This window comes from Mycoplasma pogonae, assembly GCF_054170725.1.
The window spans coordinates 57,672-115,342 of record NZ_JBSWZS010000002.1 but is presented as its reverse complement, the minus strand read 5'-3'; the positions used below and the strand labels follow the sequence as shown (position 1 = coordinate 115,342).

68 protein-coding genes and 1 pseudogene (1 of these 69 only partly in view) are annotated in these 57,671 nt (G+C 28.1%); 57 read left to right on the top strand and 12 right to left on the bottom strand.

Features of this window, described 5'->3' with window-relative positions:
* A protein-coding gene (locus tag ACW95P_RS01205) for a hypothetical protein (RefSeq protein ID WP_457961404.1) crosses the window boundary here: on the top strand, nucleotides 1-703 show its end. It extends 1,286 nt beyond the left edge of the window; 703 of the gene's 1,989 nt are visible here — the last part of the coding sequence; its start codon lies beyond the left edge, outside the window; its stop codon occupies nucleotides 701-703.
* 265 nt (nucleotides 704-968) lie between these two features.
* Here ACW95P_RS01205 and ACW95P_RS01200 read toward each other — a convergent pair whose 3' ends face one another.
* The 3 genes from ACW95P_RS01200 to ACW95P_RS01190 all read right to left on the bottom strand — a co-directional run bounded on the left by ACW95P_RS01200 (nucleotide 969) and on the right by ACW95P_RS01190 (nucleotide 3,798).
* On the bottom strand, nucleotides 969-1,451 hold the full coding sequence (locus ACW95P_RS01200; RefSeq protein WP_457961403.1) for a hypothetical protein: 483 nt from the start codon (nucleotides 1,449-1,451) through the stop codon (nucleotides 969-971).
* A 243-nt stretch (nucleotides 1,452-1,694) separates the two neighbouring features.
* Nucleotides 1,695-2,135 carry a hypothetical protein gene (locus ACW95P_RS01195; protein WP_457961402.1) on the bottom strand — a complete coding sequence of 147 codons (441 nt, stop codon included), beginning with the start codon at nucleotides 2,133-2,135 and terminating at the stop codon, nucleotides 1,695-1,697.
* A 277-nt stretch (nucleotides 2,136-2,412) separates the two neighbouring features.
* Nucleotides 2,413-3,798, bottom strand: a complete 1,386-nt coding sequence (locus ACW95P_RS01190; RefSeq protein WP_457961401.1) for a dihydrolipoyl dehydrogenase — start codon at nucleotides 3,796-3,798, stop codon at nucleotides 2,413-2,415.
* A 200-nt stretch (nucleotides 3,799-3,998) separates the two neighbouring features.
* Here ACW95P_RS01190 and ACW95P_RS01185 point away from each other — a divergent pair, with 200 nt between their 5' ends.
* The 12 genes from ACW95P_RS01185 (at nucleotide 3,999) to ACW95P_RS01130 (ending at nucleotide 22,180) form a co-directional block, all read left to right on the top strand.
* Nucleotides 3,999-5,453, top strand: coding sequence for a DEAD/DEAH box helicase (locus ACW95P_RS01185; protein WP_457961400.1), 1,455 nt, complete (start codon nucleotides 3,999-4,001; stop codon nucleotides 5,451-5,453).
* 63 nt (nucleotides 5,454-5,516) lie between these two features.
* A complete protein-coding gene (locus ACW95P_RS01180) occupies nucleotides 5,517-7,277 on the top strand; it encodes a Na/Pi cotransporter family protein (RefSeq protein WP_457961399.1) in 1,761 nt (586 codons plus the stop codon).
* Nucleotides 7,278-7,363: 86 nt separating this feature from the next.
* Nucleotides 7,364-7,846 carry a thermonuclease family protein gene (locus tag ACW95P_RS01175; protein WP_457961398.1) on the top strand — a complete coding sequence of 161 codons (483 nt, stop codon included), beginning with the start codon at nucleotides 7,364-7,366 and terminating at the stop codon, nucleotides 7,844-7,846.
* 178 nt (nucleotides 7,847-8,024) lie between these two features.
* On the top strand, nucleotides 8,025-10,154 hold the full coding sequence (locus ACW95P_RS01170; RefSeq protein ID WP_457961397.1) for a ribonuclease J: 2,130 nt from the start codon (nucleotides 8,025-8,027) through the stop codon (nucleotides 10,152-10,154).
* Entirely contained in the window at nucleotides 10,155-13,064 is a 2,910-nt protein-coding gene (locus tag ACW95P_RS01165) for a lysylphosphatidylglycerol synthase domain-containing protein (protein ID WP_457961396.1), read from the top strand.
* Nucleotides 13,065-13,076: 12 nt separating this feature from the next.
* Entirely contained in the window at nucleotides 13,077-15,707 is a 2,631-nt protein-coding gene (gene alaS, locus ACW95P_RS01160; protein ID WP_457961395.1) for an alanine--tRNA ligase, read from the top strand.
* A complete protein-coding gene (gene ruvX, locus ACW95P_RS01155) occupies nucleotides 15,700-16,119 on the top strand; it encodes a Holliday junction resolvase RuvX (protein ID WP_457961394.1) in 420 nt (139 codons plus the stop codon). The genes alaS and ruvX overlap by 8 nt, the downstream gene beginning before the upstream one ends.
* Nucleotides 16,120-16,121: 2 nt before the next feature.
* Nucleotides 16,122-16,436, top strand: a complete 315-nt coding sequence (locus ACW95P_RS01150; protein ID WP_457961393.1) for a hypothetical protein — start codon at nucleotides 16,122-16,124, stop codon at nucleotides 16,434-16,436.
* A 2-nt stretch (nucleotides 16,437-16,438) separates the two neighbouring features.
* Entirely contained in the window at nucleotides 16,439-17,083 is a 645-nt protein-coding gene (locus tag ACW95P_RS01145) for a BC85_0335 family putative methyltransferase (RefSeq protein ID WP_457961392.1), read from the top strand.
* An 83-nt stretch (nucleotides 17,084-17,166) separates the two neighbouring features.
* Nucleotides 17,167-19,140, top strand: coding sequence for an excinuclease ABC subunit UvrB (gene uvrB / locus ACW95P_RS01140; RefSeq protein WP_457961391.1), 1,974 nt, complete (start codon nucleotides 17,167-17,169; stop codon nucleotides 19,138-19,140).
* 56 nt (nucleotides 19,141-19,196) lie between these two features.
* On the top strand, nucleotides 19,197-20,342 hold the full coding sequence (locus ACW95P_RS01135; protein ID WP_457961390.1) for a glycosyltransferase: 1,146 nt from the start codon (nucleotides 19,197-19,199) through the stop codon (nucleotides 20,340-20,342).
* Nucleotides 20,343-20,488: 146 nt separating this feature from the next.
* Nucleotides 20,489-22,180, top strand: coding sequence for a hypothetical protein (locus ACW95P_RS01130; protein ID WP_457961389.1), 1,692 nt, complete (start codon nucleotides 20,489-20,491; stop codon nucleotides 22,178-22,180).
* A 100-nt stretch (nucleotides 22,181-22,280) separates the two neighbouring features.
* Here ACW95P_RS01130 and ACW95P_RS01125 read toward each other — a convergent pair whose 3' ends face one another.
* On the bottom strand, nucleotides 22,281-23,318 hold the full coding sequence (locus tag ACW95P_RS01125) for a glycosyltransferase family 2 protein (RefSeq protein WP_457961388.1): 1,038 nt from the start codon (nucleotides 23,316-23,318) through the stop codon (nucleotides 22,281-22,283).
* Between the two features lie 247 nt (nucleotides 23,319-23,565).
* Between ACW95P_RS01125 and ACW95P_RS01120 the strand changes: the two genes are divergently transcribed.
* The 6 genes from ACW95P_RS01120 (at nucleotide 23,566) to ACW95P_RS01095 (ending at nucleotide 28,869) form a co-directional block, all read left to right on the top strand.
* The gene (locus ACW95P_RS01120) at nucleotides 23,566-24,717 is read left to right on the top strand and encodes a glycosyltransferase family 4 protein (protein WP_457961387.1); all 1,152 of its coding nucleotides are present in this window, start codon (nucleotides 23,566-23,568) and stop codon (nucleotides 24,715-24,717) included.
* Nucleotides 24,718-24,881: 164 nt separating this feature from the next.
* Nucleotides 24,882-26,603, top strand: a complete 1,722-nt coding sequence (locus ACW95P_RS01115) for an ABC-2 family transporter permease (protein ID WP_457961386.1) — start codon at nucleotides 24,882-24,884, stop codon at nucleotides 26,601-26,603.
* 128 nt (nucleotides 26,604-26,731) lie between these two features.
* A complete protein-coding gene (locus ACW95P_RS01110) occupies nucleotides 26,732-27,148 on the top strand; it encodes a Dps family protein (protein ID WP_457961385.1) in 417 nt (138 codons plus the stop codon).
* Nucleotides 27,149-27,171: 23 nt separating this feature from the next.
* Nucleotides 27,172-27,471 carry a YneF family protein gene (locus tag ACW95P_RS01105; protein WP_457961384.1) on the top strand — a complete coding sequence of 100 codons (300 nt, stop codon included), beginning with the start codon at nucleotides 27,172-27,174 and terminating at the stop codon, nucleotides 27,469-27,471.
* 115 nt (nucleotides 27,472-27,586) lie between these two features.
* Nucleotides 27,587-27,781 carry a 50S ribosomal protein L32 gene (gene rpmF, locus ACW95P_RS01100; RefSeq protein WP_457961383.1) on the top strand — a complete coding sequence of 65 codons (195 nt, stop codon included), beginning with the start codon at nucleotides 27,587-27,589 and terminating at the stop codon, nucleotides 27,779-27,781.
* Between the two features lie 71 nt (nucleotides 27,782-27,852).
* Nucleotides 27,853-28,869: a glycosyltransferase family A protein gene (locus tag ACW95P_RS01095; protein WP_457961382.1), complete on the top strand. Its 1,017-nt coding sequence runs from the start codon at nucleotides 27,853-27,855 to the stop codon at nucleotides 28,867-28,869.
* Between the two features lie 64 nt (nucleotides 28,870-28,933).
* Here ACW95P_RS01095 and ACW95P_RS01090 read toward each other — a convergent pair whose 3' ends face one another.
* The 3 genes from ACW95P_RS01090 to trpS are packed head-to-tail and all read right to left on the bottom strand — an operon-like array spanning nucleotide 28,934 to nucleotide 32,046.
* On the bottom strand, nucleotides 28,934-29,323 hold the full coding sequence (locus tag ACW95P_RS01090; protein ID WP_457961381.1) for a hypothetical protein: 390 nt from the start codon (nucleotides 29,321-29,323) through the stop codon (nucleotides 28,934-28,936).
* Nucleotides 29,310-31,058, bottom strand: a complete 1,749-nt coding sequence (gene thrS / locus ACW95P_RS01085) for a threonine--tRNA ligase (protein WP_457961380.1) — start codon at nucleotides 31,056-31,058, stop codon at nucleotides 29,310-29,312. The genes ACW95P_RS01090 and thrS overlap by 14 nt, the downstream gene beginning before the upstream one ends.
* 1 nt (nucleotide 31,059) lies before the next feature.
* Nucleotides 31,060-32,046, bottom strand: a complete 987-nt coding sequence (gene trpS / locus ACW95P_RS01080; protein WP_457961379.1) for a tryptophan--tRNA ligase — start codon at nucleotides 32,044-32,046, stop codon at nucleotides 31,060-31,062.
* A 112-nt stretch (nucleotides 32,047-32,158) separates the two neighbouring features.
* On the opposite strand from trpS, the gene ACW95P_RS01075 reads away from it, so the two are divergent.
* The 36 genes and pseudogenes from ACW95P_RS01075 (at nucleotide 32,159) to ACW95P_RS00900 (ending at nucleotide 52,963) form a co-directional block, all read left to right on the top strand.
* Nucleotides 32,159-32,521, top strand: a complete 363-nt coding sequence (locus ACW95P_RS01075; RefSeq protein WP_457961378.1) for a hypothetical protein — start codon at nucleotides 32,159-32,161, stop codon at nucleotides 32,519-32,521.
* 921 nt (nucleotides 32,522-33,442) lie between these two features.
* The gene (gene rpsJ / locus ACW95P_RS01070) at nucleotides 33,443-33,748 is read left to right on the top strand and encodes a 30S ribosomal protein S10 (RefSeq protein ID WP_457961377.1); all 306 of its coding nucleotides are present in this window, start codon (nucleotides 33,443-33,445) and stop codon (nucleotides 33,746-33,748) included.
* Between the two features lie 23 nt (nucleotides 33,749-33,771).
* Nucleotides 33,772-34,431 (top strand): annotated as a pseudogene (rplC, locus tag ACW95P_RS01065) (50S ribosomal protein L3); the annotation flags it as partial.
* 140 nt (nucleotides 34,432-34,571) lie between these two features.
* Entirely contained in the window at nucleotides 34,572-35,237 is a 666-nt protein-coding gene (rplD, locus tag ACW95P_RS01060) for a 50S ribosomal protein L4 (protein ID WP_457961375.1), read from the top strand.
* Complete coding sequence (rplW, locus tag ACW95P_RS01055; RefSeq protein ID WP_457961374.1) at nucleotides 35,237-35,638, top strand: 50S ribosomal protein L23; 402 nt, start codon at nucleotides 35,237-35,239, stop codon at nucleotides 35,636-35,638. Before rplD ends, rplW begins: the two co-directional genes overlap by 1 nt.
* A 73-nt stretch (nucleotides 35,639-35,711) precedes the next feature.
* Nucleotides 35,712-36,557, top strand: coding sequence for a 50S ribosomal protein L2 (gene rplB / locus ACW95P_RS01050; protein ID WP_457961373.1), 846 nt, complete (start codon nucleotides 35,712-35,714; stop codon nucleotides 36,555-36,557).
* A complete protein-coding gene (gene rpsS, locus ACW95P_RS01045; RefSeq protein ID WP_457961372.1) occupies nucleotides 36,557-36,832 on the top strand; it encodes a 30S ribosomal protein S19 in 276 nt (91 codons plus the stop codon). Before rplB ends, rpsS begins: the two co-directional genes overlap by 1 nt.
* Nucleotides 36,832-37,164: a 50S ribosomal protein L22 gene (gene rplV / locus ACW95P_RS01040; RefSeq protein ID WP_457961371.1), complete on the top strand. Its 333-nt coding sequence runs from the start codon at nucleotides 36,832-36,834 to the stop codon at nucleotides 37,162-37,164. Before rpsS ends, rplV begins: the two co-directional genes overlap by 1 nt.
* 11 nt (nucleotides 37,165-37,175) lie before the next feature.
* On the top strand, nucleotides 37,176-37,826 hold the full coding sequence (gene rpsC, locus ACW95P_RS01035) for a 30S ribosomal protein S3 (RefSeq protein ID WP_457961370.1): 651 nt from the start codon (nucleotides 37,176-37,178) through the stop codon (nucleotides 37,824-37,826).
* Entirely contained in the window at nucleotides 37,826-38,254 is a 429-nt protein-coding gene (rplP, locus tag ACW95P_RS01030; protein WP_457961369.1) for a 50S ribosomal protein L16, read from the top strand. Before rpsC ends, rplP begins: the two co-directional genes overlap by 1 nt.
* 2 nt (nucleotides 38,255-38,256) lie before the next feature.
* Entirely contained in the window at nucleotides 38,257-38,475 is a 219-nt protein-coding gene (rpmC, locus tag ACW95P_RS01025; protein WP_457961368.1) for a 50S ribosomal protein L29, read from the top strand.
* Nucleotides 38,475-38,744: a 30S ribosomal protein S17 gene (gene rpsQ, locus ACW95P_RS01020; protein WP_457961367.1), complete on the top strand. Its 270-nt coding sequence runs from the start codon at nucleotides 38,475-38,477 to the stop codon at nucleotides 38,742-38,744. Before rpmC ends, rpsQ begins: the two co-directional genes overlap by 1 nt.
* Nucleotides 38,745-38,746: 2 nt before the next feature.
* Nucleotides 38,747-39,115, top strand: a complete 369-nt coding sequence (rplN, locus tag ACW95P_RS01015) for a 50S ribosomal protein L14 (protein WP_457961366.1) — start codon at nucleotides 38,747-38,749, stop codon at nucleotides 39,113-39,115.
* 12 nt (nucleotides 39,116-39,127) lie between these two features.
* Nucleotides 39,128-39,451, top strand: coding sequence for a 50S ribosomal protein L24 (gene rplX, locus ACW95P_RS01010; RefSeq protein WP_457961365.1), 324 nt, complete (start codon nucleotides 39,128-39,130; stop codon nucleotides 39,449-39,451).
* Nucleotide 39,452: 1 nt separating this feature from the next.
* A complete protein-coding gene (gene rplE, locus ACW95P_RS01005; RefSeq protein WP_457961364.1) occupies nucleotides 39,453-40,001 on the top strand; it encodes a 50S ribosomal protein L5 in 549 nt (182 codons plus the stop codon).
* A gap of 6 nt (nucleotides 40,002-40,007) precedes the next feature.
* On the top strand, nucleotides 40,008-40,193 hold the full coding sequence (locus ACW95P_RS01000; protein ID WP_457961363.1) for a type Z 30S ribosomal protein S14: 186 nt from the start codon (nucleotides 40,008-40,010) through the stop codon (nucleotides 40,191-40,193).
* Nucleotides 40,194-40,198: 5 nt separating this feature from the next.
* Nucleotides 40,199-40,591: a 30S ribosomal protein S8 gene (gene rpsH / locus ACW95P_RS00995; protein WP_457961413.1), complete on the top strand. Its 393-nt coding sequence runs from the start codon at nucleotides 40,199-40,201 to the stop codon at nucleotides 40,589-40,591.
* A gap of 12 nt (nucleotides 40,592-40,603) precedes the next feature.
* Nucleotides 40,604-41,143 carry a 50S ribosomal protein L6 gene (gene rplF / locus ACW95P_RS00990; protein ID WP_457961362.1) on the top strand — a complete coding sequence of 180 codons (540 nt, stop codon included), beginning with the start codon at nucleotides 40,604-40,606 and terminating at the stop codon, nucleotides 41,141-41,143.
* Nucleotides 41,144-41,162: 19 nt separating this feature from the next.
* Nucleotides 41,163-41,516, top strand: a complete 354-nt coding sequence (gene rplR, locus ACW95P_RS00985) for a 50S ribosomal protein L18 (RefSeq protein ID WP_457961361.1) — start codon at nucleotides 41,163-41,165, stop codon at nucleotides 41,514-41,516.
* Nucleotides 41,516-42,163 carry a 30S ribosomal protein S5 gene (gene rpsE / locus ACW95P_RS00980; RefSeq protein WP_457961360.1) on the top strand — a complete coding sequence of 216 codons (648 nt, stop codon included), beginning with the start codon at nucleotides 41,516-41,518 and terminating at the stop codon, nucleotides 42,161-42,163. The genes rplR and rpsE overlap by 1 nt, the downstream gene beginning before the upstream one ends.
* Nucleotides 42,164-42,176: 13 nt before the next feature.
* The gene (gene rplO, locus ACW95P_RS00975; RefSeq protein ID WP_457961359.1) at nucleotides 42,177-42,614 is read left to right on the top strand and encodes a 50S ribosomal protein L15; all 438 of its coding nucleotides are present in this window, start codon (nucleotides 42,177-42,179) and stop codon (nucleotides 42,612-42,614) included.
* Nucleotides 42,615-42,636: 22 nt separating this feature from the next.
* The gene (secY, locus tag ACW95P_RS00970) at nucleotides 42,637-44,046 is read left to right on the top strand and encodes a preprotein translocase subunit SecY (RefSeq protein WP_457961358.1); all 1,410 of its coding nucleotides are present in this window, start codon (nucleotides 42,637-42,639) and stop codon (nucleotides 44,044-44,046) included.
* Complete coding sequence (locus ACW95P_RS00965) at nucleotides 44,040-44,687, top strand: adenylate kinase family protein (RefSeq protein WP_457961357.1); 648 nt, start codon at nucleotides 44,040-44,042, stop codon at nucleotides 44,685-44,687. Before secY ends, ACW95P_RS00965 begins: the two co-directional genes overlap by 7 nt.
* A complete protein-coding gene (gene map / locus ACW95P_RS00960; protein WP_457961356.1) occupies nucleotides 44,680-45,435 on the top strand; it encodes a type I methionyl aminopeptidase in 756 nt (251 codons plus the stop codon). The genes ACW95P_RS00965 and map overlap by 8 nt, the downstream gene beginning before the upstream one ends.
* The gene (infA, locus tag ACW95P_RS00955; protein ID WP_457961355.1) at nucleotides 45,436-45,651 is read left to right on the top strand and encodes a translation initiation factor IF-1; all 216 of its coding nucleotides are present in this window, start codon (nucleotides 45,436-45,438) and stop codon (nucleotides 45,649-45,651) included. It abuts the gene before it with no gap.
* Between the two features lie 37 nt (nucleotides 45,652-45,688).
* On the top strand, nucleotides 45,689-45,802 hold the full coding sequence (gene rpmJ, locus ACW95P_RS00950; protein WP_457961354.1) for a 50S ribosomal protein L36: 114 nt from the start codon (nucleotides 45,689-45,691) through the stop codon (nucleotides 45,800-45,802).
* An 18-nt stretch (nucleotides 45,803-45,820) separates the two neighbouring features.
* Nucleotides 45,821-46,189 carry a 30S ribosomal protein S13 gene (rpsM, locus tag ACW95P_RS00945; RefSeq protein ID WP_457961353.1) on the top strand — a complete coding sequence of 123 codons (369 nt, stop codon included), beginning with the start codon at nucleotides 45,821-45,823 and terminating at the stop codon, nucleotides 46,187-46,189.
* Nucleotides 46,190-46,192: 3 nt separating this feature from the next.
* Nucleotides 46,193-46,579, top strand: a complete 387-nt coding sequence (rpsK, locus tag ACW95P_RS00940; protein ID WP_457961352.1) for a 30S ribosomal protein S11 — start codon at nucleotides 46,193-46,195, stop codon at nucleotides 46,577-46,579.
* Between the two features lie 17 nt (nucleotides 46,580-46,596).
* Nucleotides 46,597-47,595, top strand: coding sequence for a DNA-directed RNA polymerase subunit alpha (locus tag ACW95P_RS00935; RefSeq protein ID WP_457961351.1), 999 nt, complete (start codon nucleotides 46,597-46,599; stop codon nucleotides 47,593-47,595).
* The gene (gene rplQ / locus ACW95P_RS00930) at nucleotides 47,595-47,957 is read left to right on the top strand and encodes a 50S ribosomal protein L17 (protein ID WP_457961350.1); all 363 of its coding nucleotides are present in this window, start codon (nucleotides 47,595-47,597) and stop codon (nucleotides 47,955-47,957) included. Before ACW95P_RS00935 ends, rplQ begins: the two co-directional genes overlap by 1 nt.
* Before the next feature lie 484 nt (nucleotides 47,958-48,441).
* Nucleotides 48,442-49,866 carry a pyruvate kinase gene (gene pyk, locus ACW95P_RS00925; protein ID WP_457961349.1) on the top strand — a complete coding sequence of 475 codons (1,425 nt, stop codon included), beginning with the start codon at nucleotides 48,442-48,444 and terminating at the stop codon, nucleotides 49,864-49,866.
* A 115-nt stretch (nucleotides 49,867-49,981) separates the two neighbouring features.
* Complete coding sequence (locus tag ACW95P_RS00920; protein ID WP_457961348.1) at nucleotides 49,982-50,872, top strand: RluA family pseudouridine synthase; 891 nt, start codon at nucleotides 49,982-49,984, stop codon at nucleotides 50,870-50,872.
* 81 nt (nucleotides 50,873-50,953) lie between these two features.
* Nucleotides 50,954-51,868: a hypothetical protein gene (locus tag ACW95P_RS00915; RefSeq protein ID WP_457961346.1), complete on the top strand. Its 915-nt coding sequence runs from the start codon at nucleotides 50,954-50,956 to the stop codon at nucleotides 51,866-51,868.
* Nucleotides 51,869-52,003: 135 nt separating this feature from the next.
* The gene (locus tag ACW95P_RS00910) at nucleotides 52,004-52,426 is read left to right on the top strand and encodes a hypothetical protein (RefSeq protein WP_457961345.1); all 423 of its coding nucleotides are present in this window, start codon (nucleotides 52,004-52,006) and stop codon (nucleotides 52,424-52,426) included.
* A gap of 7 nt (nucleotides 52,427-52,433) precedes the next feature.
* Nucleotides 52,434-52,778, top strand: a complete 345-nt coding sequence (locus ACW95P_RS00905; protein WP_457961344.1) for a helix-turn-helix domain-containing protein — start codon at nucleotides 52,434-52,436, stop codon at nucleotides 52,776-52,778.
* A complete protein-coding gene (locus ACW95P_RS00900) occupies nucleotides 52,697-52,963 on the top strand; it encodes a hypothetical protein (RefSeq protein ID WP_457961414.1) in 267 nt (88 codons plus the stop codon). The genes ACW95P_RS00905 and ACW95P_RS00900 overlap by 82 nt, the downstream gene beginning before the upstream one ends.
* 306 nt (nucleotides 52,964-53,269) lie before the next feature.
* Here ACW95P_RS00900 and ACW95P_RS00895 read toward each other — a convergent pair whose 3' ends face one another.
* The 5 genes from ACW95P_RS00895 to ACW95P_RS00875 form a co-directional block, all read right to left on the bottom strand.
* A complete protein-coding gene (locus tag ACW95P_RS00895) occupies nucleotides 53,270-53,452 on the bottom strand; it encodes a hypothetical protein (protein ID WP_457961343.1) in 183 nt (60 codons plus the stop codon).
* A gap of 371 nt (nucleotides 53,453-53,823) precedes the next feature.
* A complete protein-coding gene (locus ACW95P_RS00890; RefSeq protein WP_457961342.1) occupies nucleotides 53,824-54,015 on the bottom strand; it encodes a hypothetical protein in 192 nt (63 codons plus the stop codon).
* Nucleotides 54,002-55,540 (bottom strand): S8 family serine peptidase, encoded by a 1,539-nt coding sequence (locus ACW95P_RS00885; protein ID WP_457961341.1) that lies wholly within the window; start codon nucleotides 55,538-55,540, stop codon nucleotides 54,002-54,004. The genes ACW95P_RS00890 and ACW95P_RS00885 overlap by 14 nt, the downstream gene beginning before the upstream one ends.
* The gene (locus ACW95P_RS00880) at nucleotides 55,509-56,054 is read right to left on the bottom strand and encodes a hypothetical protein (RefSeq protein WP_457961339.1); all 546 of its coding nucleotides are present in this window, start codon (nucleotides 56,052-56,054) and stop codon (nucleotides 55,509-55,511) included. The genes ACW95P_RS00885 and ACW95P_RS00880 overlap by 32 nt, the downstream gene beginning before the upstream one ends.
* Nucleotides 56,055-56,485: 431 nt before the next feature.
* Nucleotides 56,486-56,608: a hypothetical protein gene (locus ACW95P_RS00875; RefSeq protein ID WP_457961338.1), complete on the bottom strand. Its 123-nt coding sequence runs from the start codon at nucleotides 56,606-56,608 to the stop codon at nucleotides 56,486-56,488.
* A gap of 406 nt (nucleotides 56,609-57,014) precedes the next feature.
* On the opposite strand from ACW95P_RS00875, the gene ACW95P_RS00870 reads away from it, so the two are divergent.
* Together ACW95P_RS00870 and ACW95P_RS00860 are read left to right on the top strand one after the other, a co-directional pair.
* The gene (locus tag ACW95P_RS00870; protein WP_457961412.1) at nucleotides 57,015-57,431 is read left to right on the top strand and encodes a transposase; all 417 of its coding nucleotides are present in this window, start codon (nucleotides 57,015-57,017) and stop codon (nucleotides 57,429-57,431) included.
* 13 nt (nucleotides 57,432-57,444) lie between these two features.
* Complete coding sequence (locus ACW95P_RS00860) at nucleotides 57,445-57,513, top strand: IS3 family transposase (RefSeq protein WP_475438666.1); 69 nt, start codon at nucleotides 57,445-57,447, stop codon at nucleotides 57,511-57,513.
* Nucleotides 57,514-57,671 lie beyond the last annotated feature (158 nt).

The window sequence follows — 57,671 nt, the reverse complement described above, 5'->3', positions numbered from 1 at the left end:
AATTAGCCAAAAACAAGCTGCAAATGATTTACCAACAACTTCTTTAGCTGATTTGGAAAAAAGACTTACTGAGTTAGAAAAAATTAATACAATAATTGGTAATAAAAATAAAATAGTAGATACTTTTTTAAAATTAAGTGATGAATTTAAAGCTAAAATAAAAGAAGAATTATCTAATACTGATTTAAATCAAAGCGAAGAAAAAATTAACTTAGATATGGAAAATATTATTGAAAAAAATACAGCATTAAATAAAAAATTTAATGATTTTGAAAATGCAGCTTACAACTATATCTCTGTTATCCAAACGCCAACTTACAGTGCTTCAACTAATGGCTCTGAACAAGATTTAGTAGTATTAAATGCTTTTAATAGCATACTATTTATTAAAGAAACTAATTTAAAAGATGTAAAAATTCATAAAAATAGTTTTAAAGATGGCACAGATGTGGAAAAAGTTTTAAAAGTTATAGAAACAATTGATAATGCAATTTCGAAATTAAATGGTAATGAAATTATTAATAAAGCCAAAGAAGACTTAATATATAATTTTAAAAACAATATTAAATATAATTCTTTATTAGTTATTACAAAAACAAAATTAATAGAAATGGTTAATGAAGTAAATTCTAACGCAAATGATTGAAGACAAAAATTGGATTCAATCATTAAAATTGCAGAAGATCGATTAGCTAAAAATTAAATTTTAAAATAATTTACTTTTAATATCTCTCAAGGTTATTTTTAATAACGAGAGATATTTTTTATTTCTTACAAATTAAAATTAATAAAAATAAATTTTATAAGTAATAAATTTAAATAAAAAATTTAAAGTATTTTCATAGCTTTTAACATAAAACTGGATTTGTTTTTCAAAAATATTAAATTATATTAATTAAAACATTTTAATTAGTTTTTGATGAATTTACTTATTAAATTATTAATAAAAAATTTAGGAAAAATAATTTTTAATTATCTAAGTTTTGATGATAGGATTCAAGAACTGTTACACGACCTTCTAAACTAGTCAATCTATCTTCAATCCTCTCAAGACGCTTCCCATGTTCCACTTGCATTGTTTCAATCTTTGCAAGACGCTTATCGTGGTTTTTAAGTATTTCGCCATGTTTAGCTTGCGTTGCTTCAATCTTTTCAAGACGCTTTAAAACTTCATCTTTAAATTCTTGATCTTTTTGATGATTGTCATCAACGCGATTAGACAAATTCATTAAAATTTTTAATAACTGCTCAAATTTATCATTATTTTTATCATCATTTTTCATTTCTGAATACCCCCGAAATTTTGCACAGTAAATTCCACTTAATTTATTATCAGTAATTTTCACTTCAATTAAATTATAATCAATCGCTTCGGAATGTTTATGAAATTTATCTGCTTGTGATTTTGAAATTTTATCGCCAGCACTAAAACGATTTAAATTTTTACTCATTTGAATAGTCTCCTTTTAAAAAATTTGAAATTAAATAATAAAATAATGTAGATTAAAATAAATACTTTTCCTCTACATTTATATATCGCTTAAAATTGCTAATTTTGCTAAAAAATAATTTAATTTTTTGAAAAATATTAGAAAATAACCATACTTTTAGCTTTGTTTTATTATTTAAAATTTTTCTCAAGACTATTTATTTTTTAAAATAAATTTAAATAAAAAATTTAGGAAAAATAATTTTTAATTATCTAAGTTTTGATGATAGGATTCAAGAACTGTTACACGACCTTCTAAACTAGTCAATCTATCTTCAATCTTTGCAAGACGCTTATCGTGGTTTTTAAGTATTTCGCCATGTTTAGCTTGCGTTGCTTCAATCTTTTCAAGACGCTTTAAAACTTCATCTTTAAATTCTTGATCTTTTTGATGATTGTCATCAACGCGATTAGACAAATTCATTAAAAGTTTTAATAACTGCTCAAATTTATCATTATTTTTATCATCATTTTTCATTTCTGAATACCCCCGAAATTTTGCACAGTAAATTCCACTTAATTTATTATCAGTAATTTTCACTTCAATTAAATTATAATCAATCGCTTCGGAATGTTTATGAAATTTATCTGCTTGTGATTTTGAAATTTTATCGCCAGCACTAAAACGATTTAAATTTTTATTCATTTGAATAGTCTCCTTTTAAAAAATTTGAAATTAAATAATAAAATAATGTAGATTAAAATAAATACTTTTATTCTACATTTATATATCGCTTAAAATTACTGATTTTATTAAAAAATAATTTAATTTTTTAATAAATAATAGAAAATAACTGCATTTTTTATTTTTTTTTAAATTAAAAAACAAAAAATGCAATTTATTTTTTAACTAAAAAGGTGATTTAAAAAATAAAAAATGATTCCTGAGTATTTCAGGAATCATATATTAATTTGATTATTTTTTATTTTAGTTTAAAAGCTAATGTTCTTACTAAATAATAAATAGCTTCACTTAAAGTTGGGTGAGTATGACCTACTTTTACAATATCAAAAACTGTTAAGTTAGCAGCAATCGCTAAGGCCACCTCATTAATAATTAGTGAAGAATCTTCTAAAACAATGTAAGCTCCTAAAAATTTGCCATCATCTTTTTTTACAATAAATTTAATAAAACCAAAATCAAGTTTTTTTTCAATGTGGTTTCTTGGTAATTTTTGAGCAGGAATTGTTACATCTAAAACATTATCTTCGCCATATTTTTCTTTAGCTTGTTTTGCTGATAATCCCACACCGCTAATTTCTGGCGCTAAATAAATTGATCAGGCGATAGTATCAGTACGAAATTGCTCAATTTCTAGTCCCAATAAATTTTGCAATAATACATCACCTTGTTTATAAGCAGTTGTAGTTAACATTAATGCCCCAGTTACATCCCCGATAGCATAAACTCCAGGTAATGAAGTTTCCATTTTGTGATTTACTTTAACAGTTTTATTTGAGTTTAATTCAAGCTCTAAATTAGCAAAATTTTCAATGTTAGCAACACGACCAACTGCTAATAAAAATTTATCAGCTTTTATAGCAAAATTTTCTCCTGCTTTTTTATAACTAATTACTCCACCACTTTGGTAATTATATTCTTCCACTCCAGATACAATTTCAATGCCCTTGCTAGTTAGAATTTTAGTAGCTTCCAAGCCTACTTCTTCATCAAAATTTCCTAATATTTTTGGAGCGAAATCTAAAATAGTAACTTTTGTACCGAAACTTGCAAAAAAGTAACTGAACTCCAATGACACAGGTCCGGCTCCTAAAATTACTAAATTTTGTGGCAATTGCTCTAAATATAATAATTCAGTTGAATTAATTAAAACTTTCTCAGCCATAGCAACATCTTTGCCAGGAAAATCAATATCTCTTGAACGTGATCCAGTTGATAAAACTAAATTTTCAGCATAAATTTTTTCACCATTAACTTCAACGGTATTTTTATCAATTACTAGAGCTTCTCCATGAATTGTGGTAACTCCAGCTGCCTCTAGTGCTCCGGCGATTGCTCCATTTAAAACTTTGCTATTATCACGTAAATTTTGAATAATTTTTCCAAACTCAAAATGAACACCTTGAGTTGAAATTCCGTATAATCCACACTTTTGAATTTCATTATAAACTTTAGCTGATTTTAATAATGATTTGGTTGGAATACACCCTTCATTAACGCATGTACCGCCTAATTTATTTTTTTCAATAATTGCAACACTTTTACCTTTTGAAGCTAAAATAGCTGCTGAAGAATATCCTCCAGGCCCTGCTCCAATAAAAATAAATTCAAATTTCTTTTGATTCATATAAACACCTCCATGATGTTTTTTAATTATACTACTTTTAAATAAAAAATGCTTTTTAGCTTAAAAAAAAGTTAAAATATACATTTTTTATTAAAAATAGATGTCTTAAAATTTTATTTAGATATTTATAGTATAAAATTAAAACAAATTTTAGAAGTTAGTGATATAACTAACCCTAAAAATACATCTCAAGGAGAACAATGAGCTTTAACAAATTTAATCTTAGCACCAATACCATGCAGGCTTTAGAGGAGATGGGTTTCACTGACCCTTCGCCAATTCAAGAGAAGGTTTTACCTCTAGCATTAGAAGGGAAAGACATTATCGGACAAGCGCAAACCGGCACCGGAAAAACAGGGGCATTTGCAATTCCAATTATTGAAAATACTGACCCCAAACTTCACAAAATTCAGCATTTAATTTTGGCACCAACTAGAGAGTTAGCAACTCAAATTTTTAACCAAGTAAAAATGATTGGTAAATATCATAATTTAAATGTTGGTTTAGTTTTAGGGGGGGTATCTTATGAACGTCAATTGGAATTTTTGAAAGGTAGAAATACTGCTCAAATTTTAATTGCTACACCAGGAAGAATTGAAGATTTATCATCATCACACAAGTTAGACTATTCACACTTAAGAAGTTTAACTCTAGATGAAGCGGATGAATTGCTAAAAATTGGCTTTTTACCAGAAATTACCAAAATTATTAATCACTTACCAGAAGTGCGTCAAAACTTTTTTTTCACAGCAACATTTGATGCCAAAACTAAAAAGTTATCAGAAATTATGACTAAAAATCCTGAAAAAATTTCAATTTCTAAGGGATTAACAACTTCAAAATCAATTGATCAGCAATATGTAGTTTTAAAAGAAAACGAAAAATTAAAAACTTTAGTGAAGTTTTTGGACTTACACAAACCAAAATCAGCAGTAATTTTTGGACGTACCAAAAAAAGAGTTGATGAATTAACTGATGCTTTAAACACATTGGGTTTTGAAGCTGCTGGAATTCAAGGAAATATGCAACAACGCGAACGTAACTATGTAATGGATAAATTTAGAAACCAAAAAGTTAAAATTTTAGTAGCTACAGATGTTATGGCTCGAGGAATTGACGTAGATCACATTGACTGAGTATTTAATTTGGATTTACCACAAGAGATTGAATACTATACTCACCGAATTGGAAGAACAGGAAGAGCAAGTCGTTTGGGACATTCACTTTCATTTGTTAAACCATATGAAATTCCACATATTCAAAAAATTGCACAAGACACAAATTCAGTAATTTCAAGAGTAGAAATTCCAACTGATGAAAAAATGAAAACAATTTGAGAAGAGCATTTATTTTCAAAATTAACTGATATTTTAGAAAAGTCAAAACAAAAAGAATTATTTTACATTCAAGCTGAATTAGAAAAACGTTATACAGCTCATGAATTGGCAACTTTATTGTCGGATTATATTCAAAGCGAAAGTAAAGCAACTAAAAAAGATATCAAACTTTCGCCTGAACCTTCGGTAGTAATTCGCCAAAAACCAGAAAATAAATCAAAATCTGGTAGTCAAAGAAAATACGGTAGCAAAAGTGGTTCAAGAAGCGGCGGCGATAGAGGGCGTTCAAGAACAAACCGTCAAACTAAAAATTATTAAAATGCTTTATAATTTGAATAATTAAACTTAAAAAATAAAAAACAAATTTTAAAAAAGGGACAAATGGAAATCAATATTCAAAAAGAAGGTTTGGCTTTTGCTATTTTTATTGCATTAGCTGGAATTGCTTTGTTTGTTTACACAATTAAAATTTTAGGAAATTCCTTAAAAAGCATTGCTGGGGTACGTATGCGCCGGGTATTGCGAAGAATTTCTGATAATAAATTTTTAGCTGTGTTTTTTGGAATTGTGATTACAACATTTATTCAATCTTCTGATGGAGCGATGGCGATCATCATGGGGCTTTTAGTTGCAGGGCTAATTAGCCTTCGGGGCGCCATTGCATTTTTATTAGGAGCTAATATCGGAACGGCAACAACTTCGTTGATTGTATCGTTTCAAAGTGAGTTTAAATTTACTCAATACTTTATCATTTTTGTTTTTATTGGTGTTTTTGGTTTTTTGCTTTTCAAAAAACAAAACATTGTTCAAACTTTTTTATTTATTTTTTCAGTAGGACTAGTATTTTTATCATTAACAATTTTAGGTTCAGGTGTAAAAGCAATCACTAAAGAGGCTTGATTTGAAAACACAGTTAAAACAATTGGATCAAATAATTGAATTTCTTACTTTTTTTCAATTGGTTTCACGGGCTTATTACAGTCATCTAGTGCCACTGTTGCCATTTATCAAAAAGTGTATGAATATTCAGCAATTGAAGCAGCAATGAATAATGTCCCTGAAATTCTAAGTTTATCTTCAGCAATTGCTTTAGTTATGGGCTCAAATGTTGGAACAACTTTTACAGGATTAATTATTGCATTTTTATCAAGGGATAAAAACTCAAAACGAATTGCTTTTATTTGAGGATTTACTAATTTTACAATTTCAATTATTTTTGTAGCGATTTCACAGTATTATGCTGATCTAATTAATATGTTTAATTTAATTTCAGCCGATAAAACCAAAGGGTTCACATTGCAATTATCACTTTCTCACATTATTTTCAATGTCATTTTAACAGGAATTTTCATATGATTAGTTAGACCACTAGAATGATTGAGTTACAAGCTGGTGCCAATTCCAAAAATTGATGAAAAACATCAAATTTCTTTGCCAGAAATCTTATTGGAATCCAACCCTTTATTAGCTTTAGCTTCAGCGCGAAAATCAATCCGTAATTTAGGGAATTTAACACAAGATTTATTGGTTGATTTAGCTGAATTTATTAAAAAGAAAAAAGCTTCACGTCTTCCGCATTATTTAAATATCGAGAAGCAAATTGAACAAGATAAAAAAGCTATCAATGTTTATTTACTGAAAATTGGAAATAATCAATTATCTCCTAAAGCTGCTGAAGAACAATCTTCATTAATTATGGTGGTGCGTTCTTTAGAAAGGGTGGCACAATTAAGTCATGAAATTTACAATGAATTAATGAAAGTTCACTCAAAAAGCCGTGAAATTTTTAAAATTGATGATGAATTAGTTAAAGAATTAAATGAAATGGTTAATCTCAATTTAGTGTTGTTGAAACAAGTTTTAGAGCAAATTACAAAATACGATTCAAAACGTGCAACTAAAATTAAACGTATGGTTGTGGAAGTTGATGAAATGGTAATTGCTAACTATAAACGTTATGTTGAAAGAGTTAAATTAAATTCAGAATTAATTATGCAAGACCTTGATTTAGAATTTGATTATTTACTTGTTTTAAAAACATTTGAAAGAGTAGCACACCGCTCATTAAGAATTCAAAAATATTTAAAAGCAATTCGTGGTAAAAGTAAAAAACCACTTTTTAGTTTAAATACTCAAGCTTAGCAAGTTGCAAAACTTGCTTTATTTTTTACATTTTTACCCATTTAAAGCTATATATAATTGTGAAGATAAAAAAAATAATAATTTTTATGAGCCTCATAGCAGCACCATTAAGTGTTGTAGCTTGTTCTTACTCAACTAAAAAAGCAGTATTTGTTACCAAAGTTTTTGATGGCGACACTTTTACTGATAATGATGGTAAAAAATACCGAATTTTTGGTATTAATTCTTTGGAAATGACAACTAAAAAAGGTGAAAGTCGTATTTCAACAACTGGCAAGACACGTTATTGAGCGCAAAAAGCAACTAATAAATTAATTGCTTTAATTGAACATAAGACTGTTCAAATTCAATATGTTAATAGCGATAAATACGACCGTTATGTTGTCAAAGTTTATTTAAAGGGTCAAGATATTGCCTTTTTATTATTAGTCCAAGGTTTGTATGAAGTTAAATATATTTCTGATAATGTTGCTGATCCTTTTTTCAATACAGATGTTGCTTATTATAAGCAACTCTTACAATATCAGCAAATTGCTCAAGAAGCTAAAAAAGGCATTTGAAGTAGATAATAAAACTAATTTTAGTATTGTCTTTAAAGCTTTTTCATCTTTTGAATTAGCTTGATGATAAGTTTTTAAGTTTAGTAAAAATTGGTATAATTTCAAAATACTTGTTTATTTAGTGAAATCACTCAATAACAAACATGAACTTGATAATTACAAAACATTAATTACATAGGAGTTTTTTATGACACCAACTAAATTTTTTGGTTTAGGTGGAATGCAAGAAATAGGTAAATCGACACTAGTTATTGAAAAAGATGACTCAATAGTTATTATCGATTCAGGGATTAAATTTGCAGACACTTTTGCAACCGGTATTAAAGGTTTAATACCTGATTATTCATATCTTTTTGAAAACCAAAGTAAAATTAAGGGTCTTTTCATTACTCATGGTCACGAAGATCATATTGGGGGAATTTCATACCTTGTTAGGCAAGTTAATATTCCTGCAATTTATGCTCCCAAAATTGCGATTGAATACATCAAAAATAAATTTGAAGAATACGGGATTAGACAAAAAATCGACTTAATAGAGATTGAAAAAGATGCCTTTTATGATTTTGGTGCTTTAAAAGTTGATTTTTGAACTGCTCAACACTCAATTCCTGACGCTTTCGGAATTCGCGTTACTTCAGAAGATGGCTCAATCATGTGTACTGGAGATTTTCGTTTTGACTACACTCCAATTGGTAATTACACGGATTTTGAACGCTTAAAACAAATTGGTGAACAAAATTTAAGTGTTTTACTTTCTGATTCAACTAATGCGATGCGTCCAATGCATTCCCCAAGTGAAAAAGACATTTTAAAAGACATTGAGAAAATTTTTACAGAAGCCCAAGGAAAAATTGTATTAACAGCTTTTGCTTCAAATTTAACAAGACTAACTGCAATTATCGAACTTTCAGCAAAATTAGGTAAAAAAATTGCTGTTTTTGGTCGCTCAATGGTTTCAGGAATCGACATTGGTAAACGTTTAAAATACATTGATGTTCCAGAAGATGTTTTTGTTGATAAAAAACAAATTTCGCAATACAAAGATAATGAAATTGTAATTTTAACAACTGGTTCTCAAGGTGAACATTTAGCCGCATTATCAAAAATGTCGCTAAATAAACATCCTTATATTAAAATTAAAAACAATGACGTAATTGTTTTTTCATCTTCGCCAATTCCTGGAAATAGAAGCAAAATTGAATTACTTGTTAATAAGTTGTATAAACTAGGAGCAATTATTAAAGAAAACGGTGTTGATGGTTATTTACACACTTCCGGTCATGCTTATCAAGAAGAACATGAAAAAGTTTTTAAATTAACAAAACCTACCTACTTTGTTCCTTATCATGGAGAATATCGAATGTCGGTAGTTCATGGTCAAACCGCAATCAAAAGCGGAGTTAAAAAAGAAAATGTTTTAATTCCATCGTTGGGAGAAGTTTTATATTTAAATAAAGGAAAATTAAGTTTTTCAAAAGAAAAAATTAATTATGGACCAATTTACATTGAAGGTGATGTAATTTCTAAAAGTAATTCAACCACAATTAATGAACGGGTTCATCTTGGGGAAAATGGTTTTGTTAATGTAATTGTTGCTATTAATAAAAACAAAAACACAATTGTAGGACGTCCTACAATTGTGTCTCGTGGCTCTTTTTATGTTAAAAATTCTGTTGAATTAGTTGAAGAATGCAAGAAAATTGTGCATAAAGCAATTTTATATCATATTAAAAATAGTAAAAATTGAAACATCCCTGATTTAAAACAAATTATCAAGGATCGTTTAGAACCCTTTATTTATAAAGAAAAACGTCGTAAACCATTAATTTTAACTTCAATTTTATTAATTGATGAAAAAACTAAAAAAGTTCCTCGTGAAGAAAAAGTTGATGAACAAAATCAAAACGGTGTTGAAAAGAGTTTTTTAAAACCGAGATTTATTAAAAAAACAAACCCAAGACCAAAAACTAATAATTTTACAAAAAAACCTGGCGCTAATACTTCAACATCAACTCCAAAACTACAAAATCCCAAATTAGAAACAACACTTGAAGGAAAAAAACCTGAATTTAAACAACGCCCTAAACCAAAACATAAATTACAAAATAAACAATCAACCAAGACTCTAAATAATTCACAAGAATCAGAAAAAATTGCAAAATCTAATAATATTGAAACTTCAAAACCAAAAAAACCTTTTTACAAAAAGTCAAATCTAAATGCTCATCCAAATTCCGAAAAACTAACAGGAGAAAAAGTAGAAACTTCACAAAAATCTTTAAAATATACACATAAAAAAGTTAAAAAGGAAGTTTAGATGGAAGAAAAAGGTATTTTTATTAATCACTTAGAAAACTGAAATTTTTATAAAAATGTTCACCCACTTTTTAAACATTTTACTTTTGATAAAAGTAAAAAAATTAGTTTTTTAAGAAAAATAAGTCGATTAAATTCAACTCTAAAAATAAGAGATAATAAAATTGTTTCTGTAGCCGGAGATAACGAAGAACAATTTAATGAAAATACAATTTCGTTAATTGCTTTTAATTATGCTAAATTACTAAAACAAAAGTATGAAATTGAAGATCAAATTGTTTTAATTGCGCATGATGAAGATGATGAATCTTATAAGTTTTCACAAATTTTTTCAACAGCACTATCACATTATGGAATTCAAGTTTCAAATTTTTCTTATAATAATCCCGTTCCTTATCCGGTTTTTTTTTATGCATATAAAAAGTTAAATTTTCATAATTCTGTTTATATTTCTCGTAAAAGCTTTCTAACAGATAACTTTGTTTTTTCTTTTAAAAATACTAAAAATGATATTTTTAATAAAGAAGAAATTGAAGTTTTAAATAGTAAAATTGTGCCAGTGGAAATTGGAAATCACACAATTAATAAAAAAGCCAATATTAATTATTTAAATAGTAAAATTTTTGAAGATTATTCAAAATACATTCTTGAAAATGCTGAAGAAAATGATTTAGATTCTAATTTATCATTTTCTTTTTTGTCTTTTTCAGATTCGCAAAATATTTTTATTACCAATATTTTTCAAGAATTAAAGTACAAAGTTAATGATAATAATAAAAATAGTTCTGTTTCTCAAAAACTAAATTTAGAATTTTCCCCTTTTAAATCATTAAAAAAATTGTCGCGAAATGTTTCTAAAGAAAAAAGTGACATTGGATTTATTTTTCAAAAAAAAGGTACTAAATTATTATGTGTAGTTAAACATAAGCGTTTAGTAAAATATTTAAGTTATGATAAATTGGCAATTTTGTACATGAATTATTTAAGCCAAAAAGATCATAAAAAAATTGATGTTTTAACAACTTCAACTGCATCACAAAACCCATTAATTTTTGCTAATAAATTAGCTGAATCAGAAATTACTATTAAAGATACAAGAAGGTCAATTTTAGCTCAAGCACTAAAAACCAGAACTAAAAAACTTAATTTTGCTTATACAGAAAATGATATGTTTTTTATTTCAAAAGGATTGCCGCAATCAGGATTTGATTCCATTCCTTTTGCACTTGCAATTTTGGAAATGGCAGCTTTTTACAAAAAACAAAATAAAAATTTATTTGAGGTTTTCCAAGAAATTGAAAAAGAAAATGGAGTTTTACATGAAAATATTGAAACATTTTTTGTAGATAAAGAACAAGGTTTAAATTTAATTTCTAGAATTAATCAACTAGAAGAAATTAATGGAGTTAAAATTGTTAATAAAAAACGTTTTGACATACAAGAAAATTACAGTAATTTAATTTGTAAAATGCAAGATAAAACACAAATTGTTATCAAGTATAATAATTATAAAAACGTTTTAAAATATTTTGTTAATGTAAAACCTGAAAAAGCGGAATTTCCAATTATTACAAATAAGGAAAAACGCTTCATTGACAAAATTAATTTATATAAAGAGGAAAAGCCTCCCAAAATTAAAAAGCAAAATTACATTATTAAATATACTTTTTTATTAGCATTTTTAGCTGTTTCGATTTTTTTAACATTCAAGTTTCTTTATACTAATACCGGCGGCGAAGATTCAGTTCAAATTTTTCGGGATTTTTGAACTATTTTTACAAGAAATACAAAGACAAGAATTTTCTTTCTAATGATTGCTTTTTCAAATTTTGTTTATTATGCAATTCATGCCTGAACTATATATCGAATGATGCAGCGCCAAGGCATAAAAATTAAATTTAAACATATTTTTATGGCTTCTTTTATTGGAGTCTGTGTGTCTAATATTACTCCATTTTATATTGGTGGAGATATTGTTTCATTTTGATATTTACGAAAAAAAGGCTATAACACATCAGCTTTAGCTTCAACATTTTTGGCTTCAACTTTTATTTTCCAGGTTAACCTTGTAGTAATTACCTTATCTTTAATTCCGTTTATGTTTATTCAATATCCAGAATTGTTTAATGGAAAAGCTGAAAACATTTTTATTGTAGTTTTATTATTTGTTGGTTTGGCGATCAATATTTTGGGATTCTTTTTCTATTTAATTATTTCAAGCTCAAAAACAATCCAAAAAATTATTGTATCGGTTGTTATTTATTTTTTTGAATTAACACCACTTATTTTTGTTAAAGATCCAATTAAAATTTCCGGAAATAAATATTATGCTTTTGAAAAAACGCGGCAAGGATTTAGAGATATTTTAAAATCACCAAAATTATTTTTAGAAATTTTTACACTAAGATTACTTACAATGTTTTTTATTCCAACGCCATTTGTAGCATTTGCAAGTCATTTATTAAAAGACAATATCCCATTAATTGAGGGATATTGAAGAATATTAATTGGGACAAACATTATTCGGGCTGTTAACTCAATTTCAGTTGCACCAGGAGGTGTAGGAACGGAAGAATTAATTACTATTACAGTTTTAAAGCCATTATTTAAAGAAGCTGATCAATTAGACCCGCAACTTGTCATTCGTGATGGAGTAAAAATCTTTTCATTTTTAAAACAAATTTTCTTCTATTTTATCCCAACAATAACTTCAGCACTAGCTTTATTAAGTGTTTGATTTGGAGAAAGATTATTAGCTAAAAAAATAAAAGTTGCTAAAAATAGACTATTGCACAAAAATTTAGCAATCAATACACATGATATTGTAGTGAAAACTAATTATTATAAAATTACTGCATCAATTGGAATTTTAGCAACACTTGCTATAATTTTATTCCTACTTTTAATTTAGAAAGGATTAACCATGTTAAGTTCAAAAGAAATTAGAAAAATGTGACTAGATTTTTTTGCATCAAAAGATCACCTTGTTGTTGAAAATAAATCTTTAATTCCGCATAATGATGATTCATTATTATGGATAAATTCCGGGGTTGCAACACTAAAAGATTATTTTTCTGGCAAAAAACAGCCCCCGCACAATCGTTTAACCAATTCTCAAAAAGCAATTCGAACTAACGACATCGAAAATGTGGGAATTACTTCAAGACACCACACAATGTTTGAGATGTTGGGGAATTTTTCAATTGGTGATTATTTTAAACTTGAAGCAATTGAATTAGCGAATGAATTTTTATTAAATGTTTTAAAATTAAAAAAAGAAAACATTTATATTACATATTTTCATGAAGACATTGATACTAAAAATAAATGGTTAGCTTTGGGATATCCAAAAGAGCATTTAATTCCTGGTGGTAGAAAAACCAACTTTTGAGATATGGGTCAAGGTCCTTGTGGTCCTTGTACAGAGATTTTTTATGATCGAGGGCCAAAATATGATGCTCGTGGTCTAGAACTTTTGAAAGAAGATATTGAAAATGATCGTTTTATGGAAATTTGAAATATCGTTTTTTCACAGTTTAATAATGATGGCGAAAATAATTACACTGAATTGGCGCAGAAGAATATCGATACCGGTGCTGGTTTGGAAAGAATTGTGTCCATTTTACAAGATGCACCGACCAATTTTGATACTGATTTATTTATGCCAATTATTAAAGAAATTGAAAAATTATCACCTTATCAATATGAGACTGATAATTATTTTAAAAAAGATGCTGAACAAGAAAAAATTAATAGCTATTTTAAAGTTATTGCCGATCATATTCGAGCTGTAGTTAATGCTATTAATGATGGAGCTGTGCCTTCAAATGTAGCTCGTGGCTATATCATTAGGAGATTAATTAGAAGAGCTTATCGCTCAGGAATTAAATTAAAAATCAATCAAAAAACTTTTTTGCACAAATTAGTAAAAATTGTTAAAGATTCACTTGTTTTTGATATTGATGTTGCCAAAGTTGCGGATATTATTAAAAAAGAAGAGTTGCTATTTTCCGAAACAATTGAACAAGGGCAAAAATTATTAGAAAAAGAAATTGCTAAAAATCCAAATAACTTTGATTTTAAGGTTGCTTTTCAAATGTATGAAACTTATGGTTTTCCAATTGAATTAACGCAAGAAATTTTAAAAGAGCATAACGTTGATTTAGATATTTCTCAATTTGAAGAATACAAGAAAAAGCATGCTGATGTTTCTAGAGGTAACAAAAAAGTTGCAATGCAAAAAGCAATTAATTCCTTATCGCATGTTAAAGCTAAAATTTCAAATTTTATTGGTTATGATCATAAAAATTTAGAATCAGAATCAAAAGTTGTTTTTCTTGCTAATGAAGAAAATGAGTTAGAAGAATCAAATGGTGAAGCTTATGTTATTTTAGAAGAAACGCCATTTTATGCAACTTCTGGTGGTCAAAAACATGATCAAGGTTATATGTTGCAAGAAGATAATAAACTTCAAGTTTTAAATGTTTTCAAAGATAAATATTTAAATAATGTTCACCATGTTAAAGGTAAAATTAACAAAAAATCTGTTATAAAATGTTTTGTTAATCGCGAAAATCGACGTAAGTTAGAAATTAACCATTCTTCAACTCACTTGTTATTTAAATCTTTGAGAGAACAATTTTCATGACCAATTGAACAATTGGGTTCAGACAACAATGAAAATCGGTTAACTTTTGATTTCCCAGCTGATAAAAAACCTACTAAAGAAGAAATTGAACAAATTGAACAACGAGTGCGTTCATATATTCACCAAAAAGCTCAACGTTCATACATTGAAACTACAGTTAATAAAGCTAAAGAAATGAATGCGATTATGACCCTTGAAGAAGCTGAATACATGGATCCCCTTAATGTTCGTTTAGTTGAATTTAAAAACATTACAGTTGATTTATGTGGAGGAACTCACATTTATAATTCTGAAGGAATTGAGAATTTTAAAATTGTTTCTGTTGAAAATAAAGGATTAGGAATTTACCGGATTCGTGCTATAACAACTAATCAATTAGTTGAAGAATATTTATCAAAGAAAAATTTAGAACTTGTTGAAATTTTGCAAACTTTAGTTGATAAAAATCAAGTCTTAGACCCAAATTACAAACTTGAATTAACTTTAACTCAAGATTTAGAAAAAAATCTAGCAATTTTAGAAACTGCAATTGAAAAAACCCGGGAAGATAATAAGGTATTAAAGAAAAATACTTCAAAAATTGAAGTGGATACAACAATTACAACAGAAAAAGTTGGTAATTATAGTGTGTATATTAATCTTGAAGAAACAAATAGCAACCTAAAAGTTTTAGGAGCTGAATTAAGAGAAAAAAATCCAGAAACAATTATTGTAATTGGTAACAAAAAAGCTGATAAGCAACTTTTACTGGTTGCGGCAAAAGTAGTTGATGCTAACAAGTTATTAAATACCATTTTTACTAAAGTTGCTGGTAAAGGGGGCGGTAGCGCCATTATTGCACAAGGTTCTTGTGAATTAAATGAAAATTTAGTTGCAATTATTAAAGAAGTTATTACAAATGGCTAGAGCTTTAGCTTTAGATTTAGGTACTAAAACGTGTGGTTTTGCAATTAGTGATGCCGATCAAATTTTTTCTTTTCCTTTAGATAATTTTCATTTTCCTGAAAATCAATTTAAAAAAGTTTTAGAAAAAATTGATGCTTTATTACAAGAATATGAAATTAGCGTTTTGGTTTTGGGCTACCCCACTCGAATGACGGGAACTAAAAGTGAGCGAACATTTATGGTTGAAGATTTTTATGAAATTTTGAAGCAACGTTATTCAATAAATGTAGTACTTGTGGATGAAAGATTAACAACAAAAGCAGCTAATTCCATTTTAAAACAAGGTGGTCTATCTGCTAAAAAACGAAAACAGCATAAAGATAAATTAGCTGCACAAATTATTTTAGAATCATATTTATTTAAGGGAGTTTAAGAGTGAAGAGTACAATCAATTTAAGTGAACAAAATCGTGAGATTTTTGTTAAAACAACCGAGGGCAAAGAAGTGCAAGGTCACATTTTGTTTACAGTTGATCCACAAGATAATAAACATGATGAACAATGAGTTTTTTATGTAATTGAAGATTTTGTTTATGTGCAAAAAGTTAATGATCAAACTGGTGAAATGAAAGATTTAACAGATGAAGAAGTTGCTGAAGCTGAAATCATTTTAGAATCATATTTTGAAGAGCATGAAGTTGTTGATGAAACCGAAGATGCAACTTTTGAATTAGAAAAAGATAATAAATAATTATGCCTGAGTGATTAAAAATAATTTTAGGCCTATCAATTGTTATTGTTCCAGCACTTGGATTCGGATATTTTTATTACATTAAAATAAAAATGAAAAAATATGTAAGTGAAATCCAAACAAAAAATACTCCCGTTGAACCTGTTGCATTACAACCAGAATTATTAGACATGGAACAAGATGCTTATTGAACAATTGATGAGCTAACATTTATGTTAAATACTTGTAAAATGAATAATTTGCAAACAGCAATTATTTTAGGCCCAAATTCTGGAATGGAAATGTTAATTTTAGCTAATCAATTAAATATGCAAACTTTTTTATTAGAACAAGATTTAGATATTGAGCAATACCAAAAAAATTTAATAAATGTAGCGAATTTTTTTGGATTGCAGCCGCATATAATTAATGAAGCAGAATATGCTGCTCAAACATTTGATTTTGTAATTATTAAAGCTGATAAAAATCATGAAATTGAAACATTATTTGATCAAACCTATAAGTCCTTAGCTAAAAACGGCGTTATTCTACTAGCTAATCCTTCAAACAAACATCTAAAAAATTTTAAGGAATATTTTAAGCTTTCTAATATTAGACATGAAATTATTAAAACAAGCCAAAATCAAATTGTTTTAATCACAAAATAGTAATTTATAGTTTTTTGCTAATGCAAAAAACATTTTTTATTTATTTAGCTTATAATTTTAAAAAATTAAAAAAGAGGCAAATAATGGAGTTTAAATTAAATTCAAATTATCAACCCACAGGTGACCAACCACAAGCTATTCAAGCGCTATATGAGGGAGTTTTGGAAGGGAAGTCAGCTCAAGTTTTATTAGGAGTTACCGGAAGTGGTAAAACTTTTACTATTGCTAATTTAATTCAAAAATTAAATCGCCCAGTTTTAGTTTTATCACATAACAAAACTTTAGCTTCTCAACTTTATTCAGAGTTAAAAGGGTTTTTCCCTGAGAATCGGGTTGAATATTTTGTTTCTAACTTTGATTACTATCGCCCAGAAGCTTATATGCCTTCTTCGGATACCTATATTGATAAAACGTCTAAAACTAACTGAGATTTAGAAGCGATGCGAATGAGTTCTATGAATGCGCTTGTAATGCGCAGGGATACAATTGTAGTATCCTCAGTAGCTTCAATCTACGGAGCTTTAAACCCGCGTGAATATGCTGCAACTTTTTACAATATCGAAGTTAATATGGAAGTTGACCGGAAACAATTTTTAGCTAATTTAACTAAACGAAATTATGAACGCAATAATGTTGATTTAACTCCAGGAAGCTTTAGTGCTAAAGGTGATGTAATTGAAATTGCTCCAGGATGAACTGCGGATTACCATCTTCGCATTGAGTTTTTTGGCGACACCTTAGAATCTATTGCTCAAATTGATCCACTTAGTAAAAGTGTCATTAAAAAATTTAAGTCTTATGTAATTTATCCAGCTAGTGCCTATACTACTAAAGCCGAAACAATGGAACGAGCTGTTAAAACAATTTTAACCGAACTTTCAGAACGTTTGCAAGAGTTTGAAAAAGAAGGAAAACTACTAGAAAAACAAAGATTAGAAGAGCGAACTAAAAATGATCTTGATTCAATGCAAGAATTCGGTTTTTGTAATGGGATTGAAAATTATGCTCGTCATATCGATGGGCGTGAGCCTGGAGAACGTCCCTACACTTTAATTGATTATCTACCTGAGGATGCCATCATTATTATTGATGAATCCCACATTATGGTGCCACAATTAAACGGGATGTATAGTGGTGATTATAGTCGTAAGAAAAACTTAGTAGATTATGGTTTTAGATTACCTTCAGCACTTGATAATCGCCCTCTAAAATTTGAAGAGTTTGAAAAATTTAAACACCCAATTATTTATGTTTCAGCTACCCCGGGAGATTATGAAATTAATAAAACTGAAGGAGAAGTAATTAAACAATTAATTCGTCCAACAGGTTTGTTAGATCCAATTATTGAGATTAGACCAAAAACTAACCAAATTGAAGATTTGTATGATTTATTACAACAGCAAAAAGTTAAAAAAGAACGAACTTTAATTTTAACTATTACTAAACGTTCGGCAGAAGAATTAACACGTTTTTTACAAGAAAGAAATCAAAAAGTTGCTTACATTCATTCTGAACACAAAACTTTTGAAAGAAATGAAATTTTAAGAAAGTTAAGAAAAGGAATTTTAGATGTTGTAGTTGGAATCAACTTATTGAAAGAGGGGATTGATTTACCTGAAGTTTCTTTAATTTTAATTATGGATGCTGATAAAGATGGTTTGTTTAGATCAACAAGATCATTGATTCAAATTGTGGGTCGTGCCGCACGGAATGATCATGGAAAAGTTATTTTTTATGCTGATGAAATGACAAAAAGCATGAAAGAAACTATTGAAGATAATTTGCAAAAACGTAAAATTCAAGCAGAATACAATCAAAAACACAATATTACTCCAACTACAATTATTAAACCCATTCCCGAGCCAATTCAGGGACAAGATATTAATGATGCGCTTGTTGAAGTTATGGCACGAGGCAAAAAACGTAACGCAAAACAAAAAGAAGAGCTGATTAAGGCATTGCGAAAACAAGAAAAAGCTGCGGCTGCGGCTTTTGACTATGAAAGAGCAATTGAATTACGTGACTTAATTATTGAATTACAATCAGAAGAGAACTAAATTTTTAGTTTTTTTCGCAAATTCAAAATTAAATAATCTTAAAAATAGGAACATTTATGAAAAAAATTTTAGTATTTTCTCAGCGACCACATACATTAATTGGTGGGATTGAAGCGTATGCAATTAATTTATTTCATGCTTTTTCTGAAAATCCAAATTATGAAATTCATGAAACATATTTTAACAATGACACTTTTGATGCTGTTGTGTCAGAAAAATTAGCCTTTACAAAATCACAAAACTTTTTTGAAATGCACAATTTAAAAGCGGAAGCAAAATTTTTTCCATCTTCCACAAAAAATGAAAAACGTGTTATAAGGCTATTAAAAAAAGTCGATTTTGTAGAATATGACATGATTATTTTTCAAAATTACAGATTTTTTAAAATGTCTAAAAAATTAAATTTAAAAAAAGCAGTTTTTGTACAACATTTAACATATGATTTTTATGAAGATTTTTGCAACCAAAATGCAATTATAAAAACGATAATTAAATTATGATTCACTCACCCCTATTCAAATAAATATAATTTTTTTAAATTTAGTAATAATGTTGTTGTATTCGACAAGGCTAATGAGGAGTACATTAATAAGAAATTAAATTTAGATAAAAAATTTTATCAAATCGCAATTCCTTATAGCGGGAAAATACTAAATTCATCAGAAATTATTTATAGTAAAAAAACAAATATTTTATACTCGGGTAGAATTGATAATTTTCAAAAAAATATTTCTTTTTTAATTAAGGCAGCTAATTTTTTTGTTGCTCCTTTAACTATTTATGGTTTTGGTAAAAAAATTAAAAGATTTAAATGACATAGCAATATTAACTATGAAGGATTTTATAATAAGGATCAATTATTAGATATTTTAAGTAAAGTGAAAGTTTTTGTCATGACTTCAAAATTTGAAGGTTTTCCTTTTGCATTAGTTGAAGCACTTTCAAATGGAATTCCTATTGTTGTTTTGGAGACGTATCCCTCAGCAAAATTTTTAACTAACAATAACAAAAATGGTATTTTAGTTCCTGCCTCAGCTTCGCCAGAAGAATTTGCAGCAGCTGTAAATAAAATTTATAATTTATCAGATAATGAGTATCAGCAAATGTCACAAAATTGTTTAGAATTTGCACAGCAAAATTTAAGTTTTAAAAAATTCAAAACAACCTGAACTCAAGTTGCTAAAAATATTTTAGGAGAATAAAATCACTTATCTTTAAAATTTATTTCATTATTTTTCTTTAAAATAATTTTTTTAAAAAAAGTTACAAATTTTTAATTATTTTAAAACATCATGATCTTTCGAAGCTATAATTTACATATAGCTTTTTTGTTTAAAAAAGGAGATAAATGCATAAATATTTTTGATGATTAGTTAAAACTTATTTTAAAAGATATTTAAATTACTTAGCAATACTTTTTTATCCAGTTCTAATTTTGTTAGTGACAATTTTTTTAAAAACCCAATGATCTAAATCAATTGATGTTTATGACACGCTATCATTTTATATTTTGCCTATTTTGTTAGTTTCAAATAGCCTATTAAATTATGGTTCAATTTTTAACCAAATTAAGAAAAATACTACCGAGACAAGTGTTGAACTTTTAAGTTTTACAAGCAACCAAAGTAGATTAAAAATTTACTTTAATAAACTAGCTGTTTATTTAATAATTAATTTAATTGCGCTTTTAACTGCTTCAATATTTATTTTTAGCTCATTAGCTTATGCGCTTGATGGGTCTTTTATTAGCGAAATATTTATAATCATCTTTGCCTACATTGTCACATCAATGGTATTTTCAATTTTATTTTTTGGTTTTTTCTTTTTGATTGATGCTTACTTAATGACAAAAATTAAAAAAAGACATAATATTTTTTATTTAGCTATTAATTCAACATACATAATTGCAGGGATAACATTCCCGATTTCTATTTTTGTAGCACCTAATGCTTCGGTGAATAAACTGAATGAATTAAAGTTAATTAGCAATAAGAATAATTTAAATTTAAAAAATACTGATTTATTTAATAACCAAAACGATGTTACTAATATAACATTATTAGAAAAACCCACTTTAGATAGTCATGATTTAAAATATAATGCCGATGATCTTGTTAGTTTTGATAAGCAAGTTGCAGTTTACAATGAAGCTGCAGATTTGTATAAAAATTGAAATATTTTTAATTACTTTAATTTATTCAATATTTTTAGAAAAGCTTCTTACTTAGAATTAATTAGTGATAAGTATTATCAACAGCATAAAAATGAAAAAAGCTATATCGGGAACTATTCTTTTAAAAAGTTTTACAAGCAAAATGAAATTCAAAATTTTGTTAATAATTTATTAAAAGTAAAAATACAAAGGTCATTAAATGCACCAGTTGAAGAAAATTATATTAAAGGCTTTAACAAAAGGGTTCTTTCTGTAAATTTAGTTGGCTTTTTATATGACTGACCTGACAGTAAATATTTAGAATTGTATTCATTAGAAAATTATACTATTAATGCAGAAGAGAAATTTAAAAGTGATAAGATTATTTTAGACAATTTAGTTGCAGAACTAATTAATGATGTTGATTTAAACCAACTAGAAATACTAATTAATTTCGAAACTGTTAAAATAATTTATGAGAAATTAAAATTGCTTTTTAATAAATCTCAACTTGAAAAATGAAAAAAAGATTACACATTTTATATTCTTATAAAAATTGCGCTTGAAAAACCAAGCGTTTTAAAAACAGAATACAATGAATGAGTAGAAGATAATATTAAAAAAAATAATTTAATTAAATTAACTACACCTAAAGACTTTAACGATAGAAACTTAGATGAAAATGAATATCAAATTCACGATTTAACTAAATCACTAATTAATAATTTAATTGGAAATAAAGAATTCATAGCCAAGAGTAATATTGTTGCATTCGGTTTTGACGAAGTAAATTATCATTTATGAATTAGTGTTATAGTCACTTTACTATCACTTTTGCTTGTTAATGGTGTTGCAATTTATAAATATAATAAAACAGATGTTGCTTAATTATGATTTACATAATAACACTTGCAAATTTGCAAGTGTTATTATTATTTTCATAAGAAGTAATAAAAAAACATGCTCAAAAACATGTTAAACAAAAAAATTAAACTTTTACAATTACTTTTTGACTCATTTTCTTCATAAAACGCTGATAATTTTTAAATGATTTTAAAAAAATTAAATAAGGGAATTTCAAATATCTTGCTTTAATTCTTTTTTCGATGCCATATTTTTGATTTAAACTAATGAGGATGTGGTAGCTTTCTTTATATTGATCAATATTTTTCATAATTTTATTAAAAAGTGCGTCACCGAAACAAGAATTAAAAAGCATTCGTAATGAGTGATTTTCTAAGTTTGTTTTTTCAATAAATTTATCTAACAAATTTTCTCGTGCAGCAAAATCATATAAATTTTCTAGGTTATGAAAAATTGCTTCAATTTTTTTATCATCATTAACTAATGTAATATTTTGGAAATTTCAATTATAAAAATAAGTTGCTTTATCAATAAAATGACACTTTTCCATTTTTAAAAACATTGCAAGTGATATGTATATATCTTCATAATTTTTGCCTTTAATGAATTTAATCCCTAAAGAGCGATATCAAGTGGTTTTAATTGCCTTATTCCAAACTGTTAAAAAAGAATTTTCTAAATACAAATGACCAATATTAGCTTTTTTAGTCATTTTTGATCATCTAAAAACAAAATTATTGTGAGTAATGTTAGGCAAACGGAATCTATTCATGCCAAAATGATTTCGAGCTATAATGATTTCTGCTTCAGAATTTTTTTTAATTGCATTAATAAAGTATTTCATCGCATTTTTGTAAATAAAATCATCTGGATCCAAAAAGTAAAAATATTCAGTCTCTACAGCAGTAACTAAAGAATTTCTAGCATTTGAAATACCACCATTTTCTTCTAAAGCAATAATTTTTATTTTTGCAAATGTATTAGTATTTTCATTAGCGAATTTTTTAATTTTTTTTAAACTATCATCTTTAGAACCATCATCTAAAAAAATAATATTTATATTCTTATAGGTTTGGGCTAAAAGTGATTTAAATAAATTTTTTAAAAAAAAACTTTTATTGTATACAGGTATCAAAATTGATATTTTTACTTCTTTTTCCATAGCTGCTTTTCTTCTGTTTTTTGAATTTTAAGAAAATTTTTTAAAATGCCAGTAGATGGTTTATTTTAACGAAATTTTCTTTTATATTATTTATTGATAAAAAACAAATTAATTTAGTTTTATAAATTATAATGCAAAAAAGATTATTTAAAAATTTTAAAATATATTTAAATAAACATTATTTTTTAAATAAATAGTATAAACTTTTTTATTATTATATTATTTAAGTATCAAAAAAAGGATTAATATGAAGAAGATTTTAATTTTTTCTGCAAGACCTCACAATGTGATTGGGGGCATTGAAACCTATTCGCGTAATTTAATTAAAATATTAATTAAAAACCCAAATTATGAAATACATGAATTATATTATCTAAATCAAAACCCCACAAAAGTTATTGTGTCTGAAAAAATGCCAATTAAATCTTCTGAAAACTTTTTTGAAAAAATTAATAAAAAAAATCAATGAAAATTTTTTCCTTTTGAATTTATTAATGAATTAAGAGTTAGAGCTTTTATTCAAAGTTTTAATTTTGCTGAGTATGATTTAGTTATTTTTCAAAATTATATTTTTTATAAATTAGAAAATTTTATTAATTTAGATAAAAGTGTTTTTGTACAACATTTTGCTTATAGATATTATTTTAATTTTGCGCTTGAAAAAAATTTATTAAACCCATTTGTTACTTTAATTTCAAAACATAACAAAAAAAATTTTAATTTTTTCAAATTTGGCAAAAATGTAGTTGTTTATGATAAATACAATCAAGCCGATATTAATTTAAAGCTTAATCAAAATAAAAGCTTTTATCAAATACCCTTACCATATATTGAAAAAATTTTAGATTATAAAGACATCAATTACAAGGAAAAAACATTTATTTTATATGCAGGAAGAATTCAAAATACTCAAAAAAATTTTTCATTTTTAGTTAAAGCCTCACTTTTTTTTACTTCTCCATTAGTTGTTTATGGCTCTGGATCTTTGGTTAAAAAAAATAAGTGACACAAAAATATTATTTATAAAGGATTTTATAAACAAGAAGAAATTAAGCAAATTCAATCTAAGGCAAAAGTTTTTGTTTTAGCCTCTAAAATGGAAGGTTTTGGCTTTAGTCTTGTTGAATCTTTAGCTAATGGCACACCTATTGTTGTGCTTGATACTTTTCCTTCAGCAAAATTTTTAGTTAATAACAACCAAAATGGAATTTTATTACCAGCTAATGCTACAACTGAAGAATATGCCGCCGCTGTAAATAAAATTTATAATTTACCTGATAAGGAATATCAAAAAATGTCGCAAAATTGTTTAGAATTTGCTAAGCAATATTTGGACCTTACAAATTTTGAAAATTCATGAAATCAAATTGTAAAAAATATTTTAAACAATAATGAATAAATCATTTTTATGCAATTTACAAATGAATAAATTAAAATATGATAACTTAAACACTAATTTTAAATTAAAAACTTTTTTGATTTTTAGTTAAATTCCTTAACTTTATTTTTACAAAAAGTATAATTTTAATGATTTATATTTTGCAATAAATAAAAGGAGAAAAAATGCAAAATTATTTTTCATGGTTAATTAAAATCCATTTCAAAAAATATACTAATTATATTCCGCTTTTAATTTACCCAATATTTATTTTAATATTGTCAATTATTTTGAAAAATATTTGACAAACTGAAAAAATCTATGTATATGATATTTTAGCTGGTTTTGTTTTGCCATCAATTCTGCTTTTAAATAGTTTTTCAAATTATATTAATAACTATACTTCCATTAAAAAAAATACATTAGAAACAAATATAGAGCTTTTGAGTTTTACTAATGACAAAAGCCGATTAAAAATTTATTTTAATAAATTATTAGCTTTTTTAATTTTAAATTTCATTTCATTAACAATCACTTTTGTAGTACTTGTTATTTCATTAGCTTATGTATTAGATGGAGAATATATTAGTAAAATATTTTTCATTGCATCAGCTTATAGTTTTACATCAATTATCATTTCAATATTATTTTTTGGCTTATTGTTTTTAATTGATACTTTTTTAATGAAACAAATTAAAAAAAGAAATAATGTCTATGGTCTTGTGATGGGGTTAATTGGACTTATTGTTGGTTTAAGCTTCACTATGACAATATCGATTGCGCCAGCTGCTGCTAAAAACAAAATTAGCGAAATATTTGAGCTTAAAAATAAAATCCAAGACCAAGAAGAAAAATCTTTGTCTATAGAGGATATTGAAAGTGAAAATTATAATTTTTTACAAAAAAATAATCAAATTGTGAGTTCCCCAATTTTAGTCTGGAAATACATGAGTAAAAATTCTTCAAAGGAAACACCAATCACGCCGGAAATTATTGATCAATACTTAAAAATTTATAATGAAGCAGCTGCATTGTATAAGAATTGAAGCATTATAAATTATTTTAGTTTTTTTAATATTTTTGCAAAAGGAGCAAATTTTGATTCTATTTCAAATGAATATTATCAAAATTATCCCGAACAGGAAGCTAAGCGAAAACAAAGAGATCCAAATTTTTATTTTTTCTATAAGCAAGAGCAAAATCCTGAATATACTAACCAATTTTTAAAAATCAAATTGCAAGTAGGGATAGATCAAAACCCAGTTGATTATTATTTAACTTATTCACCAATTACTAATTATTTTTTAGATGAAAAAATTCACCCAGAACAAACAAAATTATTAAATTATTTTAATTCTAATATTAGTTTGAAAAAAACCTTAAATCAAACAAAAATTGGACTAAATAGTGTCGCAACAGATCTAGAAAATGACTCTTATTTTAATAATCGAGAAGTTTTTATTAATTTTGAAACAGTTGCAAAAATTTATTACAAGTTGATTGAATTTAACCGCGGTAATAACAATTTTTTAGAAATTAATTGACAAAATATCGAATACATTTTGTTAAAAATTGCTGTAACCAAAAACCTTATTTTAAAAATTGATTATAAAAATACAATTAATCAAAAAGGCGAAGCCACCAGTAATTTGACAGAATTAAGTAAACCTCAAAATAAATCAAATAATTTAACTGCTACAGAAAAAATTATTTCTAATTTAGCTAATGATTTATTATTAGAAGTTTTTTTGGATAACAAAGAAATGGTTTCGAGTAAAACGATTGTTGCTTTTGGTTTAAAAGAAGAGACTTATCAATTATGAATTAGTGCATTAATCATAGTCATATTAATTTTAGTTCTTAATTCTGCTGCAATTTACCGCTATCGTAAAATGGATATAGCTTAAAATTTGTAAACTTTTTTAAAAATGCACCTTACTAAAACTAAGTGCATTTTTCAAAAGCTAAATTTTGTTGTTAAAATAAATGTTATAATTAAATTCAATAAAAATTATAAATCTTTAAAGAGGTTAGTATGGAATTAAAAAATTTAAAAGCACTACAAGCTAGTTTAGTAGTTTTAGCAATGAAAGTTAAAAATTTCCACTGAAATGTCAAAGGATTAGAATTTTTTGAAATTCATAGTGTAACTGATGAATTTTATGAAAGAGTTGCTGATTTTTCAGATGAAGTTGCTGAAAAATTAGTAATGAATGACGTTAATCCTGTTGGTACATTACAAGAAGCCTTGCAATTAAGTAAAATTAGTGAAGTTGTTAGTCAACCAGTTTTTTATGAACTGGTTTGTGGGGCGCTTGTGGAAGATTGTCAAACAATTTTAAAACTTGCAAATGAATCAGAAACATCACCAACAATTCAGCCTTTATTAGATGAAATCTTTTTAGTGTTTGATAAATATCACTGACAATTTAAAAAAACTGTTGAAAAATAAACTTATAAGATTGGAGAAAAAATATGGTAAATCAAAGTGTTGTTAGATTAACGGAAGAAACTCTGAAAATTGTTGAGAGCCACACCGCTGGTGGTGTTGGTCTTTCGGGGTGAGTAGGGATTGTATTTGGTGTAGCTATTATTTGTGCAATTGTTGCAGCAATTGGAGCATTATTTTTTGCGAAAAAAATGTTTGCTAAACAATTAAAAGAAAATCCACCGATTAGCGAAAAAATGATTCGAGCAATGTTTTTACAAATGGGTCGTAAACCATCAGAAGCACAAATTAGATCAGTAATGCGCTCAATGCAAAATGCAAAATAAAATTACATTTTGAAAAAAATAATTTTATAATATAATTTTTAATACTTTTAAGTGTTCAAAATCGAACTTTTAAATTTTTGTATCATAAAAATCATTATCTAGACAAGGAGAAAACATGGCAATTGTTCCTAAACGTAAAACCTCGAAGCAACGTCGTAACAAAAGAAGAACACATGATGCTTTAACACCTCAAAATTTAGTACTATGTACAAATTGCAGCCAAAAAATTATGCAACACCGTGTATGTAAGTTTTGTGGTTTTTATAAAAACAAAAAAGTTGAAGGTTATACAGCTATCAATGATAAATAATTGAATAATATTTTAAACATTTTTATGCTTAAAATATTATTTTTTTATTTTTTAAATTTGGGAGAAACATTATGCAAAAACCAGTTTTAATGACAGTTTTAGTCCCTGTTTATAATAAAGTGACTTTTTTGCCAAAATTTTTTCAATCACTTTTAAAACAAGTTGATAAAAATGTTAATATCATTTTTTTAGATGACGCTTCCACCGATGCAAGTTTAAAAATGTTGCAAGATTTTGAAGCTAAATTTGCTTCAAAATTTCGAGGTGTTAAAATTATTCAACTCAATCAAAATGGTGGTCTAGCAAATGCAAGAAATGTTTTAATTAATGCTGTTGAAACTGCCTACTTTTATTTTGCTGATCCAGATGACTGATTTTACAAAAAAACTTTTGTTGAATTTAATCGGGCATTAAGAAAAAAACCTGGCGTAGAAGTGGTATTAGCCCGTAATAATTTTGGAATTAATAATTTCCGAATTATTAATGTTACTTATAATAGTTTGGGATTTCGTTGACAACAACTAACTACTAAAAAACAAGCAAGCGAATTATATATTGAAAATGGAATTGCTACAATTTGGAATAAAGCAATTAATACAGCTTGGTTCAAATCGCTGGGACTAAAATTTATTAAAGGTTCTAATTATGAAGACATTTATGTTGGGCTTGCACTATTTTTAAAAATGCATAAAACCTATTTCATTGATAAAGCAACTTATTTTTATAATTGAAATGCTCAAGGTTTAAGTGCAGTGCATGATCACAAAAAAGTTGAAGATTTTTTTATTAATTTACATAAGTTATATGATTTTGCAACTCAAGAAAATTTATTACATAAATTCAGAGAATCAACTAATTTAGAAAAACATTATTTAAAGCTAATTTTTATTTCTTGTTTTTCTGATATTACTTATCGTAAAACTCGTAAAAATCTTGAGCAATACGCTCAAGCCCACCAAATCATTGCTGAATTAAATCAGAAATATGATTTAGAAACACGCATGAAAAAAAAATATTTAACTCCTTTAGCATGAATGTTTCAACCTGCTTTTAAAAACTATCAAAAATTTATGAAAAATTTTAATTAATAAATTAATTATTTAAAAAAGACTTGTATTTTAGTGACAAGTCTTTTTTAAGTCATTTTGTAATTTATTGTTGATGTTTTTTATTGATGATTTTATCATTTAAGTATAGCAATAAAGGTGTTACAGTTACCAAAATTACTAAAACAATTAAAAAACGATATCCAGGATGCAAGCTATAACTCATATTAATAGCAAACATTACTATAGCCATAGGAATAGCATAAGTTAAAACAGCAAAAGGAACTCACTTCATTAGCAAAAAAATTGTAATAATAATAGCAGTCCCGCCTAAATAGCCAAGCAAAACAAATAAAAGTTCATTAAAACTTAAATCAGTCTTAGCGCTTCAATTAGCATCTTTTCCTAAAAAATATCAAATTAAAATTCCTGGTAAAAAAATAAAAATAAAAGTAAAAAGGTGGTGTGAAAAAGCAAATTTTTTATTTTTTATCATGTTTTAAAGCAGTTAACATAGTGATAAATTCAGTTAGAGGAAGGGTTGTGTTTTGGTTACTTCCGTAAAGTCTGAAAGTTACTGTATTGTTAGCTTGCTCCTGATCTCCGATAATAAGTTGAAATTTAGTTTTACTAATTTGAGCTTCACGAATTTTTTTCTGCATTCTTTCATTTCTTGAGTCTAATTCTGAATGAAAGCCTAAAGCAAATAATTGGTCCTGAACTTGCTTTGCATAAGCAAAATTATTTTCTAAATTTACTGGAATAACCACTACTTGCTTAGGACTTAATCAAAATGGCAAATTCCCTTTAGTTTGTTCTAAAAGAATGGAAATAAATCGTTCGTATGTTCCGATTAATCCCCGGTGAATTAATACAGGGGTTTCTGATTGATTATCTGAATTAATGTATTCAAGTTCAAATTTTTTAGGCAGTAAAAAGTCTAATTGTAAAGTTGACATTGTAATTTCATGGCCCAAAACTGTTTTAATTTGAAAATCAATTTTAGGGCCATAAAAAGCTGCTTCTCCAGGCATTTCAACATAGTCAATGCCCAAATCCTTTAAAACTTTTTCAAGTGCTTGTTCAGCCGCTTCCCAAAGTTGATCATCTTGGAAAAATTTTGCTTTATCATTAGGATCACGTTTTGAAAAAGAAACATAATTAACATCAATTTTAAAAATTTTTAATGCTTCTTTAATTAATTCATATTGATGCTTAAATTCAGTTTCAATTTGATCTACTCTAGCAAAAACATGCCCTTCAGTTAAATCCATACCCCGCACTCTTTCAAGACCAGTAAGAGCTCCAGATTTTTCATAACGATATAATCTCGATTGTTCTGAGTATCGAATCGGAAAATCACGGTAACTTCGTTTTTCTTTTTTATACAAAATTACGTGGTGCGGACAAGTCATAGGTCGTAAAACTAGTGATTCATTTTCTTCTTCGATAGAATTAAACATGTCATCGCGGTAATGTTCTCAATGACCAGAAATTTCATATAATTCTTTAGAACCGAAATGCGGCGTTAAAACTTCTTTAAAACCATATTTACGATCTAAATACAAAACTTCATTTCGAATTGCATTGTGAATTTTCATTCCGTCTTCTAATCAAATCGGAAAACCTTGACCTGACAACTTACTAAAAGTAAAAATTTTTAAATCTTTCCCAATTTTACGGTGGTCACGCTCTTTACGATCTTGCAAAATATCTAAAAAAGCTTGAAGTTGTTCAGCACTTTCTCATGCTGTACCATAAATTCTTGTTAACTGGGGATTATCACTATTTCCTCTTCAATAAGCTCCTGCTAAAGATAATAATTTTACATGTTTGATATCCTTAGTACTTTCAATGTGTCCTCCAGCACAAAGATCAGTAAATAATCTTTCTCCAGTTTTAGCATTAACTAATGAATAAAAAGTTACATTTTTACCTTGTGCAATAAATTCATCATACAGTTCTTTTTTATAAGGTTGATTTCTAAAATCATACTGATAATTTTCTTCATGAATCATTTGATAATTATTTGCTGCAAATTTTTTGATTTGTTTTTCTAATTTATTTAAATCATTTTCTGAAAAACTATCTAAAAATTCAAAATCATAATAAAAACCCTCTTTCGTTGCTGGTCCAAATCCTAACTTTGTATTTGGAAATAGTTTTAACACAGCTGCAGCAAGTAAATGCGAAGTTGTATGATTTAATTCCTTATTAAATTTTTCTAACATATTATAATCCTCTTAATTTCATAAAATGAGTTAAATTAGTTTGTGCAACTTGACGAGCTTTTACAGCTCCTTGATCAGCTAGTGTTGCAATATTAGCCAAATGTTGTTGATACTTTGCTTGCAATGTAATTAAAAATTGTTTGACAGTTTCAGCTACAGCTTCTTTAAAAACTTTGTAATTAGCACCATCAAATTTAAGAGCAGCAGTTTCTGGTGTAATGTCATTTAAAGCTGCATAAATTGTTAATAAATTTTTAACACCAGGTTTGTCATCAGCTAAATAAACTTTATTTTCGCTATCAGTTACTGCTTTCATAATTTTTTTATAAGCTATTTCAGGATCGTCTAATAAATAGATTGTTTCATTAGCATTTTCAGAAGATTTTGACATTTTTTTGGTTGGATCAGTTAACGCCATAATCTTTGCGCCATTTTTTACAATATAAGGTTCTGGCACTATAAATTTAGTTTTATATTTTTTATTAATTCTTTCGGCCACATTCCGAGTTAATTCTAAATGTTGCTTTTGATCCGCTCCGACCGGGACAAGGTGTGGATTATATAATAAAATATCTGCTGCCATTAAAGTTGGATAAACAAATAGACCTGTTGGAATTAATTCCGTTCCATTTGCATTTTTAACTTTAGCACTTTTGTCTTTGAATTGTGTCATGCGATTCAATTCTCCCATTGTTGTTTGGGTTAAAATTAATCAATTCATCATAGTATGTTCTAAAACATCTGATTGATAAAACAAAGTAGTTTTAGTAGGATCAATACCTAAGGCTAGATACATTGCAAAAATTGATTCTTTATTTTGTTTTAGTTTTTCCGGTTCGATGTTATTAGTTAATGCATGCAAATCAGCAACAAAAATGTATGATTCATATTCATCTTGGAGTTGAATCATGCTTTTAATTGCGCCAACATAATTTCCAATCGTTAAGCTACCTGTTGCCGTAATTCCACTAACCATTCTTTTTTTCATAAATTCTGGTTCCTTAAATTAAAATATAAAATAATTTTAATATAAAATTATATAAGAATTATAATATCAAAATTTTTTCCAAACTAATTTATTTTTACGCAAAGGAATAATGATGACAAAAAAAGAAAAATTTCTACACACATTATTAATTATTGTGACATTTGGGTTAATTAAACTATATTGAAAAAGATATAGAACCGAAAAAAAAGATTATTTGTCATATTCAGACAATGTACCTTTTAATTTACAAGATTTATACCAAGAAATTGGCGGAATTAGTAACATCCAAAATTGCTCTTTTACATATAATAAAGTGCGAATTGATTTAAATGACACAAGCACAATAAATAATGAAAATATTTTAAAATTAAAAGGTATTTCGGGGGTCGTTGTATCTTCCAAGAGTGTTAATTTAATTGTGGGTAACACCTCAAAAGCAATAGCTAAAGCAATTAATGAAACACTAACTAATTAAACCTTAACAAATTAAAGTGATTATTTTGTTATTACTCAAAGCGTCATTTTTGACGCTTTTTTACAAAAAACACTATTAAACAATAATTTTTATTAATTTTTTATCAAAATTCTTAATTTCTTGCGATATATAAATGGGTAAAAAATTAAACCCTTTTAGATTAGTTGTTTAAAAACGACTTTTATTTATGAGAAATGAGGAAAAATGAAAAATTATTATCCAATTGAAATTAATAGTTTCAATCTTAATCTAGCAAAAAAAGCTAGAAAAAAACTTTTTAAAAAATTAGCTAAAAAATGTTGATGCCAAAACATATTAATCAATGACGCAATAATCAGCAAATATAAAGGTGATCAATGAAATATAGCAACTAAAAAACAAATTCATAAATTTTCTAAATCTAGAAAAAAATTTCAAAAATACAATTATTATTTTTAAATTTCTGAACTTAAAAAATTGAAAAAAGTTTTATTAAATTTTTATTGTGTTCACTGCTCTAATGACATAGATTTTTATTAATTTAATGATTATTTTTTAAATAAAACAAGAAACCTAATGTTTTTCAATAGCAAAAGCACTATTTATTTTATTGTTTATTTAAGCCATAAGATTTATTTTTTAACCACTTTTAATGATTTTTTTTATCATTAAAAGTGGTTTTTAATAATTCATCTAAAAAAAATAGCATATATTTTTGCATTTTTGAAAATAAAACTAAATTATAAAAATTTGCTTATTTTAAGCTAATAATATGAAAAAAATAACAAAATATTTATCATAAAAATTATTTGATGTATAATTCAAAAACCTTATTATTATATAGGGCTATGAAACATTAGGTTGTGATACTCCAAGAATAGTTGTTGCTGGATATCAGTTTTAATGTGGAGCTTGTTCAAATTAGGAACGAAGGAGACAACAATGCAAAAACTAGAAATCAAAGTTAAAGCGTTTGATTTTAGACTTGTGGATGCAGCTGCTTTAAAAATCGTACAAGCAGCTAAAGACGTAGGTTTAAAAGTTAGTGGACCTGTACCATTACCAACAAAACGTGAAGTGTTTACAATTTTAAGATCTGTGCACGTTAACAAAAAATCACGTGAACAATTCGAAAGTAGAACACACAAAAGATTAATTGTAATCTACAAACCAACAGAAGCATTAATTGACAAAATTAAGCGTACTGAATTACCTGCTGGTGCTGCTATATCATTAGCTGTTAAATAATTAAAAATATTGAAAGGAACAATATGAAAGGAATCTTAGGAAAAAAGATTGGGATGACTCAAGTTTACTCAGACCACGGAACAATTATTCCTGTAACTGTAATTGAAGTTCAACCAAATGTTGTAACACAAATTTTATTGCAAGATAAAGATGGTTATAACGCCCTACAAATCGGTTTAGTTGATGTTAAACTAAAAAGACAAACTAAACCTGCTGTTGGCCACTTTAAAAAAGCTAATACAGCACCTAAGCGCTTCGTGAAAGAAATTAGAGGAATGTCCGGTTTTGAATTAGGTCAAACCATTGATTCATCAATCTTTCAAGTTGGAGAGCTAGTTGATGTAACTGGGACATCAAAAGGAAAAGGTTTTTCCGGAACAATTAAAAGACATAATCAAAAAATTGGTCCTAAATCACATGGTGGTGGTGGTGGATCAAAGCCGGTTCGTCAAACTGGATCATTAGGGGATATTTCTGGAAATAAAGTTGTTAAAGGAATGACAATGCCTGGACAACACGGAAATGCTAAAAGAACAGTTCAAAATTTAGAAATCGTAAAAATTGATTTAGTTAACAATATTTTGTTAGTTAAAGGATCTGTGCCAGGACCTAAAAAATCATTTGTAGTAATTAAACAAGCAGTTAAAGGACTACCTGCAAAAGAAGCAGTTAAACTTGTTAACCTTGAAGAAGAAATGATTAAAAACCATTTACTAGAACAATCTAAAAAATTACACTTAGATCTAAACTCAGACATGAGCGTTCAAGAAATGCAACAATTGGTGGATGAAGCAAAAGCAAAGCAAAGTGAGGAGCATAAATAATGGCTGATAAAGTACAAAAATCTCAATCAGAAAAAACTCCTGTTGTAACAGCTAAGGCGGTTACGAAAGTTCAATTCACTCCAACAATTACACTTCCAAAAAATGTATTTGGATTGGCGGAAATTTCTTCACAAGCGATTTATGACACTATTTTGTCAGAAAGAGCTTCAAAAAGACAAGGGACTCACAAAGTTAAAAATCGTGGTGAAGTAAGTGGGACTGGTAAAAAACCTTGAGCACAAAAAGGTACTGGTAAAGCAAGAACAGCATCATTAAGAACACCTGTATTTGTTGGTGGGGGACGCGCTTTTGGACCAACTACTAATCGTAACTATGAGTTAAAAGTTAATAAAAAAGTTAGAAAATTAGCATTGTGTTCAGCCTTAACAGAATTAGCGACAGCACAAGAAGTTTTAGTAAAAGAATTAACATTATCAAAAATTTCAACTAAAGAATTAGTAGCAACTTTAAAACAAGACCAACTAGATCAATTGAGATACGTTGTTGTTGTTTCTAATGATGAAAATGTTTTTAAATCAGCAAGAAACTTAAAAAATGTTGTTGTTGTCAAGGTGGCTTCATTATCTGTTGAACAATTAGTTAGAGCTGATGCCTTAATAATTAGTGAAAGTGATATTAAGTACTTAGAAGGATTGGTGAAATAATGAATGTTAATGAAATTATTAAAAAACCAATTTTAACTGAAAAAACACATCAACAAATGCAAGAAGGTTTTTACACTTTTGCAGTTGATCGTCGTAGCAATAAAACAGAAATTAAAAAGGCTGTTGAATACATTTTTGATGTTAAAGTAGTTTCAATCAACATTTTTAATGTTCCTAAAAAACCTAAAAAATTAGGTCGTTTCGCAGGATTTACAACAGCTTATAAAAAAGCAATTGTAAAATTAGCTGAAGGTAATTTTATTAATTTATACGGAGATGAAGAGGTTGTTGAAGCAGAAACAACTTCTGAAAAAGCTCCAAAAGTTAAAGAAAAATCAGAAGCTGAACTAAAAGCAGCAGCTAAATTAGCAGCAGCTGAATCAAAAAAAGACGAAGCATAATTAAAGCGGTAAGTGTTTTGCTTAAAAGAAAAACACCGCAAATATTTTTAAGCAAGAAAGGACAAAAGACCACATGGCAATTAAAAAATTTAAAGCCACAACAAACGGTCGTCGTCATATGACTTCGCTTGATTACAATGCCAATTTATCTGGGCATGAACCTGAAAAATCTTTATTAGTAATTTTAAAGAAAAAATCAGGACGTAATCATGGTGGTAAGATCACTGTGCGTCACCAAGGTGGAAGAAACAAACGTTTCTATCGGATTATTGATTTCAAAAGAAATAAAGATAATATTCCAGGAACTGTAAAAACAATTGAATACGATCCAAATAGATCAGCAAACATTTCACTTATTAGTTATTTAGATGGTGAAAAACGTTACATTTTAACTCCTAAAGGATTACAAATCGGTCAAAAAGTTATTTCTGGAGAAAATGTTGACATTTTAGTTGGAAATGCTTTACCATTGGCAAACATTCCTGAAGGTACTGTTGTACATAACATCGAAATGCAACCATTAGGTGGAGGGGTTATTGCTCGTTCAGCTGGTTCAAGTGCCCAAATTTTAGGTAAAGATGAATCAGGTAAATATGTTGTTCTAAAGTTAAAATCTGGTGAAGTACGTCGTGTTTTAGCGCGTTGTCGTGCAACAATTGGAACAGTCGGAAACGAAGAGCATTCATTGGTAAACATTGGTAAAGCTGGACGTAACCGTAAATTAGGTGTAAGACCTACAGTTAGAGGTTCTGTAATGAACCCGGTAGATCACCCACATGGAGGGGGAGAAGGGAAACAACCAGTTGGTCGTAAAGCTCCTTTAACTCCTTGAGGTAAAAAAGCACTTGGTGTGAAAACAAGAAATAATAAAAAATCTTCAACTAAATTAATTATCAGAAGAAGAAAGGGAAGTAAATAATGGCTAGATCATTGAAAAAAGGTCCATTTGCAGATGACTACTTGTTAAAAAAAGCTGCTGCAATGCAAGATCAAAAAGTGAAAAAACCAATTAAAACTTGATCAAGAAGATCAACCATCTTCCCTGAATTTGTTGGTTTGACATTCCAAGTACACAATGGCAAAATTTTTAATGATGTGTTTGTAACAGAAGACATGGTAGGACATAAGTTAGGAGAATTTTCTCCAACTAGAACTTACACAGGTCACGGTGCTGATAAAGGGAAGAAAAAATAATGCAGGCAAAAGCACATTTAAAAGTTCAAAGAGTATCAGCTCAAAAAGCGCGATTAGTAGCAGATTTATTTAGAGGTAAAACCACTACTGAAGCATTAGGAATTTTGCACCATACAAACAAAAAATCAGCCAAGTTATTTATTAAGTTATTAAATTCAGCAATCGCTAATGCAGTTAACAATCATGGAATGAATGGAGAAACATTATATGTTTCAGAAATTCTTGTTAATGAAGGTCCAACACTAAAAAGATTTCAACCACGTCAAAGAGGTAGAGCTTATAGAATTTTAAAAAGAACATCACATTTCTCAATTACATTAGATGAAAGATAGGAGAGTAATTTATGGGACAAAAAGTTAATCCAAATGGGTTTAGATTCGGGATTACTCGTAAGCACAATGCAACATGATTTGCAACTAAGGCAAATTTTGCTGCTAATTTATTAGAAGATGTAAAAATTAGAGAATATGTTGAAAAATTTGTACGTGAGTACCAAATTGGAAATGTTGAAATCCAAAGAGATCAAAATAATCGTGTTACATTAACAATCCACACTGCAAAACCTGGAGTTATTTTAGGTCAAGGTGGGGAAAATGTTAAGAAAATGACATTAGCAATCCAAAAATTTACTAAAAACAAAAAATTAGATTTAAAAATTGATGTTCGGGAAATTGCACATCCAGAACTAAATGCTCGTTTAGTTGCGGAACAAATTGCTATGCGTTTAGAAAACCGTGGAGCATTTCGTCAAGCACAAAAATTTGCAATTCGTAATGCATTAAAAGCGGGGGCAAAAGGAATTAAAACTCAAGTTTCAGGTCGTTTAAATGGAGTTGATATGGCTCGTACTGAAGGATATACTGAAGGTGAAATGAAATTACATACATTAAGACAAAATGTTGATTATGCACAAGCAACAGCACGAACAACATACGGAGCTTTAGGAATTAAGGTATGAATTTCATTAGGTGAAGTTAAAGAAGGTGACAAATAATGTTACAACCAAAAAGAACTAAATACCGTAGAAACTTTAGAATTAATCACGACTCAGGAAAAGCTTTCAGAGGAAATAAAGTTTCTTTTGGAGAATTTGGATTACAAGCTAAAACTTCAGCTTGAGTAACATCACGTCAAATTGAATCAGCCAGAATTGCAATTACCAGAAGAATGGGACGTGAAGGGCAAGTGTTTATTCGGATTTTCCCGCACTTATCACTAACTTCAAAACCAATTGGGGTAAGAATGGGATCTGGTAAAGGTACACCTGATAAATGAGTAGCGGTTGTTAAAGTTGACACTATGATGTTCGAAGTTTCAGGTGTTAAAGAAGATATCGCTAAAGATGCCCTAAGGTTAGGTGGTCACAAACTACCGGTTAAAGTAAAAATAGTAGAAGCAACAAAACAAGAAGGAGTGGCGTAATTATGGTTTTTAAAGATTTAAAATCAAAATCACTTCCTGAATTAGAAAAGTTGATTGAAGAATTTAAAGCAGAATTATTTTTGTTACGTTTTAAAAATTCAACTGGTCAACAAGATAAAACTCACAAAATTAAATTAGTACGTCGTGACATCGCTAAAGTTTTAACAGCTATTAAACAAATTAAAATGGCGGAAGCAACATCATCTAAGGAGAGTAAATAATGGAAACTAAAAGAAATACTCGTAAAACCCTAACCGGCGTTGTTGTTTCAAATAAAAATGCTAAAACTATTATCGTTGAAGTATCAACATACTCAAAACACCCATTATATGGAAAGCGTTTTAGAACAACAAAACGTTTTGCTTCACATGATGAACAAGAAGTTGCTAATATTGGTGATGTAGTAAGAATTTCAGAAACTCGCCCATTATCAAAAACAAAAAGGTTTCGTTTATTAGAAGTTAAAGAAGCAGCAAAGGCAGGTAATTAAGAATGGTTCAAGAACAGTCAAGATTAGTTGTTGCTGATAACTCAGGAGCAAAAGAAGTAGGGTTAATTCGTAACCTAGGTGGTTCTGTTAAAAAAACTTCTAATATTGGTGATGTAATTGTTTGTTCAGTTAAAAAAGCATTACCAAACGGGATTGTTAAAGAAGGACAAGTTGTTAAGGCAGTGATTGTGAGATCAACTTACGGAATTAAACGTAAAAACGGAACTCACATTCGTTTTGATGATAATGCGGTTGTGATTATTAAGGAAGATGGTTCACCAAGAGGAACTCGGGTATTTGGGCCGGTGGCACGTGAAATTCGTGAAAAAGGTTACATGAAAATTGTTTCGCTAGCACCTGAGGTATTATAGAAAGGAATAACAATGAAATTTAAAGTTAATGATGAAGTAATTGTTATTGCTGGTTCTCATAAAGGCAAAACAGGAAAAGTTTTACAAGTCTTCCCCAAAGTTAACCGTTTAACAATTAAAGATATTAACGTAGTTACAAAACACGTTAAACCTTCACAACAAAAAACAGAAGGTGGAATCGAAACATTTGAAGCACCAATTGATGCTTCTAACGTAGCTTACTTATTAAAAAAAGCAAGTAAAGATAAACCAGCTGAATATACTAGAATTGGTTATTTAGTGAAAGATGGTTTAAGAGTTCGTGTGGCTAAAAAAACTGGAAAGGTAATTGATTAAGATGAATGTATTGAAAGCGAAATACAATAATGAAGTCAAACCAGCTTTACAAAGTCAATTTAACTACTCATCAGTAATGGAAATTCCTAAAATTGAAAAAGTGGTATTAAACATGACTGTTGGTAGAGAAGTGAATGACAAAAAAGCTTTTGATGAAGTTATGAATGAAATTACTTTAATTTCTGGACAAAAGCCAGCAAGAACTGTTGCCAAAAAATCTTTAGCTTCATGAAAATTGCGTGAAGGAATGGACATGGGAGCTAAAGTAACACTAAGAAAAGATAAAATGTGGGATTTTCTAACTAAATTAATTAGTGTTTCAATTCCGAGAATTCGTGATTTTCGTGGAGTAAATCCCAAAGCCTTTGATGGTAGCGGAAATTATTCATTAGGTATTAAAGAACAAATTATTTTCCCTGAAATTAAATTTGAAAATATTCGTCGTGTAAAAGGTTTAGATGTAATTATCGTAACTACAGCTAAGACCGATGCTGAAGCTAAGTTATTATTAGAAAAATTAGGAATGCCGTTTGCAGGAGTGGAGAAATAGGAGACTATGGCAAAAAAATCATTAAAAGTTAAAGCAGCTAAAACCCCAAAATTTGCTGTTCGTAAATATACAAGATGTCAAATTTGTGGACGTCCACATGCTGTCATGCGTAAGTTTGAAGTTTGCCGGATTTGTTTTAGAAGATTAGCACACAGCGGACAGATTCCAGGAATTAAGAAAGCGAGTTGATAATGGCAATAATTACCGATCCAATAGCAGATATGATTGTTAGAATCAAAAATGCTACTTCAAGAAAACACAAATCAGTTAACATTCCTTATTCAAACAAAAAAGTGAAAATTTTAGAAATTGTTTTAGAAGAAGGATATATTAATAGCTTCGAAACTCAAGGTGAAGGCATTCACAAAATGATTGTTGTTAATTTAAAATATAAAGGAACAACAAGCGCAATTACTGGAATGAAAAAAATTTCAAAACCAGGTCTAAAAGTTTATTCTTCAGCCCAAAATTTACCACGTGTACTTTCAGGTTACGGAACTGCAATTATTTCAACTTCAAAAGGTTTTTTAACCGATAAACAAGCAAGAAAGGAAAAACTAGGTGGTGAAGTCATTGCCTATGTTTGATAGGTTTAGGTAAGTATGTCTAGAGTTGGAAATCGGATTTTAACTTTACCAGAAGGTACTGAACTTATTATTAATGGATCACTTGTTGAAGTTAAAGGAAAATTAGGAACATTAACTAGAAATTTTTCACCACTAATTGCTATTACAGTGGATAATAATTTAGTTACAACACAAAGAGCTAATGAATTAAAACATACTAAACAATTACACGGAACAACTAACTCATTACTTGCAGGAATGATTAAAGGTGTTTCAACCGGATTTGAAAAAGAATTAGAAATCAAAGGTGTTGGTTACAAAGCAACATTAAACGGAACAACATTAGAAGTGGGGGCTGGATACTCACATCCAGTTTTTGTGGAAGTGCCACAAAACTTAACTGTGGAAGTGCCAAAACCAACGCAAGTAATTATTAAAGGAATTGACAAACAAGCTGTTGGTCAATTTGCGGCAATTGTACGTAAAATTAGAAAACCTAATCCTTATTCAGGAAAAGGAATTATGTATAAAGATGAAGTGATTAAACTAAAAGAAGGGAAAGCTGCTTCAAAGTAGTCTTAGGTAACAATAATTTATGGCAAAATTATCAAGAAATCAAGCAAGAATTAAAAAACATTACCGAATTCTTGCAAAACTTAGCGCCGGAACAGCACAACGTCCTCGTTTAGCAGTTTATAAATCACACACTAATTTTTACGCACAATTAATTGATGATACAACAGGCAAAACTTTAACTTCAGTTTCAACCCTTAAAGACACAAATTTTGGTGGAAATATCGCTGCAGCGACAGCATTGGGAACTGTTATGGGACAAAAATTACATGATTTAAAAATTGATAGTGTAATTTTTGATCGTTCAGGTTACATTTACCATGGTCGTGTGAAAGCGTTTGCTGAAGCCGTTAGAAAAGAAGGAGTGAAATTTTAATGGTAGAACAAAAAGAATTAGAAACTCAAAAAACAGTTACTGAAGCAGCACCAACTACTACAGTTGTTGTTAAAAAAGAAGAAGTTAAAGAAACACACAAACAACCATTTAACAACCAACGTCGTAATAATCAACGTCGTGGTGGATTTAATAAAAATCAACCTCAAAGTGAATATGAAGAAAGAGTTATTAACATCGCGCGGGTAACAACAGTTGTTAAAGGGGGAAGAAGATTTAGCTTCTCAGCTTATGTTGTTGTAGGAAATAAAAAAGGTCGTGTAGGTTTTGGGCATGGTAAAGCTAATGAAGTTCAAGATGCAATTAAAAAAGCAATTAAAGATGCTCAAAATAACTTAATTAGCGTACCAATTGTTAATAAATCAACAATTCCACATGAAATTAATGAAAAATTCTTAGCTTCAAAAGTTTTACTAAAACCAGCTCCAAAAGGAAAAGGAATTATTTCTTCTGGAACAGTGCGTGCTGTGGTTGAATTGGCAGGCTACACTGATATTTATACTAAAACCTATGGTTCAAGAACTAAAGCTAATATTGTTCAAGCTACTATTAATGCCCTTAAAAAATTACGAACTGTTGAAGAGATTGCAAAATTAAGAGATCTTGATGTTGCAAAGCTTCAAGGTTAAGAAAGGATCAACTATGGAGTTACATACTTTAAAACCAACATTAGGTTCTAAAAAAGAAAAACACCGTAAAGGTCGTGGTCATGCAGCTGGTAAAGGTAAACAAGCTGGTAAGGGACAATCAGGGCAAAAAAAACGTGGTGAAGTACGTTTAGGATTTGAGGGAGGGCAAAACCCTTGATTTAGAAGAATTCCAAAACGTGGCTTTAAAAATGTAAATCACGTAGAATACCAAACTATTTCATTAAGTGGATTAGATGCCGCTTATAATGATGGTGATGTTGTGACTTTAGAGTCATTATTAGCAAAAAAATTAGCTAGAAAATCAACATTACCTGTGAAGCTTTTAGCAAACGGAACATTAACTAAAAAATTAACCGTTCAAGTTAATGCCGTTTCAACAACAGCTCGTGAAGCTGTTGAAAAAGCAGGGGGAAAAGTCGAGGTTCAATAAAATGATAAAACTCTTGAAAAAAATGATTAATTTTTTTATCTTTCTTTTTTCAAAAGTTTTTTTCTTTTTCAAAAAAACATTTGCAGATTTTTTTCGTGAAAAAATATTAACTAAAAAAATTATTTATACTTTTGTACTATTAACAATTTTTGTTGTTGCTGGAACAATAACAGTTCCGGGCTTAAAATTATCAGGGAATTCTGGCGCGTCGCAATCAACATTTTTTTCAATCTTAAATATTGTTGGTGGTGGTGGATTAATTAATTTTTCAATTTTAGCATTAGGAATTAGTCCTTTTATTACTGCCTCACTTATTATGATGATTGCCCAAACTAAATTATTTCCGCCAATTCATCGACTAAGTCAATCGGGGCCATTGGGACGAAGAAAAATTAATATTATTACGCGATTTTTAACTTTCATTATCGCTATTGTTCAAGCGATTGTACTAATTCGAACTTTGATTGGTTATGATGAAAGTTCATTTGTAACATTCGTTGATCAAAGTGCTGCTTTTAAATGGTTCGTTCTACCAACAGTATTAATTGCTGGATCAATGTTTGCCTTATTTTTAGGCGAACAAATCACTAATAATGGTGTTGGTAACGGAACTTCATTATTAATTTTTGCAGGAATTGCTACACAATTACCAAGTAAATTTAAACTAGCTTATGAATTTTTAGTTGGTGGAACCTCAAGCGCTACGGTTTCAGGGATTATTTATTTTGCAACTTATTTATTAATTTTTTTAAGTGTATTATTTATTGTTGCTTATGTCTATTTAGCTGAACGACACATTCCAATTCAACAGACCGGGGCTGGACTAGCTAAAAACCATAAAGATATTTCTTATTTACCAATTAAAGTTAATCCGGCGGGTGTGATGCCATTAATTTTTGCATTAATTGTAGTATCAACTCCAGTAATGATTGCATCATTATTTGATCCATACACATCACACGCTAGATATTGAATTGAAAATAATTTATTACCAAATCATCCTATTGGATTAACGATTTTAATTATTGTTACTTTCATTTTTACAATTTTAATGGGATTACAACAATCAAGAATTGATAAAATTGTTGAAGATTTTGGAAAAAATTCAACTTTCATTCCTGGGATTCGCCCGGGAGAGCAAACCGAAGATTATTTAATTTCAGTTGTATTACGTTTATCTGTTTTTTCAGCTTTTTATCTATCACTTTTAGGTTCGGCTGAGCAAATTCAAAGAATGTTAGGTATGCCTCCTCAAATTACATTTGGCGGAACTTCAATTATCATTCTAGTTTCAACTGCAATTGAAACAATTTCACAAATTAGTGCAAGACAAAAAATTAATGTACTTGCACTAAGAAAACAACGTCATGCTAAAGCCATTTCAGCACAGAAACTTGCTAGAAAAAGTAAAAGAGGGGATATTTTATGATAATAAAAAACCTAATTTTTTTAGGAGCACCTGGTGCTGGTAAGGGAACGTTAGCAAGTGCTATGACTCACAAAGTTGAAATTCAACATGTTTCCACTGGCGAAATTTTTCGCGAACAAATCAGATTAGCAACACCATTAGGGATTGAGTTGAAAAATATTGTTGAATCTGGTTTGTATGTTCCTGATGAAATTACTAATCAAATTGTTGCTGCAAAAATTCAAGCATTAAATGAGGCTAAACAACACTTTATTTTTGATGGTTACCCTCGTACAATTGATCAAGCGCAATTTTTAGATCATCAGGCTGTAATAATTGACTATGTTGTTTTACTAGAAGCGCCACGTGAAGTGTTAGTATCACGTTTGTCAAAACGTCGTTATTGCCCTCAATGTAGTGCAACTTACCATCTTGATTTTAAACCTTCAAAAACTGGAACAACATGTGAATTAGATGGTGCAACCTTGCTGCAACGTCCAGATGATACCGAAACAGCAGTCATTAAGCGTTTAGAGGTTTATGAACAACAAACTAAACAACTAATTGACTACTATCGTCATCAAGGTAAATTAAAAGTTTTTGATGCTACATTGCCGGTCGATGAATTAGTAGACAAAGTTATTACCGAGGTTTTTAGTGGTTAGTTTAAAAACAGAACAAGAAATCGCTAAAATTACCAAAGCCTCACAAATCCTAGCTGAAGTAAAAAAAATTATTTTTGAAGCCATTCAGCCAGGTGTTTCTTTAAAAGAACTCGACTCAATCGCTTTTCAAGAAACTACAAAACGCGGTGGTAAACCAGCTTTTTTAGGCTACCAAGGTTTCCCTGCTACAATCTGTGCTTCACTAAATGAAGAATTAATCCACGGAATTCCTGATGACCGGATTTTGCGAAATGGTGATTTACTATCAGTTGACATGGGTGTAATTTTTGAAAATTACTATGCTGATTCAGCTTTTACTAAAAGTATTGGCATTACAACGCCAGAAAATGAAAAATTAATTACAGTTGCTAAAGAAGCTTTTTGAGCTGGAGTAAATGCAATTAAACCCGGGGCACGCTTAGGTGATGTTGGTGCAGCAATTTTTAAAGTTATTCAAGCTCATGGTTGTTATACTCCTAAAGAATTTTCTGGTCACGGAATTGGTAAAGCTCTGCATGAAGAACCATATGTTGAAAATTATGGTCAAGTAGGCAAAGGTTTATTATTGCGTGACAACATGGTAATTTGCATTGAACCAATGATTTTACAAGGTTCAGCAAAAATTTTTATAAAACCAGATCGTTGAACTGTAGTGTCACAAAGCAAACACAAAGCAGCCCATTATGAACAAACATTAGTAATCAAAAATGGCTATGCTATAGTATTAACCGATAATGAAGGGATTTAAATGGCAAAAGATGCAATTAAAATGATTGGAAAAGTTACTAAAGCTTTTTCATCAACTGAATACGAAGTAGAATTAGAAAATGGCTTAAAAATTTTAGCTCATGTTTCAGGAAAAATGAAAGTATACCATATCAAAATTATTCCTGGAGATTCAGTTGATGTTGAAATCAGTACTTACGATTTAACTAAAGGACGAATTGTTTATCGTCGTAAATAAATCAAATCATAACAAAGAAAAACAATAAGGAGTCAAAATGAAAGTTAGAGCATCAGTTAAAAAAATGTGTAAAGACTGTAAAATTATTAAACGTCATGGAATTATTAGAGTAATTTGTATATTACCAAAACATAAACAAAGACAAGGATAAAAATTAAGGAGAGATTAAATGGCTAGAGTTTTAAATGTTGAAATTCCTAATAATAAAAGAGTAGTTATTTCATTAACTTACATTTATGGAATTGGAAAATCATTATCACAAGAAATTTTGCAAAAAGCAAATATCGATGAAAATATTCGGGTAAAAGATTTATCAGAAGAGCAACTAAGTAAAATTAGAGATATTGCTAAAAATTATATGACTGAAGGAGACTTACGTCGTGAAGTATCATTAAACATTAAACGTTTAATGGAAATCAAAACTTACCGGGGAATTAGACATAGAAAAGGATTACCAGTACGTGGTCAAGTGACTCAGAAAAATGCGCGTACTCGTAAAGGTCCAAGAAAAACTGTGGCTGGAAAGAAAGGTAAATAAGATATGGCAAGAAAAGTTAAACGTAAAAATATTACAAGTGGTGTGGCACACATTCATTCAACTCACCAAAATACTATCGTTTCTTTCGCTGATGAACAAGGTAATGTCTTTGCTTGATCATCTTCAGGAGCAATTGGTTATAAAGGAACTAAGAAAAAAACTCCTTATGCTGCAGGTTTAGCTGCTGCAGCCGCTTCAGAAGCTGCTAAAGAGCATGGTGTAAAAGAAGTGCGTGTGGAACTACGTGGTTTAGGACCCGGTAAAGACGCAGCGCGTAAACAAATCGAAGTCTCAGGGATTATTGTTAAAGAAGTTAAGGATGTAACACCAATCCCTCACAACGGAACACGTCCACCGAAAAAAGTTTTAAAAAGAGCAACAAAAAGATAGAAAAGGGGTAGTCTAAAATGAAAAAAATGGTTCCAATTACCTACACTGAAAATATTGCCAAACGCAATTCGGATTATAGTACTACTTTTGAGGTTCAACCTTTAGAAAAAGGGTTTGCTCACACATTAGGAAACGCTTTAAGAAGAACACTTTTATCATCAGTAACTTCTGTAGCGCCTTTTGCTGTTAAAATTAATAATGTGCAACACGAATTTTCTGTGTTACCACATGTTGTTGAAGATGTTATGACAATTTTAGCAAACATCAAAGATGTTAAATATTTTTATGATGAAGCCGTTTTCCCAGATGGCGAAATTTTAAAATGTTCATTAAAAGCTAATGAAGTAGGCGAAGTTTATGCTAAAGATATTTCTTGCCCTCCTGGTGTGCGAATTATTAACAGCGACCAAAAAATTGCTCATGTTCAAGCTAAAAATGCGCTTGAATTAGAAATTTTTATCACTTCAGGTCGTGGTTATACTGATTTTGAAGAAAATAAAATTTTCATTAATGAAAATCAACAGAATTTAGATTCGAAACTAAAAACCGGTGCTTTTATTGCAGTTGACTCTGACTTTTCACCTGTTAAAAATGTACATTATTTTTCAGATGAATTAAATTCAGCAGCGGCAATTGTGCAAGAAAAATTAACTTTTAACATTACTACAGATGGTACAATTGATGCCAAAACGGCTTTAGCTCAAGCTGCTAAAATTTTGATTGGACATTTAAGCAAAATGGCTAATGTAGAAAACTTGCAAGAAAGTGAAATTTTTGAGCAAGAAAAACAAAAAGAAGAAGCACCAAAATTAAATTCAGCAGATATTCAAACACTAGACTTATCAATTAGATCTTTAAATGCTTTGCGCCGTGCAAAATACCGTCGTATTTCTGATCTACAACAATTAACAATTGAAGAATTAGAAAATATTAAAAATTTAGGAAAAAAATCTGTTCAAGAAATCGTTGATAAATTAGAAGAACATGATATTAAATTAAATAAAGGAGATGAATAATGGCCAATCCAAAACAACTATTTCGTCGTAATACGACTTGAAGAAAACATGTAACTCGTAGTTTAGCAACTGATGTTTTAGTTCATGGACGGATTACTACAACTGAAGTTAGAGCAAAAGAATTGCGTCGTCATGTTGAAAAAATGATTACCTTAGCAAAAAAAGATACCCTTGCAGCACGTCGTCGTGCCGTGGCTTTTTTAAGACCGGTAACAACCAAAGATGGAACACCAATCTTAACTCACTTATTCCAAAACTTGGGTCCAAAATACAAGGATCGTCAAGGTGGATATACCAGAATTATTAAATTGGCACCACGTCAAGGTGATAGTGCTAAAATGGCAATTATTGAGTTAGTATAATTAGCCATTAATTTTTGACAATTAAACATTCTTCAAAGAATGTTTTTTTATTTTTGAAAATTTTTAGTTTATCTATTAAATCTCAGTGTTGCTAAAAAATATTAATTAATAAAATTTCAACTTCAAATAGGAAATTTTTTTCTAAATTTATTACAAAACATAGCTTTTAACTTATGAAAAGAACAAATTATGATATTATTAAAAAAATTAATTAATTTACTATTAATACTAATTGGAATTACAAAATTATAAAATTAGTATTTACAAGAAATTATCAAGCTATTATTTATTATTAATCAAGGAGCGCAATGACTAAATTACGTCGGAAAGAAATTGCAGAAAGAAAACTAAAACGTTTAGAAAAAACTCGTAAGGCTGCAAAAAAAGCTGCTGCAAAAGCACAAGCACAAGTTGCTTAATTTTTTCAATTTATTAATTAAATTACAAATCAATATCAACCAACTTTTGGAGGACATATTAACTTATGAAATTAGTGGACAAACGCACTAAGATTATCGCTACCATTGGACCATCTTCACAAGATTATGAGACACTAAAACAATTAATTTTATCTGGTGTAACAACTATTAGAACTAACTTTTCCCATGGGGATCATGAAGAACAATTAGGAAAATTTGTTTTAGCTAAAAAAATTGCGCAAGAATTACATGTGCCAGTGTCATTATTATTAGATACAAAAGGACCGGAAATTCGTGTAGGCAAAATGCAAGATGGGGCTCAAATGATTGAAGCACATACCCTTGTAACAATTTTAACTAAGCCGAGTGATTATAAAAAACATGAAGGAACTGCAACTGAATTCACAGTTTCTTATGAAATGGATCAAGATTTAAAACCAGGAAATTTAGTTTTACTAGATGATGGAAAATTAAAAACTGAAGTTGTTGAAGTTAAGAAAAACAAAATCATTGTTAAAACTTTTAACGCACACAAGCTAAAATCAAATAAAAGAATTAATTTACCTGGAGTGGAATTTTCTTTACCATTTTTAGCCAAAAAAGACATTGACGATGTTAAATTTGGAATTAAACAAGGAATTAACTATGTAGCTGCTTCATTTGTTAATTCAGCTGACAATGTAAAGGAGTTACGTCAATTATTAAATGATAATGGCGGGAAACACATTCAAATTATTTCTAAAATTGAATCGCATGTTGGGATTGAAAGAATTGACGAAATTATCAAATATTCTGATGGAGTAATGATTGCTCGTGGAGATTTGGGATTAGAAATTCCTTTTGAAGATGTGCCTTATCACCAAAAACGAATTATTCGTAAATGTCGGATTGCTGGTAAACCAGTGATTGTAGCAACCCAAATGTTAGACTCAATGGAAAATTCGCCACACCCCACTCGTGCTGAAGTGACTGATGTTTATTGAGCAACAGAATTAGGGGCTGATGCAACAATGTTATCAGGAGAATCTGCTCAAGGGAATTTTCCATTAGAAGCTGTGCAAACTATGGCGCGTATTAACCATCGTGCTGAAAAAGCCTTTTATGAAAAATTATTCTACCAAGCACAATTAAATGCGATTGCTAAAAATTCTTCTGGTAAACGCGCTGAAATTGCTAAAGAAATTGCGATGACAGCAGAAAAACAAAAAGTAGCTTTTGCGGTTGTATTATCAAGATCAGGAAAACTTCTAAAAGAAGTTGCTAAATTCCGTCCTAATACAGCGATCATTGGAATTGTTAATGATCCAAAATTAATTGGTGCTTTTGGAGTGACTTCTTCTGTATTTGTCTCAATGGATTCAGTTCAACTTTTTAAAGAATTGAAAAAAGATCCAACTAAAGCTCGTGAAGCGGTTGAACCTTTTGGGGCGCAAAAAGGTGACGTGATTATTGTTGTTGAAAATGACAAAATGACAAAAATCACTTATTAATTTAAGAATTGAATAACCAATATCAAAATACAATTTAGTTGCATAGCTAAATTGTATTTTTATTTCTATAACTTCTTAGTAACAACATTTTGACTATGCTATAATAATTAGCAACATGTTAAAAATCATCGCAACTCACAATGACCGCATTGATAAATATATCAATGAAACTACAGATATTTCGCGCCAAGAAGTTAAAGATTTAATTGAACAACAACAAATTTTAGTCAATGGCAAAGTTGTTCGCAAAGCAAGTTTCACAGTGCTTGAAAATGCTGAAATTGAAATTTTGCAACAACCAACACGTCAAGACATGGGACATATTGAACCTCAAGAAATACCGCTAGATATTATTTTTGAAAATGATGATTACATTGTCATTAATAAACCTTCAGGTTTAGTTGTTCACCCTGCACCAGGTAATATGAAAGGAACTTTAGTAAATGGTTTGCTATACCATTTTCAAAATAATTTATCAGATCTCAACGGCAGTACTCGGCCAGGAATTGTACACCGAATTGATAAAGATACTTCAGGACTTTTAATTGTTGCCAAAAATAACAAAGCTCACCAACATTTTGCCAAATTATTAAAAGATCACAAAATTCAACGCCGTTATCGCGCAATTTTAGAAGGTCATTTAGAAAATGAAATTATTCACCTTGATTTACCGATTGGTCGTGATAAAACAAATCGTCAAAAAATGGCTGTGACAAACATAAATTCCAAACCTGCTAAAACTCATATTTTTTTAGAAAAAAATTTTAATCACCATAATCAAAAATTAAGCTTAGTACGTTGTGAATTAGAAACCGGAAGAACCCACCAAATCAGAGTGCATAGTAGTTACATGAATCATCCCGTCTATGGTGATCCCTTGTATGGCAAAAAACAAGATGACTTTGGCCAGTACTTACATGCTTATGAGCTAGAATTTATTGATCCAAAAGGAAATCGCCAAGTTTTTCAAGCGCCCTTACCCAAGGAATTTAATATTAGCAATTAAGCTATGACTTTGCTAAAAAATATTTTTTTAGTTTTCTTTTATAGTATAATTAGAAACATATTAAACAAGAAGGAGCAAATCTTGAACGTATTTAATTTTAATGGTGGAGAAAATTTAAAACCTTCTTCACAAATTTGAGAAGAGCGTAAAAACGAATATAATAAATATTTTTACATCCTAGTTGGTTTTTTAGTAGCGTTATTGGCGATCTTTATTACAGCTGTAGTGTTAAATTACTTAATTTATATGCAAATTAATCAACAAGAAGTAGCATTAAGCATTGCATCAGAAAAAAGGCATTGACCAATCAATAATGCACTTATAACAATTGTGGTAACAGCAATTTTAATTGCTTATTCTTCTTTTAACTTAGTAAAAGCATTTTTAAATCACAAAGAATCTATGGCTAAAAAAGAATTTAGCTCATTAAGATTTGCACAATCAGTACAATTTACAATCGGATTTGGCTTAATTATCAATATGTTTTTCTTTTTACAAAATCGTGATATTCAATCATTAATCACTAATAATTTTGGCGAAAGATATGACATTTTAAAAATTGTGTCAATTCCAACAATTTTAGTTTTAGTATTTTATTTAATAACCATTTTTGTAATAATCATGGCAATTTGACCAATGAAGAATTTAAGAATAATTAGTTTTGAATACTTTAATTCAAGAAGACAAGAAGAATTGAAAAAAATGTCTGAAGCTTTCAAAAATAGTAATATGGGAAATGGATTTAATCCTTTTGCACCAGGATTCAATCCAACTGGAGCTGATTTTCAGCAAAATCAAAACGACACAACATCTCCCGGTGATGGCGACTTAGAAGTTGGCAAAAGAGATTCTGAAGTTAAAAATGAAAAGGAAGATATGCTACGTGATTTAAGTCTTTCAGAGTTGAAAAAAATTGCTAAAAAAATGAATATCTTCGGTTATGAAGATATGACTCGTGAAGAGTTAATTCGTGTAATCGCTAACTTTTCAGAATAGAATTTTTTATGCAGGAAATATAATAAACACACAACACATTCATTAGTGTTAAACTAGGACAAAAAAAGTGAACCACAAAAGATTAAACCCGCCCCAATATTGTGGCGGGCGAAACTTGGAGGTTCACTTTTTATTATGGCAAGGCATTTAAAATTATCAGAATGATTAGAAGCTTTTGAAATGTATGACAAAAGTTATGGTTCTCTTCCTACTTTTTGAAAATGATATTGCAATAAATTCAACAGAAAAAATACCAAAGAAACAAAAAAAATTTTCAGAAAAAAATATTATAAGTTTAAAATTTCTAATGATATAGAAATATTACAATCAAAAACAGGGAAATCATTAAAGAAAAATAAGGGTGTGGGTAGAAAACCAAAACCTCATACACATGAGGATTTAGTAAGAATTTACAACAAATTAGAGGATTGAGAAAAATTTGAAATTTTTAAAAGATATAACGAAATAACTAATGAAAAATCTAAAAATAATAAAAACAAAGAAGCTCAATCTTTAAATATCAAGCAAGTTAAAAAATGAATTTTTTCAATTATCTAAATCTGGAATGTGAAATTACAAACAAAAAATAAATAACATTAGGCAAAAAGAAATTAGAAATCAAAAAATTATTGTTAAAGCTTTTAACAAAAATAAAGGTATTTATGGTAGACAAAAATTGGTTGCTTACATTAAAAATAACTATCAAATTGAAATAAATTATTGTACTTTAGGTAGAGGAATGCAGCAATTAAGTTTATTTTGCAAAATTCGACAAAAAAGAAAAGCTAGAGAAATTAAAAATACTAATGTAAAATTTTTTGATTTGGTGTGGAACGTGATTATCACTGTACTGCAAACAAAAATATTATTGCAACAGATGTTACTTATATTCCAGCACCTAGAGATATAAATGTAAATCATGTTTATTTATCGGTAGCAATTCATCACAAAACTAAAAAAATTTTTTCTTGAAATTTAAATGAAATTAATAATACTGAATTTATTTTAGAACACCACAAAGAAATTAATTATTTTACAAATGAATGAATCATTCACTCAGATCATGGATTTCAATATTCTTTATTTGTTTTTTAAGAAATGTTTAAAAGCAAAAATGCAATATTATCAATGTCAAAAATAGGTAATTCATTAGACAATAAGGAATCAAAATATTTTTTTTCTTGCATAAAATCAGAATGATTAAATTTTATTAATTTTTTCAAAATTACTTTTAAAGGATTAAAACAAGAAATTCGAACATATATTAATTGATATAACAACCAACGAATTCAATTAGTTTTAAATTGAAAAACCCCCCCAGGATTCCTGAGAGGCTTACAACATTTAAAAGGTTCACTTTTTTGTCCTAGTTTAATATATTAATGATTTATACAAAATTAATTATTTTATTTCAATAAATCCTGACTCAATAGCTTGATTTTCAGATTTAAAAATTACTCCAGGTTGAACTTCATTTCGATATTTTTTGTATTCTTCTAATGTTCTAATTAAATTTAAATGAACATTTTTTTCATCGTTTAATTTAGGTACAATCATAAAATATGCAGTAGATTCATCATACATTGGTATTGATACCGGGATTGGATGACCTTTCTCACTTTCATATTTAAGAGATTTATAATTAAGAATGTTTAATACAATTTTGTTATCTTTAACAATAACAGAATCTAGCGTTTCTTTTCCTCATATTGAAGGGTTTTTATCTAATAAATAAACTAAATCAAATTTTTTAAAAAATTCTTTATTAAAAGTATTTTGATAAAAATTTAAAAACTCGCTTAAAAGTTTTATTCCTTCTTCAGATTTGTTAGATTCAGAGTATTCAAATACATTTTTTTCAATTATTTTTTTAAAATCATTTAATTTTGAAAAATTATCAATAATACCATATGCCTGTTTAAAAGAACGAAAAGGAAATTTTACTTTAATAATACTTACTTTTTTTTCAATTGGCGTTTTTTTTCAAAATCATGATCTAAAACTTCATTAATTTCAATCTGCGTTTTAATTTTAATATTTTTTTGTTCTATTTTATCTTCTTTATTGATGAATAAAGGAATTAAGACTAATGGAAAAGCAGAAAAAGCTGCAAAACCTATTAAAAATATTTTTTTATTTTTTAACATATGTTACCGATAAAACATCGTTTATTGAATTATCAAACACTGAATCAAAATATTTTTTAATTTTAATCCTATATTCACCATTTGAATCAACTAAATGCTTAATTAATTCAACATTAGATCCAACAACATTAATTGATTTAACAGTTTCTCAATTACCATTGAAATCTTTTTTTTCTAAATATAAATCATAATCTGTAAAAAAATTAGAATTTTGCCTTGCAAATGTTTCAGATTTTTTTAATAATGATGAATTAATGTGCTTTTCTTCTCAATCTTTTTTTCATTTTTCATATTGAGATCAATAAACTCCATTATAAACACCAGAAGTTATGCCGCCTAATAACGGCCCGCCTATAAATCCAATTAAATTAAATTGTCAATTATATTCTGGGATATTTTCTTCATTTTTTAAAATGCCTGCATTAAATAATCATGAAGAAGCAACTTGAATTTTTTGTCCCTTTAACAGTTTTATTGTTGGTGATTCATAAACTACTCTTGATTTTTCGTCTTCTAATTTATTAATATTTAAATTAACTAAATTGCTAGCCGCTTCTTTCATTTTTTCAAAATCTATGATTCCTGCTCCAATTGCGTTTTCAAGTCCATTGGCATTTATTTTTTTTGTTCCTTCTAAATTAAAATTATCATCATTTCCAGATGCCGCCAAAATAGCTTTAATAGATGAAACTCTATTATTATCATTATTTAATGTAGGATTTTCTCTTAATAATGCACTGATTGCTCCGGTAACTATTGGCGCCGCTAAACTTGTACCTCTTCCATATTCTTTTGGTAATCATAAAAATTTATAACCTTCTCCCGGAGCCACAACAAGAGGTTTCGGTAAATCTGAATATTTATCAAATTTAAGTCTGTTAGAAAACTCGGATATTTTATATAAATTCTTATTTTTTTCTTTTATAGAAGAACCTACAACAATAGAATTAAATGAAAGTTGTTGATTATCAATTCATTCATCATCTATATCAGGTTTATCATTACCATTTCCAGAAGCAAAAACATTTACTACACCATATTTTCTAGCCAAATAATCAATAAAATATGATTCATCATTATATGGCACCTTATTTAAAGATTTACCAGAACCGTAACTGTGATTGATAACCCTTACCCCTTTTTCTATAACTAATCACTCTAATTTTTGTTGTCACTCTTCGTTTTCACGGAAATCTGTTGAATATATTTTAGCAAATCTATCAACTCCAGCCTTGCCACCAGCAATGGAGGCAACAAAACTTCCATGAATACCTCATTTTTTTTCATCGCCATTAATTTCAACTTGTTTATTTTCAAAAAAAGACAGCTCAGAGTTTACAATATTACCTCCCTCAGAAGCGTACTCTAAAATTCCTATTTTGCCAATTGCTTTTTCATAATTTAAGCTGTTAACAAATAAATTTTCTTTTTCTCTTTGTTTTATAAAATTTATTTGTTTAAGTTGATCTAATCATTCATCTGAACTAAATTTTTTAATAAATTTGTGTCATTTTTTTATTTCCATATAAAAAGTTATTGGCTAATAATTCATTATTTTTTTCGTATGAAAAAACTTTAAAAACAAAATCATATTTAGCAATTATTTCTAAATTTTCTTTTTTAAATTCTTCGTCATGAAAATTAATTCAAACAAAAGGACTTAGTCTACTAAAACTATAACTTTTTATATTTTTTAAATTAGCTACAATATTATCAAGAAATGACTTATTTTTTTCAGAAAATAACTTCACATCTTCATTAATATTTTCCTTATTTTTAAACTCATATTTTAAAAGTAATTTGATCTTATATGTTTTATCTTGTTTTGGTACTATTTTATCATTTTGATCCAAAAAATAACTAACACTTTGGAACTCTAATTTTTTAATTAATTTATTTTTTAATACATCTGAATAATTATTTACATCTTTTTCATTGTTAACTGAATAACTCATATTAGATGGAACCAATAATGCAAAAAACCCTAACAATAAACTAGATGAAATTAAATATTTTTTTATATTTTTACTTTTTTTCATAACTAAAACTCCTTTGTTAAGTATAAATAAATCTTATTTTTAAAAAATTTCTTAAATTAAAATTAGAAATATTAAATATTTTGATTATTTAACCCCCCCTTTATAAAAAAATTATAAAATAAATAAAAATTAACTTTATAAAAATGTAAAATTTTTACTTTATATTTAAAATAATTCAAAATTTCATTTAAAATTTTTATTTTTTTAAATTTATTTTTAAATGAATTTAAAAAAAATTACATTTTTTGAGCAATATTTTCTTCTTTTGCTTGGTTTTGAGGTTTTTTGTGTGTTTTGAAATAATCTCTATTTTCTATAATAAAATCATTTAATTCTTTGTTATTTAGCTTAATAAAAGATTCAATTAAATTTTTATTTTCATTATTTCTTTTAAATAATATTTCGTCTATTAAATTATCAATTTTTAATTGTTATTCTAGTGTTTTATTTTTCTTTGTAGTATCTTCATAATCTAATTTCAATAGCTTTTCATTAGCATAAAGAGTATATGATTTAAAATCACTATCTTTTCTATAAACATTAGCTAATGTCATATTGCAGTGCTCCCCAAAATTTGGACAAACTAGGGAAGCATTTTTATGTCAAAATTAACACCAGAGCAAAAATTAGAAATTTATCAAAAATCAAAAAAATATTCAGTTATAAATTTACCTAAATAATATAATGTCAACAAATCTATTATTTACAACTTAATAAGAATTGCTGATAAGTATGGAACTAAAAGTTTTCAAAAAATAAAAAACAAAATTATTCTAATGAAACTAAACTAAATGCAATTGATGAAATCTTATTAAAGCATAGAAGTTGTACAGATGTTGCTTTGGAATATAATTTATCTTCACCCTCTCTACTTTCTAATTGAGTTAGATCTTATATAAAAAATGGATATAATTTAATTACTAAAAAAAGAGGTAGACACAGAAAAATGCAAAACAAAAAATCAAAAACCAAAACAAAAGCCAAAAAACAAGAGACTTTTCAACTAGAAAAATTAATGAAAAATGGGTAACTGATGTTACACAATTTACATTTGGAGATGAAAAAATATTTCTTTCTGCAATTATGAATTTACATAATCGCGAAATCATTTCATACAATATTTCAAAATCACCTAACTTTAAGCAAATTGAAAAAACATTAAAAATGGCATTTAACAAATTCAATAATTTAAGAGGTTTGATCTTCCACTCTGATCAAGGTTGACAACACCAGATGCAACAATACATAGAAATTTTAAAAATTAATGATATTATTCAGTCAATGTCAAGAAAAGGTAATTGACTTGATAATTCGATTATGGAAAACTTTTTTGGAATCTTAAAAAAGAAATGTTTTATGGACATGAAAAAGATTTAAAAACATTGCGGATTTGGAATTGGCGATTAAAAAATACATTAGATATTACAATCACAAAAGAATATCAATTAAATTTAAATAAAATGACCCCTGTTGAATTCAGGGATCATTAAAATACTTTTAAAGTATAAAGTTTAATTTTTTGGGGTCAGCGCATTGATATTTACTTTTTGTTTTAATTTAATTCTTTTTTCTTCTTCATCAGTTGACGGAGCTTTTTTAAATAAGTAATTTCATCTT